The sequence below is a fragment of the Blautia hansenii genome (genome assembly GCF_013304445.1).
Taxonomy (GTDB): Bacteria; Bacillota; Clostridia; order Lachnospirales; family Lachnospiraceae; genus Blautia.
Window position 1 is genome coordinate 1 of sequence record NZ_JAAITA010000010.1, and the last position, 57,671, is coordinate 57,671.

Consider the following 57,671-nt stretch of genomic DNA (forward strand, 5'->3'; position numbering starts at 1 on the left):
AGAACGCACAGAGGGCAAATGTGAAGAAAAGCACACAGAAACAACGGGAACAACTCATGCGGTTATTGAAAGAGGACAAGTTAGGTGCTAGGAGCATTGATACGATAAAACCCTCTGACGCTAAAGAATGGGCGTTACGCATGAAAGACAAAGGCTTTTCCTATAACACTATTAACAACCATAAACGCTCGTTAAAAGCGTCATTCTATATCGCCATACAAGACGATTGTGTAAGGAAAAACCCTTTTAATTTCAAGTTAAGTGAAATCATAGAAAATGATACCAAAGAGAAAGTAGCATTGACAGAGGAACAGGAACAAGCCTTACTGTCATTCATCAAGACGGATAACGTGTATCACAAGTATTATGATGATGTGCTGATACTGTTAAAGACAGGACTTCGTATCTCGGAACTGTGCGGACTGACAGTAGCCGATATTGATTTCAAGAATGAGGTTGTGGTTATCGACCACCAGTTATTAAAGAGCAAGGAACAGGGCTATTATATTGAAACGCCTAAGACAAAGAGTGGAACAAGGCAAGTGCCATTAAGCAGAGAAACGATACAGGCATTTCAACGGGTCATAAGGAAACGCACAAAAGGGAAACTGATAGAGATAGACGGATACAAAGATTTTCTGTTCGTCAATCCGAAAGGCAATCCTAAAGTTGCGATTGATTACAACGCCTTATTTGTCCGTATGGTAAAGAAATATAACAAACACCACAAGGATAACCCCTTGCCACATATCACACCACATACGCTACGCCATACGTTCTGCACAAGACTGGCAAGCAAGAACATGAACCCGAAAGATTTACAGTATATCATGGGACATTCAAACATCAGTATCACAATGAACTGGTATGCTCATGCGTCCATAGATACCGCAAAATCAGAGGTTCAGCGTCTAATCGCATAAGAAGTATTTACCACGATTTTAACCACGCTTGATAGCGAAAATATAAGAAGATAGACCTAGATATGTGAGGTTTACCACAAAAGCAAAATGCCCGTAGAGCCTATAAAATAAGGCTTTGCGGACATTTAAGAAGATATAAAAAGATAGTCAAAAAGACATATATGATTTATTAGCAATCCACATATTTTTTCGGACAGATATGAGGACCGTGAGGCTCATCTAAAGACATAACCAGAAAATAATCTTCGTCTTTGTGTTTTTCAATAAAATCCACTGCTCTATCTGCACAGCGATGTCCGTAGGTCATATCTTCTGTGATATTATATTTTTCAATACTTTCTATCTGACGAATACGGTATCTTTCCTCCGGCGTAAGCTCATCTAAAAAGCACTTCATATCATACCAGTAATCCTCATCCCACCCCTTTGGACATCTTCCAAGTCCAAAGTAATCTCCACCATCAAGATGCCACTTTCCTACATAAGCGGTATGAACACCTGCATCACTTAGTCGCTGTCCAATGCTCTGTACATTATCGGAAAGTCCCATACAATTTGACCAGCTTGCACAGGAATGAGGATAACTTCTTGTAAAGATTGCAGACCTTGCGGGCTGGCATACAGGCTGTGTGGTATAGGCTTTATCGTATCCCCTCTGCCGCAAGTCTGTCCAGATTTGGTGTAAGCATTGCAGAATTTCCGTAACACCCCAACATATCCGTACGCTGGGTATCTGTCATAATAAAAATAACCTGTCGTCTTTTCATAATCTTCCTCCTGATCGTCAAATACGTTGATACAAGCAGAGACTATTGCCTAAGCAACAGCCTCTCGCTTTTACATAAGAAATGGATCTTGCTGCATATCCAAATATTCTCGCAGATCTTTTTCATAATCTGCTGCAAGCTCCTCGTTCAGCTCCGTAATCATAATGGGATTTTGCTGATAAGGATCTTCTTCATTGTTATACAACATTTTCACCTGTTTTTCTCCCGGTTTATATCCATTATTTATTACAAAAGTATGTATATGTGTCCGAATACCTCTCCACCCATAACACTTACTGTTCAGCCCTTGTTTTTCAAAGGCTGCTACCATTTCCGGCATTCCCGGATAAGAACATAAAAACGCATCTTGCGGCGCATCACTTTCCTGTCCCAGTATTCCCGGTGCATGATTAAATCCTTGACAGGTATCCGGCACAGGAATATCCAGAAGTCCTAAAAGTGTAGGCATGTGGTCGGGACTTGCTACCAGTTCCTTGTATTTTGCAGGAGTCAGGCGCCCTTTCTGACGAATATACAACGGAATATGTATGGACTCCTCATACCACACATTTTTACCCATGTGTCCATGTGAACCTAACATTTCTCCATGATCTGCAGAAAGTACCACAATCGTATCTTCTTCCATTCCATTTTCTTTCAAAAACTCTAAAAGTCTTCCAAACTGTTCATCTACACCGGTAACTGCTGCAAAATACTGTCTGGTAATAGTTTCCATATCCGGAGTCCGTTTTTCCTCAGGCACATTTTCTCTGAAATACACCGGCATATCCTTGTACTGTTCATAATATTTATCCGGTACCAATTCATGCGGAAGATGAGGTGGATTGTAAGAGACAAACAATGCAAAGGGCTCCGCCTGATTTTTCTTTTCTTCCATATATTCCAATGCCTTATCCGTCTCAAATTCCGGCGACCAGCAACCCGGCTTAATCTGTTCCGGTGTATCCGCCCAATAATGGGGATCTAAATGTTCATCACAAGCACCATAAGACAGCCAATAATCAAAACCTTGTCTTCTTTCCCCCGGTGGTGTATAAGCATCCCAGTGACTTGCCCCGGAAATCGGATTTTTCTCAAAGTTCTGTTCGGAAGCATCTAAATGCCATTTTCCAATATAACCTGTATGGTAGCCTGTATCCTTTAATACATTTCCAATACAGGTTTCCTGCGGTTTTAACATTAAGACTTCACTCAATCCTATTTTACAGTTGGTCCACATTCCTACACTAAAAGGATATTTTCCCGTAAGCAAAGACGCACGATGGGGAGAACAAAGTGGAAAGGTACTGACCGCTTCGGTGCAATCTAAGCTTTCCCTTGCAAAGCTGTCCATGTGTGGCGTACACACTTCATCTGATTTTGCATACCCCATTGCCTGATATCGCCACTGATCCAGAAAAACATATAATAAATTTGGTCTTTTCTTCATGATTTTCCTCCTTACCAGTAAGGGTTCCATGCTCCACATCTTCTTCTAAGAGCTTCTAAATAGAAATAATCCCCCCATGTATTACACTCATCCACACCTCTATCCGTACAGGTATTTTCTTTAGAGTCCCTTGCATAGGTGCCATGCAACAGAAGTCCATTCGACTGTTCGATGGATTTTACCGTACATCTCTCAATCAGAGCACGCAGCATTTTATCGGCTGCCATACGATATTTTTCTGCTTCCTTTTTTTCCAAATATGGAAGCATTTCATAAATACCACAAATCGCAATGGCAGAGGAAGAAGAATCTCTTGGCTCTGTGCTCCCTGTGTCAAAGTCAAAATCCCAATATGGAATTAAATCCTCCGGTAAATGCTCAATAAAGTAATCGGTTACATCTCGGAACATCTGAATATATTCTGGATTTTTTTGATAGCGATAGCTCAAAGCTACACCATAAACACCCCAGGCCTGTCCTCTTGCCCATGCAGAACCATTTCGATTTCCCTGATGCGTTACGCCATGAGAAGGCTTTCCGGTTTCCGGATCAATATAATATGTGTGATAAGTAGAATGATCCTCTCTTAACACGCACTGCATTGCTGTATGAATATGTTTGCATGCCTTTTCAGCATATTCCGGATTTCCTGTTGCCTCTGTTGCCCAGTATAATAAGGGAAGATTTAACAGACAGTCAATAATTAGGCGATAATCCTTTGGATCTCCTACATTTCCCCATGCCTGAATAAACTCTCCGTTTTCTCTGTATCTGGTAAGCAAGTGATCGGCTGCCAATATTGCAGCCTCTTTTCCCTTTTCGTTTCCGCAAAGTTTATATGCCGCAACACAGGAAAGACTATACAGAAATCCCATATCGTGATTATTCACATCAATTTTTTTCTGAATACGATTTAAAAAGCTGTTTACATGAATTTCCCCTGTTTTCTTAAATTCCTCATCGTTTGTAAGCTCATAAGCCAGCCATACAACACCGGTCCAAAATCCTGTGGTCCATTCTGCATTTTCTGTCTGCCAATAAAATCCCTGCTTCGTATTTGGTGACTGAAAAAAATCTGTAAAATCTTTTAAATTTCCTTTTACAATATCTGTTGCCTGACGAACTGCCTGTTCAATCAACTCCTGACTACACCCTTGATATTTTTCAAGGTTTTCAAATGTCTGTGCCATAATTTTCTCCTCTTCCGCTATGATCATACTATTTTTCACAATAATACGTATCTGTTTTTTCTGAATAAATGCCGGCTCGACACATTTGTCCCAATCCGGTGACACTCTCTTTTACTCCATCTACCTTTTCATCTGCATACTTATTAAACCATTCATTTAACCTTGCTCTCATTTCGACTACCGTTTTTTCATATTTCGGTTGTCCGCATAAATTTTCTTTTTCCTCCGGATCCTCCGTTAAATAATATAGCTCATGAGGTCCATACGGATATCGATGAATATATTTCCAATCTTGATTGCGAATCATACGCACCGGACCATATTCATCAAACACCACGATTTCTTCATCCCTCTTCCTCTGTTCCTTTTCCCCTCGAAGAAGATATGCAAAGCTTCTGCCCGGCAATTTTTTATAATTCTCTCCATCTATGTGACAAAGCTCTAAAAGTGTGGGAAAAATATCATATGCACTAAGAATAGTTTCTTCTCTTTTTCCTTGCGGAATTACCCCCGGTAAAGACATAAGAAATGGTACTTTTACAGATGTTTCGTACATATTAAAAGGAAACGTTCCATTTCCTTTCCCCCATACACCATGATGCCCCATACTCATACCATTATCTGCTGTATACACAACAAGAGTATTTTCTCTTAACCCATTTGCCTCAAGAGTATCTAAAATCCTTCCGATTTGCTCATCCATTGCGCTGATTGCCGCAAAGTAACCTCTGAGATTTTCTTTTCTCTTTTCAGTTCCAAATACCGGTCCCGTAGTTAAATCCGGGTGATCTGCCTCATCAGGAATACTTGGGAAATCACAATTTTCATAGTAATCCATCCATTTTTTAGGATGTTGTCCTTCTCCCCATGGAGAATGAGGTGCTGTAAAATGCACAGAAAGATAAAAGGGTTCTTCTTGATGCTGAAACTCGTTTAAGTATTCTATTGCTTTGTTTGCAATTACTTCTGTAACATACTGATTGTGCAAAACTTTTATATTTCCATTTTCCACAATATCCGGATGAAAATAATCACATCCCCCTAATCCAATGGTATACCACTTAGAAAAACCATGTTGAGGGCAAACACTGTCACCTAAATGCCATTTACCTGCCAGAGCACACCTATATCCATTTTCATTTAGCACATCTGTGTATGTAGTTTTTCCTTCTAAATAAGAAATCGGCTTGTTTTCACAGGAATACCCATTCCAGTACGGATTTTCTCTGCCTGCCTCTTCAAACTTATCTTTATCAATATTTCCGCTTCGTATCCAGTCATGCACACCATGAGAAGAAGGAATATTACCGGTAAGTACAGAGGCTCTTGCCGGAGAGCAGACCGGCGATACACAGTAAAAATTTTGAAACTGCATTCCGCTTTCTGCTATTCGATTTAAGTTAGGTGTATACAATTCTTTTGTTCCCCCACAGTTCATCGCCCATGAACCTTGGTCATCTGCCATGATGAATAAAATATTCATGTAGTATCTCCTCCCCCCACTCTAAATGTAAATCCGTATCTGAAGAAAATATTAATGGTAAAAGTACATATTCCGACTGAAAATACGCTTCTCCGCAACCACCCCAACGGTCTCCCAAATACCAATATTGGACTTCACCTGATAAAATATTCTCTGTTTTAATAATTGCAGTAGGTTGAGATTGAAACGTAGTTTCATTTCCCAGCTCAAAACGCTTCGACCACCCATGGTCAATACAGCGGGAATATGCGTAAGACGACTGATTTGGTTTCCAGCCTGTGCATCCGCTGGTTAAAAGATAATAATATCCGTTTCTTTTAAACATCACCGGCGCTTCTCTTAGTTCTCCCGACCATAAAGTACACACTTTACTCTCGATTGACAAATAATCCTCTGTCAAACGATAAATATGTAAATCCTGATTATCTCTTGCAGCAGATATAAAATATGCACACTTATCATCATCTACAAAAAGAGTACAATCCCGTGACATGTATCCCATTGGATTGAAGCTTCCAAGATATGTATAATCTCCGTCAATGGTATCACACACAGCTACCGCACATCTGGCAAGTTTATAGTCTGACGGCATCTCCCAATGTGCCCACATCACATATTGTTGCGTTTTTTCATTGTAAATCACCTTAGGGCGCTCTATATTGCAACCTGTACCAATAGAAGCTTTCTGTTCCGGTATATCCAAACGCAAATCTCTGTCCGAAAATTTTTCCTCTACCTCCGAGTCCAGAGTTAAAATGTGATTACAAAATTCCCAATTTAAAAAATCCTTCGATTTATAACAGGAAACTTTGTTTCTCTGTGTTCTGTTTTCTCCAATCCAGTAATAAATCCCGTTTTCTATTAAAATCTGCCCTCCATGAGCATGTAAGATTTCTCCATGATTATCTTTTGGAAGAAACACACTTTTCATTTTAATTCCCGTCCTTTTCTTCAACTGTCCATACTTCTTTTGGCAAAAACTTCTTCGGTGTACCGATTTCTTCAAAATGTTTCCTTATCTTTTCTGTCAACGTTCTTTGTACCTCAGTATACTCCGGTTTTCCAAATACATTTGTCATCTGGAGAGGATCTTTTCTCATATCAAATAAAATATGGTCATGGAATTCTTCCTCACACCATCCCTTTCCCACATAAGCAAGTTCAAATTCCGGTGTAATAATTCCTGCTCTCGGCACATCACTGGGATGAATATAAAGAACCTGTTCCGTTTTTCTGTTTTCCAAAAGATGTGTTGATAAGTCTCTCCCCTGTACCTGAAACGGATAAGGAATTTCCATCATTCCAGCTAACGTAGGGGCAAAATCCACCACATTTATCCATGTATTGCAGCGTCTTTCCTGAATGTTCTTCCATGGCATAGAAATCACACAAGGAATATGATATACACTTTCATAGAGATTATTTTTCTCCATAAGTCCATGTTCCCCCATATATTCGCCATGATCTGTGGTAAAAACAACCATAGTGTTTTCCCATAATCCTGTATCTTTTAAACATTGAATAATTCTTCCAATGTTATCATCAATACATTTTACAGCTCCAAGATATTGAGCTTTCAATCTACGCAAATGTCCTTCTCTTTCGAAAAGTCCATACGGATAATAGTGCAATCTTCCCCATGTATCTCTTTCTGCCCAATCCGGTATTTCTCTTTCCCAGAAGCTTTCCGGTATTTCTACTTTTAATGGGTCAAACATTGTATCATAAGGCGGTCTGACTTCAAATGGTTGATGAGGATCCGGTATACTTACCGTAAATAAAAAAGGGCTTGTATTTTTTAGCTGATTATTTAAAAATTTAATTGTCTCATCTGTAAGCCAATCCGTTGTATAACTTCTTTTATTTCCTACTTCTCTTTTCGGTCTTACTTTTCCATTTTCATAAGCAACAGATTTACAATGTCCAAATTCTACTTTATAATCCCAATCCTCAAATCCCAGAGGATTATATTCTCCTAAGTCATCTCCTCTTTCCTTATGGTCTGCTAAATGCCATTTTCCCAGATATCCTGTATGATATCCTGCTTTTGCAAACGCTTCTGCAAATCCATGTGCATCCTTTTTTACAGGAATTCCATTTCTATATGCTCCGTTTTCGTGGGGATAATTGCCCGTAAAAAAGCACCCCCTTGAGGGGGTGCAGACAGCACTTGGTGTATAAAAATTCTCTAACAGAACTCCATTTTCCGCAAGAAAATCAATATTCGGCGTCTGCACTTCCTTTCCTCCATAACAGCTTAATACATCTCGTCTAAGCTGGTCCACATGTATAATCAATACATTTTCCATGAAATATCATCAACCTTTCACTGAACCAATCATAACACCTTTTACAAAATGTTTCTGAACAAAAGGATACAACACCAGTACCGGTAAAGAAGATACAATAATTACACCATACTGAATTGTTCTTGCAATCTGTTTCATCAATTCCAGAGAATCCGGATCTACAGTTGATGGATCTACAGACTGCCCTGTAATCAAAATATCTCTTAAAATCAGCTGCAATGGATATAAATCACTATCCGTTACATAAATCAATCCATTAAAGAAGGAGTTCCAATGACCTACCGCATAATAAAGTACCATAATTGCAATAATGGATTTTGACAAAGGAATTACTACTTTCAGGAAATACTGGAAAATACCACATCCATCGATTTCTGCAGCCTCCTGCAATTCGATAGGCATTGTATTCAGGAAATATGTTCTGCACAAAATTAAGTTAAATACGGAAAATGAGCCTAAAATCATTAACACATAAGGAGTATTTACGAGCCCGAGACCTTTTACTACTAAATAAGTAGGAATCAAACCACCGGAAAAGTATTTTGTCACAATTAACAGTTTCATGATAATTCCGCGTCCCATCATATCCGTTCTGGACAATGCATATCCTGCCGGAATCGTAATAAATAACGCCAGCATAGTTCCTACAACCGTATAACGAATGGTATTGTAGTACCCTGACCAAATTCTAGGATCTCTAAAAATATACTTGAATCCTTCAAAGGTTACTCCTTTGGGCAAAAGAAGAACTTCTCCTGTGGCAACCAAATTAGGATCACTAATTGATGCAATTATAACAAACCACAATGGATATAAAATAACAACCGAAATCAGAATAACCGTAGCATAAACAATAAAAAGAAATACGATATCTGATTTACTCATTTTTTTCAACTTATTCATTGCCTACTCCTTCCTACCAAAGACTTACATCTGAAACACGTTTTGCAATCTTATTTACTACAACTAACAGCAGCAGGTTAATAACATTGTTAAACAAGCCAATTGCTGCTGAATAGCTAAACTGTCCATTTTGAATACCAATTTTATATACATAAGTTGAAATAATTTCTGAATATTCAAGGTTAATACTATTCTGTAATAAGAACGCTTTTTCAAATCCTAAGTCCATGATTTCTCCGGCTCTCATAATTAACATAATTACCATAGTCGGCATAATGGAAGGTAGATCGATATAAAGCAACCTTTGAAAACGACTTGCTCCATCTACCGTAGCGGCTTCATGAAGCTCCGGTCCAACAGATGTCAATACGGAGATATACATAATAGAGCCCCATCCAATACCCTGTAGTACTCCGGACCATACATAAATGTGTCTAAAATTCTCTGGATTTGATAAAAATCCTACCGGATCAACTCCAAAAATCATTAAAAGCTGGTTTACAACACCATCACTGGATAAGAAAATTAAAATCATACCACAATATACTACCATTGAAATAAAGTGTGGTGCATAAGTAATCATCTGCGCTGCCTTTTTCAAACGTTTCTTAGTAATATAATTTAAGAATAAAGCAAAAATAATCGGCATTGGAAAGCCTGCAATTAAAGAATAAAAACTTAATGACAAGGTATTCCACAGCAAGTCTTTAAACTGAAAAGATTCAAAAAAAGTTTTAAAATGTTCCAATCCAACCCATGCACTACCCCAAATCCCATCATTAGGACGGTAATCTTTAAAAGCCAGCTGTATTCCATACATTGGAACATAACTAAATAATACTACATAAATAACCATGGGAAGAATAAACAAATAGCACACCCATGTTCTCTTTAAGTGTCGAAGAAACTTCCCACTTTTTTTTCCTTTTTTTGTATTTGACATATTTCCCTCCATAAACACAATCTGGTACAGCACTGCACTCACACAAGCACTGTACCAGATTATACTTCTTTGCTATTTATCTGTTTCTAAAGAGTCAACAAATTCCTGACAAAGTTTTGTATATTCCTCTACTTTAAGGGATTTTAGTGTTTTCTGATGTTCTTCCCATTTTCCTTCATCAATACCATTGATTACAGAATCTGCAATAAATTTTTTCAAGTAGTTATCAATGTCAGCTAATAAAATTGTTCTTCTTTCTGAATTTTCCAGAGTAGCTGTCCCGGAAGGAAGTTCCATAACTCCATACTGCATCTGATCATTTACAGCCTCTAATTTATAATCCGGTGGACAATTCTCATCCGTTATTACTTTCTGAGCATATTCATATTTCCAGAGAGAAGGTGTATCACCTGAAAAACTTTCTGCATTTCTATATTCTGCCTTAGACTGATATCCACCATTTTCTTTTAAAGTTGTTTCGTCCATTGTAATAAACTGAGGAATCTGTTCTCCATCCTGTTCCAGAATTCTCCAAGTTACATCCTCTGCACCACGTCCCCAGTCAAGAGCTAATTCCAGACTTGAATTGATATAATCATACCAGCGAACTAAGGCTTCTGGGTTTTTACAAGTTTTGCTGATTACAAAACCACCTGTTCTTGTTACGTTGTTGGTTCCAATCATCTGTGTACCGTCTTTTCCTTTTAATACAGGAACTGCACGATAGTCTGTTTCGTTTACAACACCTGCTTCATTTGCACGATAACCTGCAACAACACCTAAGTTATCTCCGGCTGCACCTCTTGATGCATACTGATCTCCACTAAGTGTAAAAGCTTCTTTATCAAACAATCCTTCTTTATACAAGCCGTTCATCCATTCCAATGCATCATAATACCCCTGCTCTGCTGCACTGAAAGTAACTTTTCCGTCCTTTGTGAATACATGGCTGGCTGTTTCTAACACGCCGAAAGGTCCAAAGAGATTTTCAATGGTTCCGCCCCATCCCCAGGCATCGCGGAATGTAAATGGAATTTCATCTGCTTTTCCATTTCCATTAGGATCTTTATCACGGAACGCAATCAATACTTCTTTAAATTCATCAATAGTAGTAGGCATCTGTAATCCCAAATTGTCTAACCACTTCTGATTAATCCACAATTGTGAGTCAATAATATTTTGAATTGCTTCATCTCCTGTTGGCAGTGTATGGACTTTTCCATCTGGTGAGTATAAAGCTGTTGGATAATCGTCTCTTGATTCAAAGAACGCTGTTGTATTAGGTGCATACTCTTTTAACATTTCATCTAACTCTGCTAACTGTTCATAATTCTTCGCCATATCTACAGCACCAATAATTGCATCTGGTAAGCTATCTGTGCTGAACATGATATTAATTTTTTCTTTCCAGCCTGAAGCAGGAATTTCTACCCACTCAATATGAACATTTGTAGCTTCTTCAGCAGCCTTCACACATTCCTTTTCTGCCGCTGATTTTAATGTACTCTTTTGTGGTACTGCAATAGTAAAAGTTTCTTTCTCTTTTAAAATCGGCAGACCTTCTTTATTTAAGTTATCAGATACCTCTCTCTTTTCATCCTTTGAGTCTTCTTTCTTATCTCCACCAGCTGCCCCACAACCAGTTAATAACATAGTACCAACTAAAGCCATACTAATAATACGAACCCACTTGCTTCTCATGTTAATCCTCCTTAACTTTAACATATTGCTTCTTCTTTTTTTATCATCTATGCTGGCCGGCATTTTCTTGATGCTTTATATTCTAAGCAAAAGATTCTTATATGTATATCTCGTATTCTTGAATACTATATTATTTTCTTGTATATTTTCACCTTTTCCCTCTTTCTATATCGTTTTTTTGCATTTTTCAATCATCTATTCAACAAAAAAATATCTTTTCCCTTGAATTTTCACTCCTCACTCTTTAATCTGAAGCTATTTTGAACTCTGCCATACATGATCTGCCATTTCTTCTCGCCATATCAAAAACCAGAACTACACTATTTTCAGTCTTTTCACAAGTAACACTTTCATCCAGAAGGATGCTGTCTCCGACCTTTTTTTTAATAGTAATTTGAATCTGTCCTTGATTTTTCATAGTTGGATCAGAAACAGAAACTTTTAACGTTCCCTTGGCAGTTTCCTGGAGCATAACAGAAGCAGCTCTATCACTTGTTATTCCATTTACATTTCCTCCCTGCTCCCGCCAGAAATTTATTCCTGTAATTCCCAGTTCTTCATGATATACAGCCTGCACCTCACTGCTATTTTCCAATATGCTTACCTTCGGTGCCCTTACGTAATTTTCTGTTTCTTCCGCGCTTGTTTCCGGCAGCAGCACATAACTATAAGATGCGTTTTCCGGATTCTGTCCATGATCCATCCACATTTCCAAATAGTTTTCTGTACTTCCTCCCTCAAAAGTTCCTACGTCTTTCCAGCTTCCATCTGTTTGTCCTCGGCGAACCTGAATTTCTGTATTTTTTTCTGGGAAATAATATCCTGTTCCTTTTGCCCGATTCCCCTCTAAATGTGCCCAGCTCACCCGTTCAAAACATCTCCCAGACACATCCACACTACGTTTGACTAACTCTTTTACGTTAGCTTCTTTTACCGGAATATCTGTTTTCTCTCCATTTACCAGAAACTGATTGCTTCCATCTTTTCTCAGTTTCTTATTCTCAACAATGGTTTCCACCGGAAGCTCTATATTTTTATTGGTGATACCTGCACCCAAACAAACAATTTCATTCTCAAACATAAACCAAGACTTCTTTCCCTTCAAGTCCGGCGCATAAGAAACAACAGGATCGCCCGGAATTTTTTGGATCTCTCCTGAAAAAGACATTCCGCTAATGCCATAGTTCTCAATGGTTGTTCCTCCTACCCAACTTTCTTTAGAGCAAAAGTCTCCTCCCTGTGCATAACCCGAACTATCCGGTTTACCATTTCCTATATCAACCGGTACTATCGTAGTTCCACAAAGTCTTAAAGGATTTACTGTGTTCCAATAATTTTCTGTATACTGATTATCATCATCATAAATATAAGTCATTCCATTATTCTGATGCCATCCAAAGCGATTTTCATGATTCATAATCTCTGTGTTTTGGATACGTTCTGAATACATGGATACTGCAAAAAGATATTTTTTTCTTCTATGAATTACTCTGTCCATAAGAGGATATGATTTATGTACAGGTGCAGCATAACTTACAATAGATGTATTTCTTAAAAGTTTCTGTGCTTTGTGTTTTATGTTTATATCTTCTACATTTTTTAAACTGTCTAAAAAACCTTTATCTGCCTCTACCCACTCTTTTAACATGGCAAATACTGTTTCTTTTGAATTCTCCCCTAAAAAATCCAGCAATCTAATAATAATTTTCATGGCTTCACGTCCTATATCCCGGTTGCTCCATGTTGGTCTGGATACAGAACGCCCTTTCAAACAATCCAACATACAACCTTTATATATGGCATTTCCAAATCCATCCATAATATATGATTCTAAATTTTTCCATACACTAGTCGGATATTTCCATGGTGTTTCGTAAAGTAAATACGGAATTTTAGCAGCTCCCTTCATAAACTCAATCCCATAAGCCCCCAAGTAAGGCACCTTTACATGATCTAAATAAGAACCATCCGAATAAAACCCGCTTTCATATCCCTTATTGGAAATTTTGCTGCTTTCCTCCACATTTTTAATAACAAAAGTCTCTGCAGATGCAAGCATCCCTAGATATACCAGCTCATTATCCTCTCTTAAAGCACCTAATCCCACTGCTATTGTAGAACAGTCAATAATATTTGCCCCTTGCCCCTTGCGATATCCCTGTCCATGGGTGCTGGCAGTTCCAATTCCCCCTTCATGGAAAGGATCCAGTTGAAAAAAGGCAATTCCCTCTGTATATTTCCATATCTGTTCTTTTGTAAGACTGTCAAAAATAATCATTAAAGAAGGAATTAATTCCTTAGGAATACCTATTTCCCATGTCCACCAATTATCTGTTTGGGTTTTCGGCACATAACACTTGTTACATAAAAAATCTAAAATATTGATAATATCTTGCAATAATTCTTGATTTTTATAAAACAGTCCCCCTTCTGCCCCATAAGCTTTACATAAAACCAGAACATTTTGAAAAGCTGATGTAAATTTTATTGCATCGTCTATATAAGGAATGTCTTTGTTTTCTTGTTCTTTCTGATTTTCTTTCCACGGAATGCCTTCACATATTTTCTGCCCCTTATAAAAATACTTATTCCATACGTTCTCTGCATCTCTATGAATCTCATTCAGCAGTTCTCGCCCTTCCTCTGTGGCATTTAATCCTTGCCCTGTCAATAATTGTTTCCATTTCAAACGAATTTTTCTAAAATCATCTTTTGATACATCTGGTAAATGGTTCGGATTTTCATGCAATATTTCCAGTCTCCACTTCCTCTCTTTTCCAGTATCATCTTTAACGCTTACCACAACATTCCCTTTATTTTCTGCTGTTATACATACATCCTGATTAGAAATTTCATCTATTTTTAAGAGATGATCTGCTTTGGCTGCTTCTGCTCTTCGTTCTCCTTCCGCCTCTCCGACCCTTAGCTCTCTCTTAATTTTATAATAACCTGCATTTTTAAGAAAATTGCCATCATATCTTAAAAATCCCGTACTCCAAAACACCTTATTTGAAAAATCTTCTGGTTTTTTTAATCTCATAGTTTGTCCTTTAATAAGTCTTATACTTTTCATGCTTTTCTCCTCTTTCTAATATAAATAACAATATGATTTCATAAATAATAAAGAAAAAAGGCTGAATTTTAAATAAATCCAGTCCTTTTTTCTTTATATAGGCCAATGCAAGCCTCGCTGATTAGACAATGTATAATCCCCCCGTTCCTTATAATCCGGTGTTTCAAGTCCTACAAGCTTTCCATTCTTTATCCACTCGTCTCTGTCCTTTCCATACAAAGAAGAACATAATCTAATCAGCATCTCTTCCTTTACATTTTTAAATTCATCTTTGTCTGATAAATCATGCAACTCATTCTTATCTTGAAGAATATCAAAAATCTGTATTTTATTTCCATACGGATAATAAATCAATTTGTAATTTTCCATACGAATCATTCGTGTAGCTCTATATCCCTCACTGATTTCTCCATATAAGAAATCTCGTCTTTCTTTTTCAAATAACGATCGACCTTCTACAGTATCCGGCACTTGGATATTACATAAATCCAACAATGTTGGCATAATATCTTCCAAACAGGCAATTCTATCATCTATCCTTCCTCTTATGTCAACAATCGGCTTTCCTGAAAAAATTAAAGGTATATGTGCAGAATTCTCATAAAAAGTACGTTTTCCTACCATACCATGGTCAAACAGCATTTCACCGTGATCACTGGTAAATACAAGAATCGTATCATCCAAAATACCTTCTTCCTTTAACGCTCCAATCACCAGCCGAATTTGATGATCAATATGTGTGCATTGTGCATAATACGCTTTTTTCGCTCTTATCATTTCTTTATGAGAATAATATCTTGCCGCTTCCATTAATTCTTTAAAAATAAAACTTTCGTCTTCCCAATCTCCGTATTCCGGTTCTTGTATATCCTGATCAGAATACATATTCCAATATTCTGACAGCGGAACCAGTGGTGGATGGGGAAACGTATATGAAAGATAAAAAAATGCAGGTTTTTCCGGATCTCTTCTCTTGATTTGTTTTACCATTTGACCTGTAGCCCATGTGGTTGGATGGGCATTTTCTCCTAAAGGCCAAGTTCTTGTATAGTAGGTATTGTTTCCCATTCCGTGAAGAAATTCCTGACCGATATAGCCGTTTTCCCCCAACCATATTTGATAATCATCCGGCCCGCCAAATTCGTACCTTCCCTCTTCCTGAAGAATAACATCTTGAAATCCTATACGATTTCTTTGAGGATATACATGTAATTTCCCCACTGCCATAGTATGATATCCTGCCTGATGAAATGCTTCAGCCAAAGTTGTAACCGATGGCATTTTCATTCTATCGCTATAAACCCGATCCCCATGTGCTTTGGGAAATAAACCTGTCATAAGGCTTCTACGTGCCGGTATGCATACCGGGCAAGTACTATAACAATTGGAGTAAGTCACCCCATCTCGTGCCAGTTGATTAATGGTAGGTGTCATAATCTTATCATTTCCTGTAAAATTCAAAAATTTTTCACCCCATTGATCAACTTGAATAAATAAAACATTATACCTTTTCTTTTCCATAATTTTCTTAACTCTTTACTAATCTTTATTATTGCCGTCTTCCCTGTACGCTCCCGGTGTTACGCCTTCGTACTTTTTAAACATTTCAATAAATGCTGTACTGTTGGCATAACGCAAAATTTCTGCAATTTCAGAAATTTTCTTATCGCTACTTTGCAACATTTCTTTTGCTCTCTCCAGTTTAATCTGCTCTACATACTGTGAAATTGTGATTTCCATATTTTTTTTAAAGAAATGGCTGAGATTAGATACCGAGGTTTCAAAATAAGCGGCTATATACTTCACACTGAAATTATCGTCCAAATAATGCTCATGCACATAACTTAGCACATCTACAATATCACGTTTTTTATATCCTGATGTTTTTTCCTGAACAGGCTTGGGAAGCAACTCTGCTTTTTTCTTCATATCCTCTAAAAATCGTTTAGCAAAATCATCTATAGACTCATTTGCATTCTCTTTTTCTTCTAAAACTTTGTTCATACTAATGCCGAAAATTCTGGATACATCCCACAAAATACCTGTTATCATTGTGGTATCTATTTGCTTCATATAATCTGAAATTTCATCAATCAATAAAGCTGCCCTTGTGCCATCACTGTTTTTTACTGCTTCTTTTAAAGACATAACTTCTCTTTCCGGATATAGATTTTTTTCTTTGCTTCCGGGCAGTTTATTCATTCTCTCCTTTGCCTGCTGGTACGATTGCCGCAATTTACTAATATCTGTAGTTAAATCTCCAATTCCAATCTGCACATTTCCTGTAGCCAGTGTGGTAATCTTCTTTTCCAATTCTCTGGCAGATTCATCTGTACATACAAGATAAATCAGCATCCCTTCTACAATTTCAATTCGATATGCAGTAGAAACACTATATTTATTCATCTGCTGTCCAAACCATTCATAATATCCCTTATTTTCAGGAATATTATCTGGCAGAACCACAAAAAATTTATATTTTCGATTAATATAAATCTTACTTTCCAGACATCTATTCCATAATTCTTCCTGTGGGCGTACCTCTTTTTGCAAAAGCTCATATAAACAGCTCTCTATTCTGAGCCCATTTCTTTCTTCCTCCAGTTCCTCGTTATGCAAAATTAATTTTCTATAGTTCTCATATCGTATCTTTGAAAAGAAACATGCCAGCACAACACCAATTCCAAGGCTGCACAGCACCCATATTGCATAGCCTCTTAAATAAATATTCAAACTATCCGTAATACTTTTTTTAGAAATCATTCGGGTATATTTAAATCCGCACTCCATATCACTTTGCCATACATAAGCGTCCTTATCTGAAAGTGCTTTTTCAAAACTTTTCTCCCAATTGTCCTCTATTTTCCAATTTTCTGTAGTATAGAGAACTTTATCCTGATAAGTAAGAAAAATTTTATCTTCTTCTGACTGTTCAAACTGAGAATTGATTTTCCGATTTCTCACAGGAAATAGTAAATATTTTGTCTCTTCCCCTTTAGAGGTCCATGTTCTGATTGCAGTAACAAACAGAATCCCCTCCTTTTTCTCTCCCTGTAAAAGAGCCCTGCAGGCTACCACCCCTCCCTCTAAATTTTCAGCATTTTCAAAAATTTCTGTCTCTATCTGACAAATTTTATCAAAAAATAATTCTTCCGAAAATAAACCTACAGAAGATAAAACAATTTCCTTTTTCTCATCATATAAATAAATCCCATCCACAAAGGGAATTTTATCTTCTTGTTCTTTTAAATCATCTTCTATGTCCAAATAAACATTTGGTGTATCCCAATATAATTCATTATAAATTTTGTTAAATCTGCATTTATCCCCAAAGTCCCTAATAACGGTTGTCTGTTGTTTTAGGAAATCATCCTGACGTTCAAAAGTCATTTTTACTTCATTCTCTACTTTTTCATATTGATGTTTTTTAAATAAATCTAACACACAAACGCTAATAATAAGAAAAGGTATCAATAAGATTATGTTGTATGTCATAACACATTTTAAGTATTGTGTCTTTCTTTTCACTGTTTTTCCCCAAAAAGTAATATTGATTCAGAAAAATTATAGCATTTCAGTAGTATTTCTTCAACTATGAATGAGCAAATCCAAAATATTGCACAAAATAAAGATACCCTCTAATGAATGATGTATAATCGAAGTACCAGCAAACAACATACTCTCGCAAACAAGGGGTGTCCGTTGCAAACAGCCTGTTTATTGTATTGGGGATGATGTCACTACTTCACATACCCAGTCTTCGTTATCGGCTCTGTATCCAATCGAAGCAGCGTATTTTCATCAATCACATTTAAAAGGCTATTAGGATTACAGATGTTTCTCTCTACGGATATCAGTCTGTGAATTCCTTCCTATGTTTCCAGTACAGACAGCTTAGGTTTCAACAGATTGTTTTCCGTCTTTCCCATTGTTCCAGGACTATAACTCTGATTTTTATGTCTCATCCATTTCCTGCATATACTGTTTCATCATCCCGATTCTGAAACAATTAATCCATCCTCTCACTCTCTCATTAACCCGCTTGCTTGTAACTGTTAATGTTCTTGCGATAGCCTTCTTTTCAGGTATTCTATTAGTTACAAGTGCCTGTCTGATTGCATTATGGCAGCTTCTGCCGGGTCTGAATCCATAGCTGTTGTCACCAAAAACTTCTTTGTAAATGTCAGATATTGTCCGTGCAATTGCCTGTCGAATCATTCTGTCAAGGGCTATTCGTATTCCTTGGTTGCGTTCCTGCTTTTCCTGTCCATCCGATTTTTGGCTCATGTATTATTATAAATATAACGATTTGTACTATAAATCGTTTCAATCCTTCAGCTTTTACACCTACTATGAACATCATCTGACTTTCTAAACCTTATCCACTAATGCTGCACATCGGTATCTGCCATCATCGCCATAAGGTTAAAAGGCGGCAGAATGCTGTCGATTTTTTCCAGCAGAGCGTCGTCAAAATGATTCCGCACTTCGCATTTCTCATCCAAAATCATGGTTGGTTCCTGCTCTCTTGCCACAGGCGGCCATGCAGGCAGCTTCTCTTGTGCCGGCACTCCCGTTTTCGCAAAATTCATAAACGCCCCAAACATCTGCTCTTCCAGATTTTCCGTAACGCCCGGAATAGAACACACTTCCACCAGTTCGGTGTTATGGAAGAAAAACGGAATATCCGAACAGTGCCATGCAATTTTTCCCATCATAGGAAATTCCACGTTAAACTGGTACAGATAGGTGCCTGCCTTTTCTCCTTTGGCATGCATGGCCGCCAGTTTTTTAGAAGGCCGGCGCATAACACGGTCAATATTCAAAAGGTCGGTAAAGTCTTTACCCGGATAAGTTGCTTTGAAAAGTGTTTCCATTTCCCCGGTGTGTTCTCCGTATACCTTGCTTACCATCGCGCGGCGTTCCTCATCTGTGAGCGCTTTCTTATCAAACATCTGCGGCGCAAAAGCAAATTCTCCATAAACAGAACCTATCATCACAGGAATTTCATAAGCATGCTCTCTCATGCCAAACTGCAGCGGATTCCCCTGAAACCAGTCATTGGCCTGCGGTCCGTTTCCCACATAAGCGCCTGTAGCAGCCACCTGTGGCATCACCTTGGTATATACCTGAACAAGCTGTGCATAAGGAATGGTCTCCAGTTTCTCTACCTCCTCTTTTGTCCAGCCAAGTTCGTTCAGCATGGCGGTAACGATGGCTTCCCCGTTGCCTCTGCTGGACGGAAGTAAGTTTTCATCTGCAACACCACTCATAATCAGGCTCTTGTGGAATAATCCGTCTGCTGCCGGAATCTGCATCAAATCCGCTACCTTCATACCGCCGCCGGACTGTCCGAAGATGGTGACGTTGTCCGGGTCTCCGCCGAAAACAGCAATGTTGTCATGCACCCACTGCAGGGCAGCCACCATGTCTGCATGTCCGGCATTTCCGGAATTATAATACTTCTCGCCAAAAGGAGATAAGTCCAGATAACCCAGAATATTCAGTCTGTGGTTAATAGAAACGACTACCACATCCCCTTCCATACACATATTATGTCCGTCATAAGCCACCTGCTCAATGGAAGAACCGGCAAAATATCCACCTCCGTGAAGCCATACAAGAACCGGGTTTTTCGCATTTTTATCCAGCACTTTAGTCCAAATATTCAGGTTCTGGCAGTGCTCGTCCATCGGCCAGTAACGATGGGGAACCATAAGCTCTGCTGTCGGCGTTTCCTGTGTCATCAGCGGACACACAAATCCATAAGAGCAGGCGTCCCGGACTCCTTCCCAATGGGAAGGAACCGGCATCTGAAACCGCTCTGCATAGGCATAGGGAATCCCTTTAAATACATAACTGCCATCATAAAAATATCCTTTTAATTTTCCGGAGGTTGTTTCCAATACCGGAACTTCATCATACTGAAATGTTTTTAACATCATTTTTCTCCTTTTAAAATTTTACTGTTTGGTACACCCCTTTATTATTATCCAAATAAGTCTTACCTCCAGTGTAGTAAATTTTTTCGCACATGGCAAGAGTAACAGAAAAACCCTGACAAAATCATGCAGAATGCCTGGAATTGTAAGTAAAATTAAGCATATGGGGGGATTACCATGGATTCGGAATAGTAGAATAAAATTTTTTCATGTGATAAAATTACTATAATAGTTCATTCATTGGCCAGAGGTGTCGAAGATGATGGAATACCCTTAGAAGTTACCGTTTGGAGGTTAAATAATGATTGGATTAAAACGAGGAACGATAAAACTGTGTGAACACGAAAAAGAATGGGAAACTGAAGCTCAGAATACAATTTCTCGTTTGAAGCAAATCCTGGGTAATGTCATAAAAGATATTCAGCATGTGGGGAGCACCTCTATACGTTCCATAAAGGCAAAACCCATAATTGATATTGCAGTCGCAGTTGATGATTTTGATAATATGCTCCGTTTTGAAGAAGAATTAAAAGACAATGGCTTTTACTATCGCCCCAATGCCCAAGCATCTGTCAGAGGTCAGTTGTTGTTTGCTTGTGGTAATTTTTATGAAGGTACGGGAGATGTGCAAACTCATTTCATCCATGTCGTCCGTACAAATAGTATGGATTGGATAAATTACATAAATTTTAGAGATTATCTTAACAACACACCTTCGGTTGCAAAAGCGTATGAAGCCCTAAAGGTATCTCTTGCCCTGCAAGCTCCCATTGATAACGGCAGAGAAAAGTATCTCAAAGGAAAACACGATTTTATCGTCTATACTCTGAGAAAAGCACTTGTAAAATCCTATCTCGGAAAGACAGTAAATATAAAAATAGACCGACCTATTGGAAGCATACACCCTAAACACCCAGGCCTTGCCTATCCCATTAATTACGGATATATACCAAATGTATTCGGTGGTGATGGTGAAGAACTCGATGTATATTTGCTTGGTATAGATGTTCCTGTCGAAGAATACACGGCCCGTATTATCGGAATCATTCATCGCCATAACGATGTGGAAGATAAGCTGGTTGCCGCACCTGAAGGATTAAATTTCAATCAAAATAAAATTTCAGAAGCAGTTCATTTTCAGGAACAATATTATGAAAGTGAAATTGAGATATGCAAGTAACAGATAATTGTCTAAAAAGCCGGTTGGGGCACCTTCCTTACGAAGGGTGTCCCAACCGGCGCCTTATGATGAATCCTCAGTTCATCATTCTTTCTTCTTTACGCTTTTACTGCCCCGTTAGTCACGCCCGCGATAATCCATTTCTGGCAGAAAATATACACCAGAAGAATCGGAATCAATACCAGCAGATAAGACGCAAAGGCCAGATTGTACTCTGTATTAAATTGTCCCTTGAACACATACTGTGCAAGCTGTAAGGTCTGATATTTCTCCTCGCTTAAAAGCACCAAAGGCATGGAAAAGTCATTCCAGGTCCACATAAAGGACAGAATAGCCACGGTAGCGCTCATAGGTTTCATCAAAGGAAAAATAATTTTATAAAAGGTCTGAAACGGAGTTGCACCGTCAATGTACGCTGCTTCGTCCAGCGCCGGGGGTATGGACTTTACAAATCCCGTATACAGGAAAATATTCATCGGAAGACCGAAAATAATATACAGGAAAGTAATTCCGAAAATATTGTCCATGTGGAAAGCAGAAGCCTGTTTTACCAATGGCAGCATAATAACATTGAAAGGAATAAACATGGCGCTGACAAAGTAATAATAAGCCAGGTTGAAAAGTTTACTCTTATCTTTATTCCTTGTAATGGCATAAGCTACCATAGAGTTTGTGAGAATGGTAAATACCAGATTGATAACCGTGATAAACAGAGTGTTCATAAACTTTCTCGGATAATCCGTCATCACCCAGGCGTCTGCGAAGTTCTGCAGGCGGAGTTTTTTCGGGAAAGACAGCACATTCGCCATTTCTGACGGGTCTTTCACCGCAATCAGCACTGCTATGTATAAAGGTCCGAGGATAAACACCACTGCCAGCAAAATCAGCAGTATGGTCATGGGCCAGTTGTATTTTTCTTTTACATGACATTTACTTTTTCCCATCAGTTCATCTTCGCCTCCCTCTTCTCAAGTACTTTCAGCTGGAATATAGAAATTCCCGCAATAATCAGAAACAGAATCACCGCATTGGCTGACTGGTATGCGAACTGTCCGCCGTCAAAGCCTCGTTTGTAAATCAACACAGAGATACTGGTTGTGGATGTACCGGGACCGCCGCCTGTCATTGCCATAATCTGGTCGAATGCCATAAGGAAGTTCTTCACGCTCAAAACCATATTAATGGTAAAGAACGGGGCAATTAACGGGAAGGTAATCTTTGTAAATCTCTTAAATCCTGTTGCTCCGTCCAGGTCTGCTGCTTCATATACGTCACGGTCCACAGTCTGCAGTCCTGAAAGATAAATCAGCGTATTAAAAGCCATAGCCTGCCATACAGTTACGAACAAAATTCCCAGCCATGCGTGATTGGTTCCCAGAATGTTGGTGCTCAGCGCTTCAATTCCCAGTTTCTGTCCCCAAAGAGGAATGACATTGCCGAAAATAAAGTTAAATACAAAGCCGATAATGAGGGTTCCCAGCATATAAGGCAGGAAATAAATTGCCTTAATCGTGTTTTTGAATTTGATTTTTGCATTCAGACCACAGGCAAGGGCAAGACTCAGAACGTTTACCAGAATTGTGGCGCACAGCGCAAATTTAATGGTAAAGGCATAGGTCTGTCCCATGGCCGGGTCTTTGAAAAACTGAATGTAGTTCCGAAATCCTACGGTATTCCAGATACCATACCCTTTCCAGTCGGTAAAGCTGTAGAAAATACCCTGAAGAAACGGTATGGTATGGAAAATAAAGAACAGAATCATAAACGGAACCACCATAAAATAAAACGCTTTGTTGACAGTGGATTTCTTTCCGTGTTTTTTCTTCATTCTTCTACCTCTTAGTTCACGTTCAATGTGTCATAATCTGTATCCAGCTTCTTTAAAGTAGCTGCAATATTTGCAGAATCGTCTTTGCCGTTTTCTTTTTCCAGGAAGAAATTGGACAGTGCTGCACTTAAATCAAAACCGCTTGGATAGTAATGGTCTGGGAAGTCTACTACATTACCGGCTTCAATGTCTGCTTTTACACCTGCAACGCTTGGATCATTCTGCTCTACACCTTTTACTGCGGAGAAAGCAAACTGTTCATCTGCATAAAGCTGTGCGTTTTCTTCCTGTACCATAAAGCTGATGAAGTCTTTTGCACTGTCTGTGTCACCGCAATTTGTTGTAATACCCAGAAGCACATCCACGCCGGAGGTTACTTTGTTTTTCTCTACATCATCTGTAGCCGGGAATTTAAACTGGTCAATGTTGACATCTGGATTTGCTTTTTTGATTTCTGTAATCGCCCAGCTTCCGTTCATCATCATGGCAGCTTCACCTGCTGCAAATTTCTTGTTTCCGTCATCATAAGAAGTTCCCATATAGTCTTTCTGTGCGTGTTCTACCAGCTTCAGATAATTTTCCAGAACTGCTTCATGAGTACCTTCAAAAGTTGCTTTTCCTTCTCTCTTATCATTGTAGAAGTTTTCCGGCTGCATAACCGGCGCCATAGAGTTCCATGCCGGAAGAATGGTCCATGCGTCTTTAAAGGTCAGTTCAAAAGGTGTTACTCCTGCTGCCTCTAATTTTTCACAGACTTCCATTAATTCAGAAAATGTAGTTGGAATTTCAATACTGTTTTCTGCAAAAATATCTTTGTTGTAAATAATTCCGGAAGAGTTTGTTGCATAAGGAACACCGTAAGATTTTTCTTCCTGGTCTTTATTCAAAGCATACAGCATATTGATGTAAGATTCGTTAATATTGTCCAAAAATGCTTCCCCGGATAAGTCTGTCAGAACTCCTGCAGACTGCAGCTCCGCGTAGTTGAAGTCACCGCCCATAGCCACCATATCGGGAAGGTCGTTCTTTGTCATGCGGGTTTTCAAAACCGTACCTGCGTCTGCCGGCTGTGTTAATTTTACAGTTACTTTATCCTGAGATTCATTGTACGCATCTACTAATTTCTGTAAAGTTTCTTTATTTTCTGTCTTTGTACCGAAAAGTTCCAGTTCTGTCTTTCCGTCTGAAGTCTTCTTTGTTTCTTTTCCCGTTTCTGCACTTCCGCCGCTGCAGCCAGCCAGCAGACTCATACCCATCATTGCAGCAAGTCCAAGTGCTGTTACTTGTTTCCCTTTCATAAAAAAATCCTCCTTATAATATTCCTTTGGGGTCTCTTGCCCTCTATCTGAAATTTATTATAAGGAGAATGGCTTTTTTTCGGTATAAATTATCTGATATGACGAATAAAAAATTTCTTACTGGTTTCTATATTGCTCCGGTGTCATAAGATAATGCTTTTTAAAGGTTTGTATAAAGTAGGACACATCATTATATCCCACACAAAGCGCCACGTCACTGATTTTCAGTCCGCTTTCTTTTAAAAGCTCTGCGGCTTTCTGCATCCGCAGTTCTATCAGATATTTGGAAAAGGTCTTCCCGGTCTCTGCCTTAAAGAGGCGGCTTAAATAACTGGGATTGACAAAATACTTGTGAGCCGCCAGTTCATTGACCGTAATGTCGTGCTGATAATTCCACTCCAGATATTTCAGCAAGTCTTCTATAATGGAAGATTTCTGTCCTTCCCCCTCCGACACATCAGAAAGCAGGTCAAAAATATAGCGCTGCAGTTCCTCCATAGAATGAAAGGCGTACAAATCTGTCTTAAAATTAAACAGCAGATAGGAACTCTTGTCCGTCTCTCCACTGTCCTGACCTCTTTGAATGGTATACACCTTGTTAATCACATTCATAATCTGAATCAACGAAGTGAAAAGGGAATAAATACTGATTTCCTCTCTGTTTTCACACTGCCGGAACAGCTTTCGCGCCATGTTTACTGCGTCCTCTGTCCGGTTTTCTGTCAGACACCTCTCCAATTCCATCTCCTCTGCCTGGGAAAACAACTGTACCACGTTCACTTCCGCTTCGTAGCGGTATATCTGCTGCTCCGGCTGCAAAAGCCGCTGGTTTATGGCATATACTGCCTCCCGGTATGCGCCTGCACCCTCTTTTGCACTGGTTTCTGTTCTTTCATGGCACTGACTGACGCCCAGCTGCAATTCTGCCCCTGTTTTATTCCAACAGGAGACCAGTTTCTTTCTAAGAAGCGCCTCTGGCAATTCCTTTCTGTCGTCAGCTTTCAATATCAAAATAAATTCCTGTTTGGGATAAAAATAGGCTGCACTGCTTTTCTCTTCCCGGAAAATTCCCAAAATGCTTTGAATCTCCTCTTTGGACAACTGCTGATTTCTGCTCTGAACCGCCGCAAGATACCAGGCATCCTCCTCCATTTTCTGAAATAAGTCCCCCAGAATCTCTTTTGCCGCTGCCTCGTTTTCCAATATATGAGAAAAGTCCATGAACTCTCCCCTGCGAACCGCCAGTTGTTTCTCTATTTTCTGCCGCAGCTTCTTCTGCTCTTCTTCCACTCTCTGCACTGCTTTTTCCAGTTCTTCTTTTTTCACCGGTTTTGTCAGATAATCCTTCACTCCATAACGGATGGCCGTAGCTGCATAATCAAAATCTGCATATCCACTTTGGATAATCACGCTGGTTTCCGGGAATTTTTCCCGCACCTGTCTGGCCACTTCCAGTCCGTCCATATCTGGCATCCGAATATCTGTCACCACCAGGTCAGCCCCCTCTTCCCCCAGAAATTCCAGTACCTCCCTGCCGTTTTCCGCTTCCTTACAGAATTCTATCTCCCGGGTCAATTCCCCAATCCTTTTCACCAATGCCTTTCTGGCAAAAAATTCATCATCTGCAACAATTACCCGCATCTCTTTACCCTCTCTTTTCCTGTGAAACTTCGATTTCCTTCACCCGCAGATATACCCGGGTATATTTCCCCGGACAGCTTTCCAGCCAGATACCGCAGGAATCCCCATAATAATTTTTAATTCTGGCGTTTACATTGCGAAGTCCAATACCGGCTGCCGCCTCAAATCCCACTTCCCCTGCAAGGGCTTCATTCATGGCCTGCACCTTCTCTTCTTCCATGCCCACGCCGTTATCCTCCACCATAAGGACAATGGTTTTGTCTGCTTCCCTGCAGCCTTGGATACGCAGAATGTCCTGCTTCTTTTTCCCGGTAAATCCGTATTTATAAGAATTTTCCACAATGGGCTGCAAAATGAACTTCAATATCTTACAGTCAAGCAATTCCTCCTCCACAGAGATTTCCACAGAAAAGCGCTCCGGAAAACGGATTTTCTGAATACACATATAGTTCTCTGTCTGGGTGATTTCTTCCCGTATAGAAACAATTTCCCTTCCGTCAATATTGTACCGGAACATATCGGACAATCCGGAGGCAATCTCCGGTATATAGTCCACATCCTGCAGTTGGGCTATGGAACTGATGGTATTTAACGCATTGTACAGAAAATGGGGATTTATCTGAAACTGCAGCATTTTCAACTCTGCCTGCTTCTGATTCAGCCTATAAATATAATCTTTAATAATATTATCATTAATTCGTTTCGCCATGGCATTATAACTCTGTATCATCTGCTGAATTTCCTCAGTTCCCTCTGATTTTTCCTGAGGAAACAGGGCAATCTCCTGTCCCTCTAAAGAAACGCCCGCCACACTTCCCATGAAATCGGACAATTCCTTTACCGGGCGGCTGACCCATTTGGCCAGGGCATAGCTGCCTGCCACAGTAATCAGTATCACCGCAGCCAGTACTACCAGCAGTACGGACATATTGTCCAGAATCTGCAGCGCCAGTCCCCACACCGGAAGATACTGTACCAGATACCACCCCGTATCTTCATGCTTTGTCACAGAAATCACAGACTCCTGCCCATGCAGCTTCAAAAGCCCCTGTTTTTTCTCCGTCTGCACCAAAGTTTTGCATTTTTGTATCAGTTCTTCTATGGTCTCTGTCTCAGAAGCGTCTCCCTTTTGCGAGTCAAACAAAACCTGTCCCTCTCCCAGAATCAGAAATTCAAAGCTTTGATTCATTTTCGCAGAGCGATACCACTGATTGGACAGCTTATCAAAATCCAAGTCCAAATATATAGTAGCTATGGGTTCCTCCTGTACAATATTCCACACAGGGCGGATAACAGACACTACTTTATGCTCTACCAGACTAATGGTTTCCTTGTGCACCGGACTGAAATAGCCCGGCATACCTTTTTCCCAGTGTACATCTTTGGTCAGACTGTCCATTCTCTCAATATAATCGTCTTCTATTTCCTCTACGCTCTTATAAAGTCTGCCGTCTTCTGTCACAATCACAGCACGCAGCACATCATGCCCCATATCCACCAGCAGCTTCAGATACTCTTCCAGATTTTCTTCTGCAGCTTTCTGACTTTCCGGGTCAATATCACTGTCATCACTGCACAGAAGATTGCGGATTTTATCATCTGAAAAATGCAGGTACAGAAAAGAATCTGTATTGTCCAGAACACTGTCCAGGTTCATAGCAAGCTGCTGATTGTATTCCTCCATGTGCTCAATTTCCGTCTGCATTTCTCTCCGGTAGCTTCGGATAAAGAATACCAGAAAAGCCAGAAGAGAAACCGCAAACAACGCTCCGAATCCATACATCATTTTCTGTTGAAAAGACTTCTTTCCCCCTCTTCCCCTCATTTTCTTCTCTCCTTTGCTTCCAGATACACATCCTTATACTTTTGCAGACTTTTCGTATATTCATCCAAATATGCATCTATCTCTTCTTCACCTGCGTCCGGCATTAGTTCCAGAATATCCTTATCCCGGATAACGCTGGTCTGCAAAGGCAGCCAGGACGCGTCCATAACCGCTTTGCCCTCCCGCAAAAGCTCATGTACTCTGGGAGCATACTCCGCCCGGTCTCTGCTTCCTTCCATACTGCCAAGAGAACATTCTGCATCCAGATAAGTCTGCAGATTCTCCGGTTGCATTAAAAATTCCACAAACTGCTCTGCTTCCTCCGGATACTTACAGTCTTTGGAAATTCCCACGCTGCTGTCTATCCACATCGTCACAAGCTGCTCACTGCCTTTATCCACAGGAAAAGGGATAAGTTCCAGGTCCATTTGTGGATTTCTCTCCATAATGCTCTCATAGGCCCAGCTTCCCTGCATAAACATAAAGCCTTCTCCCGCTGCAAACTTTGTCATGGCTTCATCGTAATTCAGATTGCTGCATTCCTCTGTCGTATACGCATGCAGTTCTATGAGTTTTTCCAGGGACCCCCGGCTGACCGGATCCTCTGTAAAGGAAGTCTGACCTGTGGCCACTTCGGTCCAGAAATTTTCAAAATTCCCTCTGGACGCGCCTTCTATACTTTCCCAGTTCTGGTGCACGGTCCAGCTTTCCTTGTCTGCAAAGAGAAAAGGAACCTTGCCCCGCTTCTGTATTTCCCGGGACACCTGACACAATTCTTCATAAGTTTTTGGAATTGCAAGCCCTTCTGCCTGAAACAAGTCTTTATTGACATAAACCCCCTCAAAGCTCATAACCAACGGCATCTGGTAAATATGGGAATCGTAACGAAGATACGGCAGATATTCCTCCTTAATCCGCTCTGCACAGTTCATGTCATCCAGAGGCCGAAGACAATTTCCCATAACATATTCAAAAGTTTCCACACTCTGCAGCCCGCCCAGTTCTACAATATCCGGAAAATCTCCTTCCACAGCAGAAATCCGCAGAGCCGTGTCTGCATTGGTATTCATATTCTGATAGACTTCTATCTCATCTTGAGATGTATTGAATTTTTCAATAATTTCCTCTAAAACCTCATAAACCTCCCGCTTCCGGTTGTAAAATTCCAGACGGACTTTTTCCTTTTTCTCCTCCGGCTGCTGCTTTTGGCAGGCAGGGAGCAAAAAGAGAGCAGAGGCGAAGAAGATACCTCCAAGTATATAGATGTATTTTCGTTTCATGTTCATACTCCGTGTTTCTTACTTTGCAACATCTTATTCAACTTCCTATTAAAACCTTCTTTCCGTGAAAAGCAAAACCATATTTTCTGATTCTGCTTTCGCTGATTCCTTTTGCAGTCAGGGATACGTCATATTTCTTAGACCGAATCTGAGCTAATGCCGCCTTTACCGTATCAGATAAAGATTTTTCATCATCCGTATCCTGCACTTTAAATTCCAAGATGATTGCGTCATCTGTCTTATTCTTTGGTTCTAAAATCACATCATATCTGCCAAATCCGCTCTCGCGGTTTGAGGTAATAGTATAGCGATTCTCAAGTTCAACCATTAATCCCAACACAAATCCATGATAAAACCGCTCCGGTTCTGATTCTCCTGACGGTTTATTCCCACTGTCAAAAAAGCTGAATGTTGCCAGGGCTGTCCGGTTCATATAAGCATTCATAGCTTTTAAATCATCCCGCAAAAGAGCTTTAATAAATGCATTGTAATTTGACGCAGAGGAAGCAAACCACCCACGCACCATGTCACGAAACATAACCATAACCTCAAAATTTGTTATTGACAGTTCATAGGTTTGCTTCCAGTCCCCATATGGCATTTCCTGCTCCTTACTGCCTGCAATCTTGAGATAACCGCTAGCCAGAAAAAGGCTCCAGATTGCATTTTCGTCTAAATCAAGCTGATGATACACAATTTGTTCATCCATCTGCGTTGTAATACTTTCTCCGGCCAACAGGCATTCAAAGGATTCTTTTATCTGGCAGGAACCTTCACGAATCACTTTTCCTATCAGGCTATTGCTGCTTGTATTCGCCCAGTAGGGTCCCACCTTTTGTTTGTCCAGATAATGAATCACAGACCACGGATTATAAATATCTGTCTTATTTCCAAATGTAAAACCATCGTACCAGCGTTTTACCTCACGGAATTTATCAGAAAGTCCATACTCTTTTAAGAACAGATTATTACTGATAATATCTTCAAATTCCTGATATCCTATGGATACCCTTCTTAACATCGTACCTGCCTCCTTTCGTTGCCGGAAATCGAATTTCTTTCTATCTGTATTGCTCTTTCCTCATTATATCTGTTATGGTAGGAAAGAACAACCGGTTTTTCGTTACAGAAAAATATAAAACTGCCGCTTCATAAGCCTTCACTCTTACAAAGCAGCAGTCCTTATCTCACACCTTAAACCGATACCCCACCCCCCAGATGGTCTCGATATACTGTGGTTTCGCCGTATTAAATTCAATCTTCTCGCGAATCTTCTTAATATGCACCGTCACCGTTGCGATATCTCCGATAGATTCCATATCCCAGATTTCCTTAAACAGCTCATCTTTGGTAAATACCCTGTTTGGATTCTGGGCCAAAAACGCCAGCAAATCAAACTCTTTGGTCGTAAAATTTTTTTCCTCCCCGTTTATCCACACTCTTCTGGCAGTCTTGTCAATCTTCAATCCACGGATTTCAATAATATCATTTTCCTGCACCCCGGTGCCAATCAATCTTTCGTATCTGGCCAGATGAGCCTTTACCCTTGCTACCAGTTCGCTGGGGCTGAAAGGTTTTGTCATGTAGTCGTCCGCTCCAAGACCCAGACCCCGGATTTTATCAATGTCATCCTTCTTTGCAGACACCATGATAACCGGCGTATTTTTCTGATTTCGGATTTCCCGGCAGATTTCAAAGCCGTCTACCTGCGGCAGCATCAAATCCAGAATAAACAAATCATAGTCCTCTTCCAGAGCTCTTTTCAGTCCTACGTCTCCCCGGTTTTCAATTTCCACCTCAAATCCGCTCAGTTCCAGATAATCCTTCTCTAAATCTGCAATCGCCTCTTCATCTTCAATAATCAAAATCTTACTCATTGACTGGTACCTCCTGATATTTTCTAAGAACAAAATACATCACTGTTCCGATATTTTCCTTGCTTGTCGCCCAGACCTTTCCGCCATGGTCCTCCATAATCTTCTTTACAATGGAAAGCCCGATTCCGCTTCCGCCCTTGGAAGAATTTCGTGAAGAATCTGTACGGTAAAAACGGTCAAAAATATTAGGCAAATCTTTGGCCGCAATGCCCTTTCCGTTATCCTCGATTTCCACCTGAATGAAATCTCCCACGTCCTTTACCCGCAGGTTAATCCGCCTCTGCCTGCCTGCATCTGTATATTTCAGAGAATTGCTCACAATGTTATTGACAACCCGTTTAATCTGCTCTGCATCTGCAATGACCAGCACTTCCGGCTCCACATAGTTGGAATAAGAAAATTCCACATTCTTGGAACTCAGTTCCATTTTCAAATCTTCTGCGCAGTCATCAAAAAAGTCTGTAACCGAAATTTTATTAAAGGTATACGGAATTTTATTGGTATCCATTTTGGAATAAAAGGTCAGTTCATTAATCAGCCTGTCCATCTCATTGGCTTTGTTGTAAACCGTTTTAATATAACGCTCCATTTTCTCCGGGGTGTTGGCCACGCCGTCCATAATTCCCTCTACATAGCCCTTGACCGCTGTGATAGGCGTTTTTAAATCATGGGAAATATTGCTGATAAGCTCTTTACTCTCCCGGTCAAACTCTATTTTTTCCTCGGCATTTTCCTTGAGCCGCTGGCGCATATCTTCGAAATCCTGGCACAATTCTGCGATTTCACTTACACCTTCTGTAGATACGGAAAAATCCAGATTTCCCTCCTTAATCTTTCTGGTGGCAGTGCGGAGTTTGTCCAAAGGCGAAATCACACCGCGGTAAATCCACCAGGTCAGTCCCAGCGCTGTAACTGCCAGAATAATAATCACCGTTACCAGCATATTGCGAAATAATTCTTCTGTCTGCGGAAGCGTCTCTAAAATGTTGGAAACAATAAATACATTTCCTTCCTGTACCTCTTCTGTATGAAAATCCACTCTTTTTACAAGGGCCTGTACCTTACCGCCCAGATACATACCGTCGCTGGCACTGGTGGTAAATTCCTGTACCTTTGCCAGCTTCTTTACAAGCTCTGAAGGGTAATCCTCGCACCCATAATAAATAATTCTGTCATCCTCGCATACCAGAAGATACGAATACATACTCTGCAGCTCTTTGTTCAGTTCAGTCAGATATTGAATATTTTCAAATTTTTCCGGTTCTGTATCCGCCACCTTCTGAATTACCTGTGCCTGTTCATTTGTCAGATTATTTACAAGCTCTGCTGTATTCGATAAACTCTGGTAAGTGGGATTTTCAATGCCATACTGTTTTTCAATTACTTTAAACTGATACTGAGAAAATGCCCAGAAGGCCAGCCCCGTAAAAAGAAGGGGTTCCAGCACAATGATAAAGAAAGAAATGATGATTCTTGTTTTTAATTTCATGACTATTGCCTCTCCGCCAAAGTTATTCTAAATCTTACTTATGTATATTATAGCATAGTTTTTTCTCTTTTCCTCTAAATAATATAGAATCAAATCTAAACTTTCTATAAAAAACCTGTCAAAATCTTTTGACTTTCTGCAAAACTCACTCTAAAATAATAAAAAAATGGTAATACAAACGAAGGAGAAATCATGTTTATAGATAAAGGCCAACTGCTTTCCAGTTTAACACAATTATATGATACCCAGATTACCCAGGCGGTTTCCCTCTATTCCCATCCCGGAATGGGCAAAAGCCGGCTGCTGCAGGAGTTTTCACAGGAGAGAACCGTACTGTACTTTAAAGCCCCTGCCCTTCCTTTTGAGGAGATTTTTTCTCTTTTCCAACAGCTTTGCATCCGCAGACTGGGTACTTCTTATGAAAACACAAAAAAATTTGCAGATATTTTCAAACTGCTTTCCAAAGACTCTGTCCGTGAACCTGTGGTTCTGATTCTGGATGACTTCGTCAACTGGACTGCCGCAAACCGGCGTTTTCCCACTATGCTGAGTTCGCTGATACAACGGGCGGACCCAAAATCCCGGCTTTTTGTACTTTTGTGCAAGCCGGCCTCCTTATATGAAAAAGAAAGCCCCAGAGAAGCTGCCTCTTTCCTCCTTGAGCCTTTTTCATTCTTTGAAATGCGCAGACAATATCCTCAGATGAAGTTTGAAGAACAGATTCTGCTTTACAGCATTACAGGCGGCGTTCCGGCTTATCTGCAGTATTTTCCTGCTGACTGCTGTGTGCGGGAAAAACTCCGGGAATTGTTTTTCACTGCAGACGGGATTTTTTACCGGCTTGTGGAAGCCCGCACCAGAGAATATTATTCCGCCTCCTCTGTTATGCGCGCCATCCTTTCAGCTATAGGCACGGAAACCAAAAAGCTGCAGGAAATCTGTGACTATACGAATCTGACCCCCAGTGCAGCCGGAAGTCTGCTTTCCTCTCTGGCTTCCCGCAATCTGGTCAGCCGCATTGTTCCGGTCACAGAAAATCAAGGCAGCCGCCGGGCCCTCTATCTGATTAGCGACGGCATTTTCCGCTTCTGGTATACCTGTGTACTGCCGTATCTTTCCGAAATCGAAGTGGGCGAAGGCGCACAGGTATTTGAAAAGCAAATCGTTCCTCTTTTGGAAGATTACACTATCCGGGTGTTTCCGGATATCTGCCGTGATTTTCTGGAACTGGAAGAAAAGGCCGGACGCACACCATTTCCTATGCAGCGCATTGGCCGCTGGTGGGGACAGCATCCCACCAAGAAGAGAACAGAATACATTTCCATTGCCGCCTATTCCAGAGACAACATTATGCTGGGCGCCTGCTTCTGGACAGAAGACTGGCTGGACGTTGACGCGCTTTATGACTTGCAGAAGCATGCCAGTCTTTTCCCTGATGAAGAACAGTGGTATTATCTGTTCTCCAAATCCGACTTTGTCAGTGGATTTGAAACCATATCCGGAAACCATGTGCATGTATTCAGTCTGGAAAAGATGTGCCGTATGGCCGATGAGTATCTCTCTTCCACAATTTAACAGTGCATATTTCAAATTGGATTTCATTTTTGCAATATTATAATTATTATTTGCATATTTTTAGTTTGTTTTTGTGTATCCCTGTCAATGCTATACTTTACAGAAGACAAGGAGAACACAAATATGAACGAAAAGAGAATCCGGCAGTTCCGGGAACTCGGACTGACTATTTCTTATTATCGAAAATTAAAAGGGCTGACTCAGGCTGACCTTGCCCAGAATGTAGGGCTGAGCAGAACGCATATCAGCAACATCGAAGCGCCTCAGGTGAAAACTTCTATTTCTCTGGAAAGTTTATTTGACATTGCAGATGCCTTAGATGTTCCGGTAAAAGACTTATTTGATTTCAGAAATTAATCACAGATGACGAATAGGCTGTCGCACGCGACAGCCTATTCTTTCTTCTGCAGTGTCTGGTACAACGAGTGCGAAACTCATGCGGCGCTGCCGGAACCGCTTCCTTTTCCTTTACATGCCTGTTCAAATTCTTTCAGTTTTTGCCTTGCTTCCCGGCTGATATTTCTGGGCACCTGGATTTCCACAGTGGTATACTGATCACCATGGACGGATGAATCCTTCATAGATACGATTCCTTTCCCCCGCAGACGGATTTTTGTTCCTGACTGTGTGCCCTCCCGGATTTTGCAAAGCACATTTCCATAAATGGTACTGACCGGAACTTCACCGCCCAGAACAGCAGTGGTAAAAGGCACTTTTACAGTCGTGTACACATCCATACCCTTCCGTTCAAACCCCGGCTTATCCTGTACCTGAACCTTCAAAAGCAAATCTCCCGGCTGCCCGCCTCGGGTACCCGGATAGCCTTTTCCTTTCAGACGAACGTATTTGCCTGATGCAATGCCTGCCGGTATCCGCACCTGCAGATTCTGAGGCTGTCCTGAATGTTCGTCCTGCAGACGGAATATCTTTTTACAGCCAAATGCCGCCTCATCAAAAGTAATCGTCACATCTGCATGCAAATCAGCGCCCCGGCGGCTAAATCCACCTCGTCCAAATCCGTCCGTAAACGGTCCGCCAAAAGATGCGTCTCCATGGAACTCGTTTCCGAAAATATCCTGGAAAATATCCCCCATATCCTCTCCTGTAAAATGGTATTCCCGATAACCGCCCTGCCGGGTATTTTGTCCCTCTGCTCCCGGATTGCTGCCGTCAAAGGCTGCATAGCCGAACTGGTCATACAGCCTCTTCTTCTCTTCGTCACTTAAAATTCCGTAGGCTTCTGTCACTTCTTTAAACCGCTCTTCCGCCTGTGCATTTCCTGCATTGGTATCGGGATGATATTTTTTTGCCAGCTTTCTGTATGCTTTTTTTATTTCATTTGCCGTAGCGTTTTTGCTCAATCCAAGAATCTCATAACAATCTCTCTTTGTCTTCAATTTTACCACCTTCTAACTTTTCCCCTGCTTGTTGCCTTTACAATCTATTGAAACATAAGACATGCCCTGAGGACCTTACGTCCTTTGAAAGTCATTCTTATGGGATTTTTGTTCTATCTGTAATATAACATCCATTTTTACAATTGTCAACCACCTGGCAATTTATTTTTTCTCCTCAGTCCAAAACAGGAAAAGCCGCTTTGCAAATCCCTGTCAAAAAAACTTTCAACAGTTTTCTGCAAAACGGCTCTTTCCACCTTTTTGTTTCCTTTTATAATACAATACCTGCAAATTCAAATAAGATTCCCCACAACACGCTGACACCATATAAAATCCCTATAATACCCAGATTCTCTTTGGCGCCTTTATTGGTCCTGCAGAGTACCAGAATACCGACTCCCGCTCCTGCCAGAAGTCCTGCCATCATCTGTCCTGCTCCCAGAATACCACTCAGATACATCTGCGTAATAATGACAGACGCCGCACAGTTTGGAATCATACCAATCAGTGCAGCCAGAAAAACACCCAGCACCGGCTGATTGACAATGAAACTGCCGATTCGCTCCTGTCCTACCGCTTCTACCAAAAAACCAATGGCCGCAGACACCAGGAAAATAAAAACGGTTATCTGCAACGTGTGTATCAATGCAGATTTTAAAATACTTCCTTCTTCACAATGGCAATGCTCATGTTCACACAGTTCATGAATGCCTTTTTCGTGATGTTCGTGATGTTTACGGTGATGTTCTCTGTATTCGGCCCGTTTTCTGCTGCCAACTCTCCAGAGAAAATCAATGGCAAAACCGGAAACGGCTCCAATAACCACTTTTAGCCCCAGAATCTTAAAAATTGTCCCCGCTGCCACGGATTCCGAAATGAAAATAGGCAGCATTTCATCTGAAGTTGAAAGAAAAATGGCCAGAAGCGTTCCTACAGAGATGACCCCTCCTGCGTAGAAACCGGAAGCTGCCGCCGAAAAACCACACTGTGGAAATGCGCCCAGCACACCTCCGATAAGCGGTCCGAATCTGCCGGCTTTCTGCACCATCTGCTGCGTTGCTGCTTTTGTCCTGTGTTCCATGTATTCCATAATAAAATACGTAAGAAACAGGAAGGGAATGAGTTTTACTGTATCCAGAACTGCGTCCAGACAAACGTCGATAATGATTGACATGCTTGCTCCTTTTATCTCAAAGGGACTGTTTCTCTCCCAGCCCCGCCCTCTTGCTACAGGGTTTGAATTTACCACAAATTTGAAAAAAAAGCAAGAACCCAACATTGGAGTTCTACAGTCTCGACAAGAGACTCTCTTCTTTTTTTATTGTATTCCCGTTATTTCCACTGTACTTTTCGCCTTTTCATTTCATTTTTCGTCCTTTTATCCCTTCTTGCACCCAGAAGAATTGTACACTTTCATCTTTTATGCTACCTTTATATATATAAATTATAAAGGAGTACTTTTGAATGGAATTAACACAGCTGGATATGAAAAAAATCAAAGCATTGCATGTCACAACGAAACTGCCCGTTTATATCATAGATAAAGATAATTCTCTGGTAACCTCTTACTGTTCCAGTTACGCTCATCCGCTTTCTTACAAGCTAACAGAAAAAAAGGTTCCAAGCCGGTATGTATCTTTTTATTACGGAATTCTTCGGGAGGTCTTTTTGGCAGTAAAATATAAAGACATCTCTATTATCCTGGGCCCTTACCTTACACGCCGCGTTTCCGACAAAGACTTAACAGCTATTTTCAACACGCTTTCTCCTCAGCAGCAAAAAACCCTGGAAAAAATGAATTACCAGAGTTATTATCATTCTATGCCCGTATATTCTTTGGGAGATATGCGCGATTTTCTGATTTTGCTGGGATTTCTCTTTGACTTTGACCTGGAACAGGAGTATTCTACGGAACTCCACCGAAAGGTAGCGGAAAATTCCCTGACACTTGAGGAGGAAAGCCTTCGCAAAATGCGGACAGATTCTTTCCGGGAAGAACGGTATCTTTTCCACTATGAGAACAGGATTTTAAATCTCGTAGAACAAGGGGACTTAAAGGTTTTAAAACAGGAAATTGCCAACCTGGGCAGCAGTGTAATCCCCGTCGCAACCAGTGATTCGCTGCGTACAGAGAAAAATTATACGATTATTATTCTGGAAAAACTGTCTTCACTTGCAATTCAGGTAGGAAAAGATATTTTACGCATAGTACACCTCCGGGATTTTTACATTAGAAAGCTGGAACAACAGACAGATTTAATCGGGGTTCTGGATACCAGGGACAGCGCCATCATTCATTTTACAAAAGAGCTTCACGGTCTTGCAAAAAAACTGCAGTCTCCTCTCATCCGGTGTATTGTGCAGCACATTAATCTGAAAATTTATGAACCAATTAAGGTAGCCACTCTTGCCAGAGAATTTTATATCTCTGAAAGCGCTCTGCGCCGAAATTTTAAAAATGAAATGGGTATGACCATTATTGATTATATTACAACCCGAAAAGTAGAAGAAGCTAAGGTTCTGCTGCAATCCGGACTTCCTATTTCTGATACTGCAAAGCGTTTGAGTTATTACGATATGTCCCATTTTCACAGATCCTTTAAAAAACACACAGGAATAACACCCCAACAATTCAAAAATGAAAATACTATTGCAAAGCGCCCTCTCTACACCTGAATATAAATACTTAAAAGCTGCCGCCTGAAGCGATACCGGAATTCTTTCCGGCGCTTCGCTTCAGGCGGCAGTTTTTCTCACCTGTCTGTTTTATGCTTTCTCTTCTTTGCTTTTGCAGATACCATTCCAAACAAAGTCAAAGCAGAACCCAGAAGTCCGGCATACACTGCTGTAGGCGCTTCATCTCCTGTCTTTACAATACCCTTTGTCTTTCTTCCCGAATTTCCATTGGTATCAGTCCCCTTAGGCGTTGGAGCTTTATACTCTGTTTTGCCGGCAACTGCTTTGGATTTTTCCACAGTAACCTTAGTTGTCACAGTCTCTTTACTTCCGTCAGGGTACAAAATTTCCAAAGTACCTGTATATTCTCCAGGCGTATGAATATCAATTGCACCTTCAGGAGTTACATCTTTTATCTCCGTTCCTTGAGGCAAATCTTTTATATTGGTTATATTATCTGTCAAATCCGGCTTTTCTCCCGGTTTGATAACTTCCGGTTTCGTTATAGGGTCATATTTTTCTGCATCTGTTCTTGTATCTGTAACCGTAATTTCTGTTGATACTTTCTCCGTGGAACCATCCGGATAGATTACCACAACTGTCCCTGTTATTTTTCCCGGTTTACTGGTATCTACAGCATTTTCCCACTGGTACTTTGTATCTTGCGGCAATTCCTCTTTGTTTTTAATGGCCTCTGCTGCACTTACATCTTTTCCCATTTCTACTGTAACAGACTGTCCCTGCGGAGTATATTTTTGAGCGTCGGTCTGTGAAGATGCCGTTTCTTTAATTGTAATTTCCACTATTACAGTATCTTTAGAACCATCCGGATAGGTTACAAGGATGGTTCCCGGAACTGTTCCCGGCACCGAGGTATCCACTGGGCTCTGCCACTCATAAGAAGTTTCCGGCGGCAATTCATCTTTATTGGCTACAGCGTCTGACGCTGAAGGCTGGTTACCCTTATCCGTGGTAATAGGCTGTCCTTCCGGTTCATATAAATCTGCTGCGCTTCCGTAGCTGACCATTACGGTTACGGTATCCACAGAACCGTCTGCATAGGTAACGGTCACTTCCACCGGCTTATTCTGTCCGGCACCTGGTATTGTTCCTGTGACAAGTATGGACTGAATTTTCTCGGCCGGAGCGTTCGTTGTTACTTTGGACAAAACTTCTTCCTCTGTCGCTGGTTCTCCATACGGTTTTTCTAAAGTTCCCCCTTCTGCTTCGTACTGCTCCGTGTCTGTCGCGGTCTCATTTACAGTGATGTCCACACGGACAGTATCTTTAGAACCGTCCGGATAGGTTACAAGGATGGTTCCCGGAACTGTTCCCGGTACCGAGGTATCCACTGGATTCTCCCACTCATAGGAGGTTTCCGGCGGTAATTCGTCTTTATTGGCTATAGCATCTGACGCTGAAGGCTGACTTCCCTTATCTGCGATAATAGGCTGTCCTTCCGGTTCATATAAATCTGCTGCGCTTCCGTAGCTAACCATTACGGTTACGGTATCCACAGAGCCGTCTGCATAGGTAACGGTCACTTCCACCGGCTTATTCTGTCCGGTACCTGGTATTGCTCCTGTGACAAGCATGGACTGAATTTTCTCGGCCGGAGCGTTCGTTGTTACTTTGGACAAAACTTCTTTCTCTGTCGCTGGTTCTCCATACGGTTTTTCCAGAATTCCCCCTTCTGCTTCGTATTTTCCCGCATCTGTCCTGCTGTCTGTTACCGTTACTTTTACTTCTATCTCATCCTGGCTTCCATCTGGATAAGTGATGACGACTGTTCCTGTCTTTTCTCCTTCGCTACTGGTGTCTATAGGCGTTTTCCAGTCGTAGTTCGTATTCTTCGGTAAATCTGCTTTATTCGCGATTGCACTCTCGGCTTCTGGCTGGCTGTTCAATTCTGCCTGTATATCCTTACCTTTTGCTTCATATTTCTCTGCATCGCTTCTGCTGTCTGTTACCGTTATTTTCACCTCTACCTCATCCTGGCTTCCGTCCGGATAAGTTACGACGACTGTTCCTGTTTTTTCTCCTTCAGCGCTGGTATCTACAGGTATTTTCCAGTCGTATTGGCTATTTTTCGGTAAATCTCCCTTATTTGCAATCGCACTTTCAGCTTTTGGCTGACTATTTAATTCTGCCTGTATATCCTGACCTTTCGCCTCATATTTCTCGGCGTCTGCAACCGTTACAAACTCTAAAATATCTCCTGCAACAGCATTTTTACCATTTGGACTATATGCAACTAAAATAGCTTTTGTTCCTTCCGGCACTGTATTAGCCTGTATTTCCATACTGAATTTTCCAGCCTCAAGGTCTTCATACGGTATTTTCACAGAAGCATATTCCTTATTTCCAGGGGTTTGTGTTGTCTCATCATATTTCAGCAGTTTCACAATGACACCTCCGGCTTCCGCATTTGTCACCCGCAGCAAACGGTCTGGATTGCTGGGATCTGTAAGGAGCGGCTTAGGAACTGTACCTTCTATAATACTTTTAGTATCTGTGTCATATTTCTTTTTATCCGTCTTTGGTACGGATACCAGATAATCTGATGCCTTCAGAGGACTGGTATTATCCTCCACAAATTCCTTCCCATCCGGAACCCCATCGCCGTCCGTATCTACCATTTTGACATCTGTCCCTATCTCCCATTCCACAAAATCAAAAATACCATCTTTATCTGTGTCATTGGTATCCAAATAAGCATTCGAATAGGAGTTTTCCAACTGCTGAGGCGGCTGTCCCCCGTCCGCTTTAGAGCCTGCTGTGTCCAGATAGTCTGCCTCCATCCAATGGTCAAACAGAACTCTCTCATTCTTTTCCGCAATATAATCATTCATGGCTTTTGCAAATTCAGCCATAGTTACATTTTCTTTCAGCTTATACTCAATCGTATAATTTCTGGATTGTCCAAGTGTTCCCCAGAAAATGTCATTTGTATTGTTTCTGGCTGCAGTTAACTGTGTTCTTGTATCATTTCCTATAATGCTGAGTTCCGGTGTCCGGCTGGTATCTACCAAACCTGTATCATCTATAGATAACTTAAAAGCTTGCCTGTTGTTGGACTTTACCCCTTTCAAATCCGAATTGAAAATTTCAATATTGTTTGTGTCAATATATTTCAGCAGTTCCTCCGGTATCTGTTCTTTGATGTACACAACCCATTGGTAATCTGACTGCAAATAGTTTTCATTTGGTTTAAAGGTATGAATAGATTTTATAGACATACTGTCAGCCTGGAACAGAATTTTTTGCGTCATTCTCCCTGCTGTAAATCCTGTTTTTTTCTCATTTTTTATATGCGAATTATTTTGCAAAATATATCCGCTGCTGACAGATTCTGACGCAATCTTGCCATTTTGTTTTGTCCAAACACTGCTAAAAGATATTTCTTTATCCGCTAAACCCAGACTTTCCAGAGTCTGTCCGTTTTTCAGTGTAATTTTAATTTCATGATTGGTGACAACTCCAATTAAAGCATATCTGGAAATCTTTGTGATTGGCATTTTCCATAATGCACCGTCTGCCTGCTTTTCCAGACTGACATCTCCCAACGTAACTCTGTCAATCTGCTTATAAAAATCATCGTTAGAAAAAGAAAGCATATATTGTCCGGCAAACTCATTATCTTTGTCTGTTCCCCATCCGGTAGAACCAACTGCCCATTTGGTCATGGTCAAAAGAATATTTCCATTCTCATCCACCTTATCATAAACAGTAGCCGCATACCGAAGGTTAGAATCTTCTATTCCAGTGGCTGTATAATGTGTTTCCAAATCTATAGCCTTGTCCCCTGTTGTATAAAATACCCCAGTGTCTGCTGACACAGCCCCCGGCATAAATACTGTAAATCCCAGCAGCACTGAGCATACACCTATACTCAGCTTCCGCAAGGACCAGCGTTGCTTTCCTTCTGCAGGCATACTTCCGTTCCGCTTCCTTTGCCTCTTCATCATATGTTTTCCTCCTTTATCGGTACTTTTCACCTAAAAAAACAGGTGCGACCTCTCTTCGCCCCTATTGTATGTATACAACTGCCTTCTGACTACCCTTTTCCCGAAAACAGACTGCTTTTTACCGGATTTCAACTCTTTATACATAACTTTTTTACTCCGCTTTTAATCACCTCTTATTTTTGTGCATAAAGTTTTTATCATTCATCTGAAAATTCCTCCAATCAAAAAGGCAACTACCGTAACTGATAATTGCCTGTGCTTAAATTTCTGTAAAAGGAAAAGGCAATCAATTTCTTGTTTTTTGAAATCAACTGTCTTTCTCATGTTTACTATTCAATTTTCATAGTGATAAGTGCATCATTCTTTTGTTCCATAACTAGATACAATAAATTTACTCGAGCTTTTTTATAACTAAATTGTAGTTGCTGTCATAGTGCATTCCAAGCTCTCTGCACATTCTATCGCTCACCTTATCTAAGGCTTTCTTATATTCTGCATACTGCGGAGACAGAACCATCAAGTTAGGAATAAATATATCGTTATAACCTTTATCTTGGAACTCTTTCTGCATTTTTTTCTGTGCAACAATCGAGGGATGGTATTTCATTATGCCAGTTTTCATTTTAGCACCTTTCCATACCATTTCTTTCAATCTTTCGTATTCACGTTCACTCATATCACGATAATAAGCTATCATCTCATCTGCGGTTCTTGTTTCTTGAATAATCCCGCCTGCCATCTTCACACCTATTCCCATAAGAAAAGGAACTTTCAATGTAGTTTCATCACAATACTCTAATATATTCCGTAAGGCTTGCTTCTGTTCCGGAGTCCTTAATCTTACATTAAGAAATGGTTTGAAGTGACTTTTGAAATAATCACCCCATTCTTTTCCTGGCAGCAAAGACTCAATCGCATTTTCAACAGTCTGGTAATCAAGCAATTCATTTGCTTTGTCTGCATTACCATCATCTATGAATTGCTTCAAAGCTTCAAGTTCTGACTCTTGTAAAATTTTTTCCTGCAATTTTTCTTGATAAATACGAAGAAGAATGCTTTTGTCGCCACTTTCCAAAAGACTCTGTATGTCTTTAATTCCAATACCGAGCTTTCTATATACTGAAATCTTTTTTAAAATTTCAACATCTTGTACGGAATAGTTGCGATAACCGTTGCTATCTTTATCTACTGACAGCAATCCTTTTTCTTCATAATACTTAACTGCACGCTTTGTCATTCCGACTTCATTTATAATTTCGTTCAATAACATCGGAAACACCTCCTTGTGAGGATAGTATAAATGTGTACGCTACGTACAAGTCAAGAGATTTTCGGAATTTTTTCATTTTTCTCATTCAAACTGCAATTTATTTTTACCTGCATTATATTGTGCTGTTTCACTGCATAGAAAAAGAACTGCCGCATAAACCTCAGGCTCCTACGAACATCCTGATACACGTTTCATGCTGCAGCGCTTTTTTCATTTCATTTTTAATAATTTTCTGTCTTTCTCTCAAAATATGCCTGCGGGTGTGCACATGCAGGACATACTTCCGGTGCTTCATCTCCCATGTGAATATATCCGCAGTTGTTGCATTTCCATCCCAACGGCGCTTCTCCCTTAAATGTTTCTCCCTTTTTCAGAGAATCCAACAACTTGAGGTACCGTTTCTCGTGGGCAGCTTCGATTTCAGCAACTAACTCAAATTTTTCCGCAAGTTCAGCGAAGCCTTCTTCTCTGGCTTCTTCTGCCATACGTTTGTACATGCTTGTCCATTCTTCATGTTCACCCTCGGCAGCATCTTTCAGATTCTCTTCCGGAGTATGAATTCCGTGAAATTCCTTAAACCACATTTTTGCATGTTCTTTTTCCTGATTTGCAGTCTCTTCAAAGAGATTTGCCATCTGCACAAATCCTGCTTTTCTGGCAGCTGAGGCATAATATGTATATTTATTGCGTGCCTGTGACTCACCTGCAAAAGCTTCCATAAGGTTCTTTTCTGTTTTTGTTCCTGCGTACTTTGACATACAAGACCTCCTTTATTCATTATACTTATAAGTGTAGCGAACCTCAAAAGAGATGTAAATAGAATTGCTCTCGTAAAAAACGAGCAAGCAGAGTAAAAAGCGGGCAGGTTCAGAAAAAGCTATCGGTAATTTGCTGGGACTTTTTGCAAAAATCTTCCTGAGATATTTCATCCGTAATATACTTTTGGAAAAGATTTCCCATGGCTGTAATATCCCCCATCGTATTGGCTGACAAAGGTCTTTCCTTTAATTCTACATTTTCCACATAATCTCTCAGCACCTCAAATCCAGGAATATCCAATTCTTCTTCGCAAATAATATCTATTCTGGCGGGCAGTCTGCTCATACATTCTGAGTATGCAATACTGCCTTCACGGCTGGCTGCATACTGCAAAAATTTTACCGCATTGTCCTTTCTTTTTGAAGACCGGTTCAGAACATACTGCCAGGCAGCAATATTCGTGGCCTGCCTTGTAAACTGAGGCAGCGGTACAACCTGAATCTGCTCTTTTCCATATGCTCCTGCTCTTTGAAAGGTGTCCATGGCTCCGCTGTACATAAAGATACTGCCATACTTTCCTTCCAAAAACTTCTGTTCCATCTGCTCATACTGATCCGCTGTCCATGCAAGAGAATGCCGATTACTTTCCGCCATTTCGTGAAGAAATGTCAAGGCAGCTTTTGTCTGAGGATTATCCCAGTCATAATAACTGCCTCCAAAAAGCTGAATCATTTCCGATAATTCATTATACACATACGCACTGTCCCAAGCACTCCCATAACCCCAACACTCTTCCCCGAAATCTTTCTTTAAAAGCTGCCGGAAATCTTCTTCTGTACGAATTTCCTCCGTCCCTATAACACTTCGATTTACCCAGAATACCATAATATCCATAAAATAAGGAACGGAATAAATCTTTCCATCCTGCATGGCAATATGCTCCATATAGCTTTGGGGATATGCAGTAAATACCTCCTCGGACATAACCGTTTCATTCAAAGGTTCCAGATACTGCTTATGTTTGAATTCACTTACCATTTCATCATTTACTGTAAAAATATCCACAGAAGCCTCTCCTGCTGCCAAAATAGTGGAAATTTTTGCATGGCGGTTATCTGCATTCTCTGGGCAGGAAAGTACCTCTATTTCCATCTGTAGTTCTTTTTCTGCCCGCCGGATAAATTTCTGAAATTCCGGATTTTCTGCATCAATATGCATAATCGTCAAATCAGCCTGCCTCGATTCTTTCAGAGCTTTCTCTTTTTCCTGTTTCTCTGCCATACAACCCGTAATACCCAAAATACAAACCCCAATTACAAAACCCAACACCCGTCTTTTCAAAAACCTCTCTCCTTATCTGGGCCACCGGTCCTCCTTTTTCATCAGGGGGGCAAAACCCTCATGAGGCTCCGCCTGATACCAGTACGCCACGCTTGCCACATCATCCTGACGCTCAAAAAGTCCTCTATACCCCACACCAATCTGCTGAATGGTTACCTTCAAATTTTCCTCAAAACAAATAGGGTCCTGAATATGCCAACGGTAAAATCCCCGCATAGGCATACAGTCATCATTGTGATAATCGTTGTGAATCACCTCATCATGAGAAGAATAATAGGGATATCCCATATAAGGCGTACAATAGTTCTGCTCCACGGTTTTGCCGTCCACCTGTTTTGCAAAACTCCAGGAACCACCAAAGTAATCCTCTGTTCCTGTTCCGCATATCGTAGGGTATTCCTCATCCCCATCAATATAAAACTTCATTTCTCCTTCGCCCCACCAGTAGCGTTCTAATGTTGTCAAGGCCATATAAGTTCCCACATAATGACCTTTTCCTCTCACATTATCCAAAATCACATAATCTTTTTGAAGCTCCGTAATTTTTTGTCTTCTCCACTGTGCATGAAAATAAGCAATATCTTCTGGTAAAGGGTCATCCCAAAGGCAGTAATCTATCTGGTAGAAAAATGCCGGTATCGGATTCACATGCTGATTTTCCAATGTAATTCTGGCTTTCTTTTTAAACGGCATTTGAAAATAACTGTTCAGTCCCCTGCTTGGAACTGCCGCAATAGGAAGTGAATTTACAATACACTCCCTGCCAAAGCCACAGCAGAAAAAATCTCCCAGAGGGCTTTCCACAGAGGGTTCCTCTTCATCATCCCAATACATACGCAGCACTAAATCCCTTAAAACAAAGCAGTCCGCTTCTGTAGTTTTATTGGTCACAGTAATCCATATATGATTGATGGTTCCCGGCCCTTCGATTTCTGCCAATGTCACAGTCTCGCCGCTTGGTATATCCCGCAGGCACGGGCTGCCTTTCCTTGACGGTCCCAGGGTGCTCGCCGCCATTCCCCCTTTGCCTTTTTCTCCTGTAGGATTCTCTGCATTAATGGCACGGCTTTTTCTGTGCTTCGCCAACGCCAGAGTTCCCAGGCTTCCTCCTAAATCATAATTCATCTTATTTTCCTCCTGTCTGTTTCTCCTGCTTTAAGCCTTTACGCCGCCTGCCATAATTCCATCCATAATCTGTTTCTCAAAAATTGCTACAAAAATAATAATAGGAAGCAAAATAATCCACCCCATAGCGCTGACCAAATCCCACGGCACTCCATACATATTATCTCTCAGAGGAAGCTGTACAATAGCAACGGACAATACCTGAATATCATTAGAGTAGTATAACGGCGTAAAGAAATTGTTCAGGCAGGTAATAAAATTAATAATACACACAGTTGCAATAGCCGGTTTCATAAGCGGTAAAACTATTTTGAATAATCTCTGCACAAAGTTTGCTCCGTCAATAGATGCAGCTTCTTCCAAAGACACCGGAATCTCTGCAGCAAAATTTTTCAGAATCAACACAGTAAACGGAATAACCCCACTGATGTACAAAATAATCAGCCCCTGATATGTATCGTAAAGCCCCACAGCCCTCATAAATTCATAAAGAGGTCTTGCAGTTACTACCTCAGGAATCAGCATCGTGGCAATAATAAATGCAAATGCAATACTAATTCCTCTGGTTTGAAACCTCGAAAATGCATAGGCAGCCATAGCGCATAAAACTGTGCTTACTATAATTGTAACACCAACTATCAATACTGTGTTCCCTATTTTTTCTAAAAGACCTACATTTTCCATTAAAAATTTATAGCTTTCCAGCGTTGGATGATCTGGTATATAATCAATGGGAGTTTTAAACAATTCCCCCGGCGGCGTAATAGATGAAACAAAAATCCAAAGCACGGGGAAAAGGATTAAAAACGCTACCGCTGCAAACAATACCCACCTGCCTGCAGCAATCAATATGCAGTACACTCTATACTTTCCTGTATCCTTCATAATGCACTCTCCTCTAATCCGACAATTTATTCATAATTTTAATATTGATAAAGCTGAAAACAGCCATTACAAGAAACAGCATAACCGCCAGCGTTGCCGCATAACCCACGTTCAGGTTGGTAAAGGCCTCTGTCGTAATTCTATATGCAATAAGCGACGTGTCCTCACCCGGCCCTCCTGAAGTCATGGCGTATACCAAATCAAAAGTTGTCAGACGCCAGAGTGTAAACGGAATGCAGAGCGTAATTACGTTTCTGGTAATTAGAGGCAAAGTAATCCGAAAAAAGCTCTGAATACCATTGGCCCCGTCTACTTTTGCCGCCTCGTAAATATCACCGGAAATAAACTGTAATCCCGACAGCACCAAAATGGCAAAAAACGGAAGATCTTTCCACAAATCCATGGCAATAACCGCTGCTCTGGCTGAACCTGTGTTAATCAGCCAGTTATACTGGAAATCTGCCACAAAGCGCCGAATGAAATCATTTACCAATCCATAATCATTGTTAAATCCCCATTTTGCAGCCATACCAATAACAACCGCCGGCATAGCCCAGGGAATTAGCACAATGGTTCGTAAAAATCTTCTCCCTCTAAACTTCATGTTCAGAATCAGGGCCAATCCAACTCCCAGAATCACATGGAAAATCATGGATATCACAACAAACATCACCGTAAACGTCACAGAAGTTTGTACTTTCTCATCCCGAAATACATTGACATAATTAGCCAGTCCTACAAATTGATTCACCCCTGTCAGAACCTTAATATCAAATAAACTATTCTTTAGGGTCACACAAATAGGATACAAAGTTGTAAATCCGCGAATAAGCACAACCGGAAGAATCAGAATCCAGGGAATCCATTTCATTGTTTTTTTACTGATAGTCACTTTTCCTCTCCTCCGTTCTCTTTGGCTCTATTCGCTGTATTTTTCTACCAGTTTCTGTGCTTTTCCACAAAATTCATCCACACTGATTTCGTCTTTCATGCAAGACTGGAAAATAGTTCCCATATCCGTAATGAATTCCATTGTCTGAGGCAGCATAGGACGTCCGGAAACTTTACACTCAGAAGCATAACGTGCATACATCTCTTTGGCAGGGTCTGTATCCGGAACAACCTTTTCTGCCACATCTGCTCTTGCAGGATATCGGTCAAACGCCTCATAGGATGCTTTCATACCACCCTCATCTGCCATATACTGCAGGAATTTAACAGCTGCCTCTTTATTTTGGGAAGCAGAATTTAATACATAATTCCAAGAATCTGTAAAAATAACCCTTTCCCCTGTTTCACTGAAATCAGGCACCATTGCCATGTGAATCTTATCTGACCCCAGCATATCTGCTTTTTCATAATCAGTTCCCAGGCCCCACATAAACCAGCTTCCATACTTTCCGTCATTTGCTTTAGGGTTCATCTGTTCATATTTGTCTGCAATCTGGTCAATAGCCGTCTGTTTATTTTCTACCATGTCATGAAGGAACTGAATAGCTTCCTTATTTTCCTCTTTTGTCCAATTAAAATAATCTCCGCCAAACATATTGACAAACTGAGCAATTTCATTAAAAACATAAGTTTTTTCCCAGGAACCACCATATCCGTATCTTCCATCCTTGGATACTGCTTGCATATATTTCATAAAATCTTCCTTTGTATTGATTTGTGCAATTCCCACTTCGTCCATGATTTCCTGATTAACCCAAAAAGCCAGATACCCTGTATACCCAGGAACCCCCACAATATTTCCTTCCTTGTCAGTAATCATATCTTCCAGATAACCTTGAGCAAACTGGTCTCGGATATCTTCCGTCATAACGGTATCGTTCAGACCTTCCAGCCATCCGGAATTCTTAAATGCTGCACTCATTTCATCATTAATTTCAATAATATCCACCGAGGAGTCACCCGTAGACAAAATAGTCGTAATTTTTTGTTGTCTGGTATCCGAATCTGTAGGCGCTGCAATTACATTAATATTCAGACCTGTTGCACCTTCTACGTCTTCCAGCCATGTATCAAAGTCCGGGTCTGTCGTATTAATACTATATAGCGTCAAATCGTAATCTTCTTTGTTTTTGCTCTCTTCTCCCTCTTTCTCTGAAGAGCTGCTGGAACCTCCACAGCCTGCTAGCATGCTGACTGCCATTGCACTTATAAGAAATAAACTTACAATTTTTTTCTTCATATTCTCTTTCCTCCTGGCTTTTCGCCACCGTTTTTGATAAATTTAGAATAGCAAATCTGCCGCTTCTTCAAAATACAATATCTTTTGATTCATTTATATTATTTTTATCTTTATTGCACCTCTATTTTTTCTCATTTATAATACAAACTATAAACCGGAAGAAGAAAGAGGTCACATTATGAAAAACATTCCCCACCATTTTAAAATTTATTTTTCACATTTTCGGACAAAACTGCTGTGCGCTTTCCTACTTTGCACCTTGATTCCACTGTGCATTATTGGCGCTATTTCCTATAAAGTCTCTCATACCATTGCCAGAGACAAAATTCTGGCTTCCACTGTTTCCTCTGATGAACAGCTAAACATACAGTTTCAGGAGCGTTTTCTGCAAATAGAAAATACCGCAGATTCTCTTCAGTATGATATGTATAATTTGATGAATACCAATGTTTCAAAGACTGATTTACAAGTTCTTACTGAAACCCGCAATCATCTTTCTTTATTTAAAAATACTTTCAATCTGCACTACATTCAGGTTTTTCTTCCAAAAGAACACATCGGTTCAGAAGAAAACCTTTATTTCTTCCCAATAGAAGATTTAGAAAACTTCCGGATTCCTAAAAAAAGTCTGGAAAATCCCGGAACTTCTTCCATCTGGTTCTATCAGCCTGATTTATCTGTTCCTTTTTTGATTTCCGAATCTAAAGAGCCAACAAATACCATAGCCCTTTGCCGGATTTTAAAAAATCCTCAGACACAGGTCATAGAATACGCTTATATCCTTTTTCTGAATACTGCCGAGTTCTCCCAACCCCTCCTGGAATCCTTCCCCGACAAGAGTATTTCCAGCTATCTTGTCACAGATACCGGTGAAATTATTGCTGGCAATAACCAGAATTTGAGTATAGCATTGTCTTCTCAGGATATAAATTTTATGAAAAAACACCAAAATTCTACTGTAAAAAAGGGGGCTGTAACCTGCCATATCTCCAAATTGGAAAATGGCTGGTATCATATTACGGAAATTCCGGATTCCTACATCAATCAGAATATTCAGATATTAATAAAATCCATACTCATCACCTTACTGATTTCTCTGCCTGTCACTGTTCTGATTATTGTGCTGATTTCTCGGAACCTAGCCGAAAAAATCAGAGTATTGTCTCAGGCTATGGAAGATTTTCAATTGGATACGCCCACAATTGCCCTTCCCTGGCTGACAAGCCCTGACAGACATCCGGAAACCTTTGATGAAATTGACAAGTTAGGACTGACATTCCTAAAGCTGCAAGCCTCTTTAAACCAAAACTTGCAGTCTATTCTGGATTTATCTCTGGCGGAAGAACGTTTGAAATATCAGCTTCTTCAATCACAGATTAATCCCCATTTTCTTTACAATATTTTAGGTTCTATACAAACTTGTCAGTCTCTTGGAAAATTGGATACTGCCAGTCAGATGCTGACAAATCTTACCCGGTTTTACCGTATGACTCTTCGGAAATCCGGAGATTTAATTTCTATAAAAGATGAGTTAGAAATTGCCCGTCTGTATCTGGAAATGGAAAAGCTATGCCACAAGAACACTCTGACCTGGGATATTTCTATGGAAGATGGAATTGAAAATTTCCTTATCTGCAAATTTACCTTACAGCCTTTTCTGGAAAACAGCATTGTTCACGGCTTTTCCCAAAGAACGCCTCATATCCACATCAGGATTGAACTTTGTTATGGAGAAGATACCGTACAAATCCGTATTACAGATAACGGAAAAGGCATTACGGAAAAACAACTCTGTGAACTAAAGAAAACTCTAAAAGAAAAGATTATAAATTATGAAAAACACTTTGGTATGGGCAATGTCAATAAACGAATTTGCAACCCCTATTTTGGCAATGGACACATTAATATTGAAAGCCGTCTGTACCATGGAACCTGTATTTTTATAGAATTCGACCAGCTGGAGGATTGTAATGAAAAAAGTTATGATTGTTGATGATAATTATCTCAACGCAGAAGGTATTGAGAAAAACATAGACTGGAAAGCATTGGATGCAGAAGTTTCATCCGTCAAATATGACAGCCGTTCTGCACTTGACGCAATGAGAGAAAATCCCGTAGATTTAATTATATCAGATATAGAAATGCCGGATTTAGATGGAATTTCCATGAGCAAACTTGCCCTTTCCTTAAATCCTCTGGTTAAAATTATTCTTGTCAGCGCTTATGATAAGTTTGAATATGCCAGACGTGCCATACGTCTGGGTATTTTTGATTATATTGAAAAACCTCTGGACTACGCTTACCTGACAGAAAAGATTCAGAATGCTTTTCAGGAAATTGAGCGTACACAAAAAAATACAGATCTGGTAAATGCCAGCCGTCCCCTTATGACGGAAAAATTTTTTAATGATTTACTTCATTATCCAGGTGAAAATCCTGCAGCCCATTTAAAACAATATCTGCAATATCTGGATTTGCAGTTTGACTACGATTTTTTCTGTGTTATGATTCTGGAAACTGAAAAAGTAACAGAAAAAGACACCTCAGGGCTGACGGATACGGATTCCGATTTTTCGCGTTATCAGATAGAGCTTTTAAATGTTCTTGATTTGTTAAAAGAAAAACTAAATATTTTTAACGGCACTTTTTATCTGAAGGGGTTTCAGGATATTGTCTGTATTATCGGACAAGACACCGGACACAGTATCCCTTTTCTGCAATCCGTACACAGGCAGGCAGAGGCCATTACAGATCAGTACCAGAATCATATGCTTTCCCTCAACATAGGCATTGGAAACATTGTAAACAGTTTGTGGAAACTCCCTGTTTCCTTCGCCAGCGCCTCACATGCCTTGAAATACCGCTTTTTCTTTCCACAGAAAAATATCTTTGATGCCAAAGAAGCACTGGGAAAAGAGTTTAGCCTGCTGTCTTTTTCTGAAAACACCGAAGAGGAACTCATACGCCTTATCTGTTCCAAGGATATTACAGCCATCCGCTCCTGGCTGGCTGATTATTTTCAAAGACTTCTTAGTGAAATTCAAGACAAAAATCTGGTATTTGTTCGTATTTACTCTCTGCTGGGAAAAATACTGAAATTCTTATACGAAATGAATCTGGATACGGATGATTTAGAAAAAGAAATCATACAAATTTACACCCACTTTGATTCTTTCCATACTTACAAGCAATTTGCTGACTGGATGACAACTCTGTGTTCTCAGGTTTGTCAGAAGCTTGATACCTCCCTGCAGAGCTATCATAATCAAGTATATAACGTTGCTTTGAGTTATATCAAACAGAACTTTGAAAACAGCAGCCTATGTCTCAATGACATTGCCCACCATGCCAACATCAGTCCCGCTTATTTAAGTTCTCTTTTCAAAAAAGTTTCCGGGCAAAGTATCAGCGACACCATTTCGGGACTTCGTATGGAAAGCGCCTGCCATTATCTGGCCTCGGGAAATCTTTCGTTGAAAGAAATCAGCCTAAAATGCGGTTATGCGAACCAGTATTATTTCAGCAACAGCTTTAAGAAAAAACTGGGAATATCACCTTCCGCATATCGGGAGACGCATCAGACCTCCTGATACATCTAAAACACTGCATTTTCAGCTTTAAACTGCGCTGCCGACAGCATAAACAACCATAAACCTATTGTTATCTGGAAAAAGACAGGGGAAGAAGTTCTTCCCCCTAAAGTCTATGCTCTCTTTTTCCTTTTCTTTCCCGTCTTTTTTACAGGTGTTCCTGCTTCCTCACCCTGCGCCTTTTCACTGTGTCTCTTGAGCCGTCTCTTCTTCCGCAGCTCTTCCTTTTTCTGCCGAATCAAATCCGCCTCTTCTTCCTCTATCTGTTTCAGAGTCCTGACCACATAATATTTCCCCTCATCTGTCTTTTTTATCCTGGCCTTTCCTTTAAAGTACCCATGCTCCGGACAATAAGCCAGGCAGAGATGGGATTTGGGATTCAGGGAAAACCAGCGTATTTTCTTTCTGGCTGTCTGACCACAGAGAAAGCACTTTGTTTTCGTTACTTCCCGGTCCTCCATCGCTTCTTCTTTTGAATAAAACTCTCTGGAAATATACTTAGAATAATTTTCAAAAACCCGATAAATTTCTTCGCCTCTGGCTTTGGGGTTCTGATAGCAGTCAATAGAATAATGTTCCTGTACAAAAGCTTCGGGAATCTTCTGCAGGATTTCGGCAGTGTAATAGGCATCATTCAGTGCTCTGTGAAATTCCCCCTCTTTTCCCATACACAGGAAATCTATGGCATATTCCAGAGACCTGGAAGTTTTTTCTCCTTCGTAAAACAATCCAAACAATTTCTGCACATCATAATAGAAAACAGGTCCTTTTAAAAGATTTATCATTCGGTAATACTTCAGATTGCGCTGCAATTCAACCAAATCCGAACATCCCCATGTACAAAATTTCACGTCAGATCCGCACCATTTCATAAACTGCTTTGCCGCTTTGGCAAAAGGCATACCCTTTTCCAGTGTTGCTACATCAATATCCAAAATCTCTTTTGTGCGAAAATGCAGCTTTCGATAAACACAGGGTTTTACAATCTGCTGAAAAGAATCTACAATTTCCCGCTTTTCATTCAGTTTCACCGCACCTATCTCGATAATTTCAAAAGGCAGTTTCTTATTCTCTCTTCCCTTTCCATAAGGACATTGATTCCACTCTAAGTCCAAAACAATATAATTCATACCAGCACCTTTCTTTCGGAATCATCATTTGTGCAGAATCATTCTAGCAAAATATCCTATACAAGTCAATGCGGCTCCATTGAGAAAAGATGCCGGACACAGCGCTTACAGCCCTTTTCTGTCCGACATCTTTTGCATTTTCCCTTATTCTACTGTCACACTTTTTGCCAGATTTCTGGGCTTATCCACATCCAGTCCCTTGGCCACTGAGATATAATACGCCAAAAGCTGCAGAGGAATCACCGCCAGACTGGTGGTAAAAGTGTCTTTTGTTTTAGGCACATACACGGTAAAATCCGCAATATCTTCCATTGTATAATTTCCGTAAGAAGTCAATCCCAATACTGACGCTCCACGACTGCGCACCTCTACCAGATTGCTGATTTCCTTTTCAAATAATGCAGGCTGTGTAGCTGCTCCAATGACCAGAACGCCTTCTTCAATAAGCGAAATCGTACCGTGTTTCAATTCTCCTGCTGCATAAGCCTCAGAATGGATATAGGAAATTTCCTTCAGTTTCAAAGAACCCTCCAGAGAAATGGCATAGTCCAATCCTCTTCCGATGAAAAATACATCTCTTGCATGGGAATATTTATTTGCCAGCCACTGAATTCTTTCCTTTTCATCCAGAATCCGCTGAATTTTCTCGGGAAGTTTTCCCAATTCCTGAATATACTCTTTATATTCTTTGTCCTTAATCGTGCCTCTCACTTTTCCGAAAAGCAGACCAATCAGATATACCGCTGCCAACTGTGTGCTGTAGGCTTTCGTTGTTGCCACGGAAATCTCCGGCCCTGCCCAGGTATAGAACACACTGTCCGCTTCTCTGGCAATAGAACTTCCCACTACATTTACAATTCCCAGTACCTTATAACCTTTTTTCTTAGATTCTCTTAAAGCCGCCAGAGAATCTGCCGTCTCACCGGACTGGCTCACCACAATGACCAGAGTGTTTTCTGTCAGAAGCGGATTTCTATACCGGAATTCAGACGCCAAGTCCACATCTACCGGAATCTGAGCCAATTCCTCCAGCACATACTTCGCGCATACACACACATGATAAGCAGAACCGCAGGCCACCATCTGAATACGGCTCACATTCTTAATATCCTCATCTGTCATTTCCAGTTCATCAATCACAATTTTCCCATTTTTAATTCTGGGGCTGATGGTATCTGCCACTGCTTTTGGCTGTTCGTAGATTTCCTTCAGCATAAAGTGTTCAAACCCTTCTTTTTCAGCCGCTTTCGCGTCCCACTCTACAGTTTTGAATTCTTTCTGCAGTTCTTCCTGGTCTACATCATAAAAACGAATGCTGTCTGCTGTAATTTCTGCAATTTCTCTGTCATCAATATAACATACCGTCTTTGTATACTTCAAAATTGCAGGAACATCCGACGCAATAAAATTTCCCTGGGCAGATTTTCCGATAATCAGAGGACTGTCTTTTCTCACTGCATACATCACACCCGGATTTTCCTGAAACAGAATTCCCAGGGCATAAGAACCTCTCACCCTTCCCAGCACTTTTGTGATGGCTTCCAGGGGATTTCCTTTGTAATAGTAATCCAGCAGATGTGCAATGACTTCTGTATCTGTCTCAGATAGAAATTCATATCCCTTTTTCTGCAAATATTCTTTGATTTCCTTGTAATTTTCAATAATGCCATTGTGTACCACTGCAATTTTTCTGTCTTTTGATACATGAGGGTGTGCATTCACCACAGAGGGTTCTCCATGAGTTGCCCACCGGGTATGGCCGATTCCGCAGCAGCCCTTTACTGCTCTTCCATTATCCGTCATTTCACGAAGAGCCTGCAAACGGCCTTTCGCTTTGATAACTTCGATTTCTTTGTTCTCCTGACTGTCATCCAGCACTGCAATACCGGCAGAGTCATAGCCCCTGTATTCCAGTTTTGAAAGTCCGTCTATTAAAATAGACGCTGCATTTTCCTTTCCCACATATCCAACGATTCCACACATATTTTATGCCTCCTGATGTCCCTGTTTTATAATAACGTCTACGATTTCCTGCACATGCCTTTCACATTCTGCTTTTTCTGCTGCCTCTGCCATAACGCGGATAACCGGCTCTGTGCCGCTTTCCCGCACCAGGATTCTTCCGCTGTCTCCCAGCTTTTCTTCTGCTGCTTTCACCGCTGCCTGTACAGCCGGGTCTTCCTGCGCTGCTTTCTTATTTTTTACTCTCACATTTACCAGCACCTGGGGATATACCTTCATGGGCGCTGCCAGCTGAGAAAGCGTCTGGTCTTTGGCCAGCATAACCTCCATCAGCTTGATTGCTGTGAGAATTCCGTCTCCGGTAGTCGCATATTTACGGAAGATAATATGTCCGGACTGTTCGCCGCCAATGCGGTATCCGTTGTCTGACATACTTTCATATACATACTTATCTCCTACTGCTGTTTTTTCATATGCCACGTCAATCTCATCCAAAGCCTTATAAAGACCGAAATTAGACATAACCGTAGTAACGACTTTATTTCCTGTCAGCTTCCCTCTTTCTTTGAGATAACGGCCATAAATATAGATAATGGCGTCTCCATCCACCAGCTTACCGTTTTCATCCACAGCAAGACAGCGATCTGCATCTCCGTCAAAAGCAAATCCCACATCTAAATGATTCTCTATTACGAATTTC

At 40.5% G+C, this 57,671-nt stretch carries 42 protein-coding genes and 1 pseudogene (1 of these 43 running past the window's edge); 7 read left to right on the forward strand and 36 right to left on the reverse strand.

Translation table 11 applies throughout. The annotated features are described in order from the left end of the window. The coding region (locus tag G5A70_RS08865; RefSeq protein WP_226853584.1) for a tyrosine-type recombinase/integrase at positions 1 to 923 on the forward strand (923 nt) is incomplete at its 5' end. A 169-nt stretch (positions 924 to 1,092) separates the two neighbouring features. Here the strand turns inward: G5A70_RS08865 and G5A70_RS08870 are convergent. The 14 genes from G5A70_RS08870 to G5A70_RS08935 form a co-directional block, all read right to left on the reverse strand. After that, positions 1,093 to 1,587 carry a sulfatase-like hydrolase/transferase gene (locus G5A70_RS08870; RefSeq protein ID WP_330605591.1) on the reverse strand — a complete coding sequence of 165 codons (495 nt, stop codon included), beginning with the start codon at positions 1,585 to 1,587 and terminating at the stop codon, positions 1,093 to 1,095. Next, the gene (locus tag G5A70_RS16015) at positions 1,565 to 1,690 is read right to left on the reverse strand and encodes a sulfatase-like hydrolase/transferase (protein WP_330027262.1); all 126 of its coding nucleotides are present in this window, start codon (positions 1,688 to 1,690) and stop codon (positions 1,565 to 1,567) included. The genes G5A70_RS08870 and G5A70_RS16015 overlap by 23 nt, the downstream gene beginning before the upstream one ends. Before the next feature lie 70 nt (positions 1,691 to 1,760). Further along, on the reverse strand, positions 1,761 to 3,140 hold the full coding sequence (locus tag G5A70_RS08875; RefSeq protein WP_226853586.1) for a sulfatase: 1,380 nt from the start codon (positions 3,138 to 3,140) through the stop codon (positions 1,761 to 1,763). A gap of 11 nt (positions 3,141 to 3,151) precedes the next feature. Continuing rightward, entirely contained in the window at positions 3,152 to 4,330 is a 1,179-nt protein-coding gene (locus G5A70_RS08880; RefSeq protein ID WP_173749294.1) for a glycoside hydrolase family 88 protein, read from the reverse strand. 28 nt (positions 4,331 to 4,358) lie between these two features. Continuing rightward, complete coding sequence (locus G5A70_RS08885; RefSeq protein ID WP_173749295.1) at positions 4,359 to 5,813, reverse strand: sulfatase-like hydrolase/transferase; 1,455 nt, start codon at positions 5,811 to 5,813, stop codon at positions 4,359 to 4,361. Then, entirely contained in the window at positions 5,785 to 6,744 is a 960-nt protein-coding gene (locus tag G5A70_RS08890; protein WP_173749296.1) for a family 43 glycosylhydrolase, read from the reverse strand. Before G5A70_RS08890 ends, G5A70_RS08885 begins: the two co-directional genes overlap by 29 nt. Before the next feature lies 1 nt (position 6,745). Then, positions 6,746 to 8,122 carry a sulfatase-like hydrolase/transferase gene (locus G5A70_RS08895; protein ID WP_173749297.1) on the reverse strand — a complete coding sequence of 459 codons (1,377 nt, stop codon included), beginning with the start codon at positions 8,120 to 8,122 and terminating at the stop codon, positions 6,746 to 6,748. Positions 8,123 to 8,131: 9 nt separating this feature from the next. Further along, positions 8,132 to 9,025, reverse strand: coding sequence for a carbohydrate ABC transporter permease (locus G5A70_RS08900; protein WP_173749298.1), 894 nt, complete (start codon positions 9,023 to 9,025; stop codon positions 8,132 to 8,134). Between the two features lie 13 nt (positions 9,026 to 9,038). Then, the gene (locus G5A70_RS08905) at positions 9,039 to 9,968 is read right to left on the reverse strand and encodes an ABC transporter permease (protein WP_226853588.1); all 930 of its coding nucleotides are present in this window, start codon (positions 9,966 to 9,968) and stop codon (positions 9,039 to 9,041) included. Between the two features lie 72 nt (positions 9,969 to 10,040). Then, positions 10,041 to 11,669: an extracellular solute-binding protein gene (locus tag G5A70_RS08910; RefSeq protein ID WP_226853590.1), complete on the reverse strand. Its 1,629-nt coding sequence runs from the start codon at positions 11,667 to 11,669 to the stop codon at positions 10,041 to 10,043. 244 nt (positions 11,670 to 11,913) lie between these two features. Next, positions 11,914 to 14,742 carry a polysaccharide lyase 8 family protein gene (locus G5A70_RS08915; RefSeq protein WP_173749301.1) on the reverse strand — a complete coding sequence of 943 codons (2,829 nt, stop codon included), beginning with the start codon at positions 14,740 to 14,742 and terminating at the stop codon, positions 11,914 to 11,916. 93 nt (positions 14,743 to 14,835) lie between these two features. After that, complete coding sequence (locus G5A70_RS08920) at positions 14,836 to 16,263, reverse strand: sulfatase-like hydrolase/transferase (RefSeq protein ID WP_173749302.1); 1,428 nt, start codon at positions 16,261 to 16,263, stop codon at positions 14,836 to 14,838. A gap of 18 nt (positions 16,264 to 16,281) precedes the next feature. After that, positions 16,282 to 18,132: a helix-turn-helix domain-containing protein gene (locus G5A70_RS08925; RefSeq protein WP_173749303.1), complete on the reverse strand. Its 1,851-nt coding sequence runs from the start codon at positions 18,130 to 18,132 to the stop codon at positions 16,282 to 16,284. A 995-nt stretch (positions 18,133 to 19,127) separates the two neighbouring features. Continuing rightward, a complete protein-coding gene (locus G5A70_RS08935) occupies positions 19,128 to 20,684 on the reverse strand; it encodes a carboxylesterase/lipase family protein (protein WP_173749304.1) in 1,557 nt (518 codons plus the stop codon). A gap of 301 nt (positions 20,685 to 20,985) precedes the next feature. Here G5A70_RS08935 and G5A70_RS15610 point away from each other — a divergent pair, with 301 nt between their 5' ends. After that, a complete protein-coding gene (locus G5A70_RS15610) occupies positions 20,986 to 21,864 on the forward strand; it encodes a GrpB family protein (RefSeq protein WP_202031324.1) in 879 nt (292 codons plus the stop codon). 98 nt (positions 21,865 to 21,962) lie between these two features. On the opposite strand, the gene G5A70_RS08950 is transcribed toward G5A70_RS15610, so the two are convergent. From G5A70_RS08950 to G5A70_RS08990, 9 genes and pseudogenes are all read right to left on the reverse strand, one after another. Continuing rightward, entirely contained in the window at positions 21,963 to 22,808 is an 846-nt protein-coding gene (locus G5A70_RS08950; RefSeq protein WP_173749305.1) for a carbohydrate ABC transporter permease, read from the reverse strand. Beyond that, positions 22,808 to 23,692 carry a carbohydrate ABC transporter permease gene (locus G5A70_RS08955; protein WP_173749306.1) on the reverse strand — a complete coding sequence of 295 codons (885 nt, stop codon included), beginning with the start codon at positions 23,690 to 23,692 and terminating at the stop codon, positions 22,808 to 22,810. The genes G5A70_RS08950 and G5A70_RS08955 overlap by 1 nt, the downstream gene beginning before the upstream one ends. Before the next feature lie 11 nt (positions 23,693 to 23,703). Further along, on the reverse strand, positions 23,704 to 24,990 hold the full coding sequence (locus G5A70_RS08960) for an ABC transporter substrate-binding protein (protein ID WP_173749307.1): 1,287 nt from the start codon (positions 24,988 to 24,990) through the stop codon (positions 23,704 to 23,706). A gap of 117 nt (positions 24,991 to 25,107) precedes the next feature. Further along, a complete protein-coding gene (locus tag G5A70_RS08965) occupies positions 25,108 to 26,631 on the reverse strand; it encodes a response regulator transcription factor (RefSeq protein ID WP_173749308.1) in 1,524 nt (507 codons plus the stop codon). Positions 26,632 to 26,635: 4 nt separating this feature from the next. Beyond that, positions 26,636 to 28,456, reverse strand: a complete 1,821-nt coding sequence (locus G5A70_RS08970; protein WP_173749309.1) for a cache domain-containing sensor histidine kinase — start codon at positions 28,454 to 28,456, stop codon at positions 26,636 to 26,638. Beyond that, the gene (locus tag G5A70_RS08975) at positions 28,453 to 29,736 is read right to left on the reverse strand and encodes an ABC transporter substrate-binding protein (protein WP_173749310.1); all 1,284 of its coding nucleotides are present in this window, start codon (positions 29,734 to 29,736) and stop codon (positions 28,453 to 28,455) included. The genes G5A70_RS08970 and G5A70_RS08975 overlap by 4 nt, the downstream gene beginning before the upstream one ends. A gap of 37 nt (positions 29,737 to 29,773) precedes the next feature. After that, positions 29,774 to 30,694 (reverse strand): annotated as a pseudogene (locus G5A70_RS08980) (PD-(D/E)XK nuclease domain-containing protein); the annotation flags it as partial. 229 nt (positions 30,695 to 30,923) lie between these two features. Continuing rightward, positions 30,924 to 31,613: a response regulator transcription factor gene (locus G5A70_RS08985; RefSeq protein WP_173749312.1), complete on the reverse strand. Its 690-nt coding sequence runs from the start codon at positions 31,611 to 31,613 to the stop codon at positions 30,924 to 30,926. After that, complete coding sequence (locus G5A70_RS08990; protein WP_173749313.1) at positions 31,606 to 33,102, reverse strand: sensor histidine kinase; 1,497 nt, start codon at positions 33,100 to 33,102, stop codon at positions 31,606 to 31,608. Before G5A70_RS08990 ends, G5A70_RS08985 begins: the two co-directional genes overlap by 8 nt. A 192-nt stretch (positions 33,103 to 33,294) precedes the next feature. On the opposite strand from G5A70_RS08990, the gene G5A70_RS08995 reads away from it, so the two are divergent. Both G5A70_RS08995 and G5A70_RS09000 read left to right on the forward strand, forming a co-directional pair. Next, complete coding sequence (locus G5A70_RS08995) at positions 33,295 to 34,677, forward strand: ATP-binding protein (protein WP_173749314.1); 1,383 nt, start codon at positions 33,295 to 33,297, stop codon at positions 34,675 to 34,677. Between the two features lie 123 nt (positions 34,678 to 34,800). After that, positions 34,801 to 35,034 carry a helix-turn-helix transcriptional regulator gene (locus G5A70_RS09000; protein WP_173749315.1) on the forward strand — a complete coding sequence of 78 codons (234 nt, stop codon included), beginning with the start codon at positions 34,801 to 34,803 and terminating at the stop codon, positions 35,032 to 35,034. A 77-nt stretch (positions 35,035 to 35,111) separates the two neighbouring features. On the opposite strand, the gene G5A70_RS09005 is transcribed toward G5A70_RS09000, so the two are convergent. Together G5A70_RS09005 and G5A70_RS09010 are read right to left on the reverse strand one after the other, a co-directional pair. Beyond that, positions 35,112 to 36,074: a DnaJ C-terminal domain-containing protein gene (locus tag G5A70_RS09005; RefSeq protein ID WP_173749316.1), complete on the reverse strand. Its 963-nt coding sequence runs from the start codon at positions 36,072 to 36,074 to the stop codon at positions 35,112 to 35,114. 271 nt (positions 36,075 to 36,345) lie between these two features. Beyond that, positions 36,346 to 37,242: a putative manganese transporter gene (locus G5A70_RS09010; RefSeq protein ID WP_226853596.1), complete on the reverse strand. Its 897-nt coding sequence runs from the start codon at positions 37,240 to 37,242 to the stop codon at positions 36,346 to 36,348. Between the two features lie 296 nt (positions 37,243 to 37,538). On the opposite strand from G5A70_RS09010, the gene G5A70_RS09015 reads away from it, so the two are divergent. Then, on the forward strand, positions 37,539 to 38,750 hold the full coding sequence (locus G5A70_RS09015; RefSeq protein ID WP_173749318.1) for a YSIRK-targeted surface antigen transcriptional regulator: 1,212 nt from the start codon (positions 37,539 to 37,541) through the stop codon (positions 38,748 to 38,750). 77 nt (positions 38,751 to 38,827) lie between these two features. Here the strand turns inward: G5A70_RS09015 and G5A70_RS09020 are convergent, their stop codons facing one another. The 8 genes from G5A70_RS09020 to G5A70_RS09055 all read right to left on the reverse strand — a co-directional run bounded on the left by G5A70_RS09020 (position 38,828) and on the right by G5A70_RS09055 (position 50,289). Further along, positions 38,828 to 42,718: a Rib/alpha-like domain-containing protein gene (locus G5A70_RS09020; RefSeq protein WP_173749319.1), complete on the reverse strand. Its 3,891-nt coding sequence runs from the start codon at positions 42,716 to 42,718 to the stop codon at positions 38,828 to 38,830. Between the two features lie 391 nt (positions 42,719 to 43,109). Continuing rightward, positions 43,110 to 43,988 carry a MerR family transcriptional regulator gene (locus tag G5A70_RS09025; protein WP_173749320.1) on the reverse strand — a complete coding sequence of 293 codons (879 nt, stop codon included), beginning with the start codon at positions 43,986 to 43,988 and terminating at the stop codon, positions 43,110 to 43,112. Between the two features lie 221 nt (positions 43,989 to 44,209). Beyond that, positions 44,210 to 44,746, reverse strand: a complete 537-nt coding sequence (gene rbr / locus G5A70_RS09030) for a rubrerythrin (protein ID WP_173749321.1) — start codon at positions 44,744 to 44,746, stop codon at positions 44,210 to 44,212. A gap of 109 nt (positions 44,747 to 44,855) precedes the next feature. Continuing rightward, positions 44,856 to 46,088, reverse strand: coding sequence for an ABC transporter substrate-binding protein (locus G5A70_RS09035; RefSeq protein ID WP_173749322.1), 1,233 nt, complete (start codon positions 46,086 to 46,088; stop codon positions 44,856 to 44,858). Positions 46,089 to 46,100: 12 nt separating this feature from the next. Beyond that, a complete protein-coding gene (locus G5A70_RS09040; protein WP_173749323.1) occupies positions 46,101 to 47,213 on the reverse strand; it encodes a glycoside hydrolase family 172 protein in 1,113 nt (370 codons plus the stop codon). Positions 47,214 to 47,243: 30 nt separating this feature from the next. Further along, the gene (locus G5A70_RS09045; RefSeq protein ID WP_173749324.1) at positions 47,244 to 48,098 is read right to left on the reverse strand and encodes a carbohydrate ABC transporter permease; all 855 of its coding nucleotides are present in this window, start codon (positions 48,096 to 48,098) and stop codon (positions 47,244 to 47,246) included. 13 nt (positions 48,099 to 48,111) lie between these two features. Then, positions 48,112 to 48,969, reverse strand: coding sequence for a carbohydrate ABC transporter permease (locus G5A70_RS09050; RefSeq protein WP_173749365.1), 858 nt, complete (start codon positions 48,967 to 48,969; stop codon positions 48,112 to 48,114). Positions 48,970 to 49,017: 48 nt separating this feature from the next. Further along, a complete protein-coding gene (locus G5A70_RS09055; protein WP_173749325.1) occupies positions 49,018 to 50,289 on the reverse strand; it encodes an ABC transporter substrate-binding protein in 1,272 nt (423 codons plus the stop codon). 178 nt (positions 50,290 to 50,467) lie between these two features. Between G5A70_RS09055 and G5A70_RS09060 the strand changes: the two genes are divergently transcribed. Further along, positions 50,468 to 52,282: a sensor histidine kinase gene (locus tag G5A70_RS09060; RefSeq protein ID WP_173749326.1), complete on the forward strand. Its 1,815-nt coding sequence runs from the start codon at positions 50,468 to 50,470 to the stop codon at positions 52,280 to 52,282. After that, positions 52,260 to 53,879 carry a response regulator transcription factor gene (locus G5A70_RS09065; RefSeq protein WP_173749327.1) on the forward strand — a complete coding sequence of 540 codons (1,620 nt, stop codon included), beginning with the start codon at positions 52,260 to 52,262 and terminating at the stop codon, positions 53,877 to 53,879. The genes G5A70_RS09060 and G5A70_RS09065 overlap by 23 nt, the downstream gene beginning before the upstream one ends. A 113-nt stretch (positions 53,880 to 53,992) precedes the next feature. Here G5A70_RS09065 and G5A70_RS09070 read toward each other — a convergent pair whose 3' ends face one another. The 3 genes from G5A70_RS09070 to glmM all read right to left on the reverse strand — a co-directional run. Continuing rightward, positions 53,993 to 55,009, reverse strand: a complete 1,017-nt coding sequence (locus tag G5A70_RS09070; protein ID WP_173749328.1) for a 3'-5' exonuclease — start codon at positions 55,007 to 55,009, stop codon at positions 53,993 to 53,995. A gap of 144 nt (positions 55,010 to 55,153) precedes the next feature. Next, entirely contained in the window at positions 55,154 to 56,992 is a 1,839-nt protein-coding gene (gene glmS, locus G5A70_RS09075) for a glutamine--fructose-6-phosphate transaminase (isomerizing) (protein ID WP_173749329.1), read from the reverse strand. A gap of 3 nt (positions 56,993 to 56,995) precedes the next feature. Beyond that, positions 56,996 to 57,671 carry the end of a phosphoglucosamine mutase gene (glmM, locus tag G5A70_RS09080; protein ID WP_173749330.1) on the reverse strand. Its footprint extends 683 nt past the window's final position, so only the last 676 of its 1,359 coding nucleotides appear in the window; the start codon falls outside the window, past its right edge; the stop codon is at positions 56,996 to 56,998.

What these genes read in the sequence shown, in the direction of transcription:
- G5A70_RS16015 (WP_330027262.1), bottom strand. Translation starts at nt 1,690, where the DNA reads ATGAAAAGACGACAGGTTATTTTTATTATGACAGATACCCAGCGTACG.
- G5A70_RS08875 (WP_226853586.1), bottom strand. Translation starts at nt 3,140, where the DNA reads ATGAAGAAAAGACCAAATTTATTATATGTTTTTCTGGATCAGTGGCGA.
- G5A70_RS08880 (WP_173749294.1), bottom strand. Translation starts at nt 4,330, where the DNA reads ATGGCACAGACATTTGAAAACCTTGAAAAATATCAAGGGTGTAGTCAG.
- G5A70_RS08885 (WP_173749295.1), bottom strand. Translation starts at nt 5,813, where the DNA reads ATGAATATTTTATTCATCATGGCAGATGACCAAGGTTCATGGGCGATG.
- G5A70_RS08890 (WP_173749296.1), bottom strand. Translation starts at nt 6,744, where the DNA reads ATGAAAAGTGTGTTTCTTCCAAAAGATAATCATGGAGAAATCTTACAT.
- G5A70_RS08895 (WP_173749297.1), bottom strand. Translation starts at nt 8,122, where the DNA reads ATGGAAAATGTATTGATTATACATGTGGACCAGCTTAGACGAGATGTA.
- G5A70_RS08900 (WP_173749298.1), bottom strand. Translation starts at nt 9,025, where the DNA reads ATGAATAAGTTGAAAAAAATGAGTAAATCAGATATCGTATTTCTTTTT.
- G5A70_RS08905 (WP_226853588.1), bottom strand. Translation starts at nt 9,968, where the DNA reads ATGTCAAATACAAAAAAAGGAAAAAAAAGTGGGAAGTTTCTTCGACAC.
- G5A70_RS08910 (WP_226853590.1), bottom strand. Translation starts at nt 11,669, where the DNA reads ATGAGAAGCAAGTGGGTTCGTATTATTAGTATGGCTTTAGTTGGTACT.
- G5A70_RS08915 (WP_173749301.1), bottom strand. Translation starts at nt 14,742, where the DNA reads ATGAAAAGTATAAGACTTATTAAAGGACAAACTATGAGATTAAAAAAA.
- G5A70_RS08920 (WP_173749302.1), bottom strand. Translation starts at nt 16,263, where the DNA reads ATGGAAAAGAAAAGGTATAATGTTTTATTTATTCAAGTTGATCAATGG.
- G5A70_RS08925 (WP_173749303.1), bottom strand. Translation starts at nt 18,132, where the DNA reads ATGACTTTTGAACGTCAGGATGATTTCCTAAAACAACAGACAACCGTT.
- G5A70_RS08935 (WP_173749304.1), bottom strand. Translation starts at nt 20,684, where the DNA reads ATGTTAAAAACATTTCAGTATGATGAAGTTCCGGTATTGGAAACAACC.
- G5A70_RS15610 (WP_202031324.1), top strand. Translation starts at nt 20,986, where the DNA reads ATGATTGGATTAAAACGAGGAACGATAAAACTGTGTGAACACGAAAAA.
- G5A70_RS08950 (WP_173749305.1), bottom strand. Translation starts at nt 22,808, where the DNA reads ATGGGAAAAAGTAAATGTCATGTAAAAGAAAAATACAACTGGCCCATG.
- G5A70_RS08955 (WP_173749306.1), bottom strand. Translation starts at nt 23,692, where the DNA reads ATGAAGAAAAAACACGGAAAGAAATCCACTGTCAACAAAGCGTTTTAT.
- G5A70_RS08960 (WP_173749307.1), bottom strand. Translation starts at nt 24,990, where the DNA reads ATGAAAGGGAAACAAGTAACAGCACTTGGACTTGCTGCAATGATGGGT.
- G5A70_RS08965 (WP_173749308.1), bottom strand. Translation starts at nt 26,631, where the DNA reads ATGCGGGTAATTGTTGCAGATGATGAATTTTTTGCCAGAAAGGCATTG.
- G5A70_RS08970 (WP_173749309.1), bottom strand. Translation starts at nt 28,456, where the DNA reads ATGAGGGGAAGAGGGGGAAAGAAGTCTTTTCAACAGAAAATGATGTAT.
- G5A70_RS08975 (WP_173749310.1), bottom strand. Translation starts at nt 29,736, where the DNA reads ATGAAACGAAAATACATCTATATACTTGGAGGTATCTTCTTCGCCTCT.
- G5A70_RS08985 (WP_173749312.1), bottom strand. Translation starts at nt 31,613, where the DNA reads ATGAGTAAGATTTTGATTATTGAAGATGAAGAGGCGATTGCAGATTTA.
- G5A70_RS08990 (WP_173749313.1), bottom strand. Translation starts at nt 33,102, where the DNA reads ATGAAATTAAAAACAAGAATCATCATTTCTTTCTTTATCATTGTGCTG.
- G5A70_RS08995 (WP_173749314.1), top strand. Translation starts at nt 33,295, where the DNA reads ATGTTTATAGATAAAGGCCAACTGCTTTCCAGTTTAACACAATTATAT.
- G5A70_RS09000 (WP_173749315.1), top strand. Translation starts at nt 34,801, where the DNA reads ATGAACGAAAAGAGAATCCGGCAGTTCCGGGAACTCGGACTGACTATT.
- G5A70_RS09015 (WP_173749318.1), top strand. Translation starts at nt 37,539, where the DNA reads ATGGAATTAACACAGCTGGATATGAAAAAAATCAAAGCATTGCATGTC.
- G5A70_RS09020 (WP_173749319.1), bottom strand. Translation starts at nt 42,718, where the DNA reads ATGATGAAGAGGCAAAGGAAGCGGAACGGAAGTATGCCTGCAGAAGGA.
- G5A70_RS09025 (WP_173749320.1), bottom strand. Translation starts at nt 43,988, where the DNA reads ATGTTATTGAACGAAATTATAAATGAAGTCGGAATGACAAAGCGTGCA.
- rbr (WP_173749321.1), bottom strand. Translation starts at nt 44,746, where the DNA reads ATGTCAAAGTACGCAGGAACAAAAACAGAAAAGAACCTTATGGAAGCT.
- G5A70_RS09040 (WP_173749323.1), bottom strand. Translation starts at nt 47,213, where the DNA reads ATGAATTATGATTTAGGAGGAAGCCTGGGAACTCTGGCGTTGGCGAAG.
- G5A70_RS09045 (WP_173749324.1), bottom strand. Translation starts at nt 48,098, where the DNA reads ATGAAGGATACAGGAAAGTATAGAGTGTACTGCATATTGATTGCTGCA.
- G5A70_RS09050 (WP_173749365.1), bottom strand. Translation starts at nt 48,969, where the DNA reads ATGAAATGGATTCCCTGGATTCTGATTCTTCCGGTTGTGCTTATTCGC.
- G5A70_RS09055 (WP_173749325.1), bottom strand. Translation starts at nt 50,289, where the DNA reads ATGAAGAAAAAAATTGTAAGTTTATTTCTTATAAGTGCAATGGCAGTC.
- G5A70_RS09060 (WP_173749326.1), top strand. Translation starts at nt 50,468, where the DNA reads ATGAAAAACATTCCCCACCATTTTAAAATTTATTTTTCACATTTTCGG.
- G5A70_RS09065 (WP_173749327.1), top strand. Translation starts at nt 52,260, where the DNA reads ATGAAAAAAGTTATGATTGTTGATGATAATTATCTCAACGCAGAAGGT.
- G5A70_RS09070 (WP_173749328.1), bottom strand. Translation starts at nt 55,009, where the DNA reads ATGAATTATATTGTTTTGGACTTAGAGTGGAATCAATGTCCTTATGGA.
- glmS (WP_173749329.1), bottom strand. Translation starts at nt 56,992, where the DNA reads ATGTGTGGAATCGTTGGATATGTGGGAAAGGAAAATGCAGCGTCTATT.